54 protein-coding genes are annotated in these 55,705 nt (G+C 68.2%); 26 read left to right on the plus strand and 28 right to left on the minus strand.

All coding sequences use genetic code 11. The features are described 5' to 3' along the window. Nucleotides 1-321 precede the first annotated feature (321 nt). A complete protein-coding gene (locus tag ABZ909_RS20380; RefSeq protein WP_357001796.1) occupies nt 322-1,083 on the plus strand; it encodes a MerR family transcriptional regulator in 762 nt (253 codons plus the stop codon). On the opposite strand, the gene ABZ909_RS20385 is transcribed toward ABZ909_RS20380, so the two are convergent. Beyond that, on the minus strand, nt 1,049-1,600 hold the full coding sequence (locus ABZ909_RS20385) for a TetR/AcrR family transcriptional regulator (protein WP_357001798.1): 552 nt from the start codon (nt 1,598-1,600) through the stop codon (nt 1,049-1,051). The genes ABZ909_RS20380 and ABZ909_RS20385 overlap by 35 nt on opposite strands. Before the next feature lie 133 nt (nt 1,601-1,733). Here ABZ909_RS20385 and ABZ909_RS20390 point away from each other — a divergent pair, with 133 nt between their 5' ends. After that, nucleotides 1,734-2,654 carry an alpha/beta fold hydrolase gene (locus tag ABZ909_RS20390; protein ID WP_357001801.1) on the plus strand — a complete coding sequence of 307 codons (921 nt, stop codon included), beginning with the start codon at nt 1,734-1,736 and terminating at the stop codon, nt 2,652-2,654. Between the two features lie 613 nt (nt 2,655-3,267). Here ABZ909_RS20390 and ABZ909_RS20395 read toward each other — a convergent pair. The 3 genes from ABZ909_RS20395 to ABZ909_RS20405 all read right to left on the minus strand — a co-directional run bounded on the left by ABZ909_RS20395 (nt 3,268) and on the right by ABZ909_RS20405 (nt 5,709). Then, a complete protein-coding gene (locus ABZ909_RS20395; RefSeq protein ID WP_357001804.1) occupies nt 3,268-3,564 on the minus strand; it encodes a hypothetical protein in 297 nt (98 codons plus the stop codon). Between the two features lie 728 nt (nt 3,565-4,292). Then, entirely contained in the window at nt 4,293-4,775 is a 483-nt protein-coding gene (locus tag ABZ909_RS20400; RefSeq protein WP_357001807.1) for a hypothetical protein, read from the minus strand. Nucleotides 4,776-5,145: 370 nt separating this feature from the next. Further along, a complete protein-coding gene (locus ABZ909_RS20405; protein ID WP_357001809.1) occupies nt 5,146-5,709 on the minus strand; it encodes a TetR/AcrR family transcriptional regulator in 564 nt (187 codons plus the stop codon). Between the two features lie 50 nt (nt 5,710-5,759). Here ABZ909_RS20405 and ABZ909_RS20410 point away from each other — a divergent pair, with 50 nt between their 5' ends. The 4 genes from ABZ909_RS20410 to ABZ909_RS20425 all read left to right on the plus strand — a co-directional run bounded on the left by ABZ909_RS20410 (nt 5,760) and on the right by ABZ909_RS20425 (nt 8,385). Continuing rightward, nucleotides 5,760-6,413: a hypothetical protein gene (locus ABZ909_RS20410; protein WP_357001812.1), complete on the plus strand. Its 654-nt coding sequence runs from the start codon at nt 5,760-5,762 to the stop codon at nt 6,411-6,413. A 73-nt stretch (nt 6,414-6,486) separates the two neighbouring features. Continuing rightward, nucleotides 6,487-6,780, plus strand: a complete 294-nt coding sequence (locus tag ABZ909_RS20415; protein WP_357001815.1) for a hypothetical protein — start codon at nt 6,487-6,489, stop codon at nt 6,778-6,780. Between the two features lie 318 nt (nt 6,781-7,098). Next, nucleotides 7,099-7,503: a nuclear transport factor 2 family protein gene (locus ABZ909_RS20420; RefSeq protein WP_357001818.1), complete on the plus strand. Its 405-nt coding sequence runs from the start codon at nt 7,099-7,101 to the stop codon at nt 7,501-7,503. Nucleotides 7,504-7,974: 471 nt separating this feature from the next. Further along, nucleotides 7,975-8,385 carry a VOC family protein gene (locus ABZ909_RS20425; protein ID WP_357001821.1) on the plus strand — a complete coding sequence of 137 codons (411 nt, stop codon included), beginning with the start codon at nt 7,975-7,977 and terminating at the stop codon, nt 8,383-8,385. A 153-nt stretch (nt 8,386-8,538) separates the two neighbouring features. Here the strand turns inward: ABZ909_RS20425 and ABZ909_RS20430 are convergent, their stop codons facing one another. Further along, entirely contained in the window at nt 8,539-9,792 is a 1,254-nt protein-coding gene (locus tag ABZ909_RS20430; protein ID WP_357001824.1) for a serine hydrolase, read from the minus strand. A gap of 92 nt (nt 9,793-9,884) precedes the next feature. On the opposite strand from ABZ909_RS20430, the gene ABZ909_RS20435 reads away from it, so the two are divergent. After that, entirely contained in the window at nt 9,885-10,460 is a 576-nt protein-coding gene (locus ABZ909_RS20435) for a helix-turn-helix domain-containing protein (protein ID WP_357001826.1), read from the plus strand. Nucleotides 10,461-10,647: 187 nt separating this feature from the next. Here ABZ909_RS20435 and ABZ909_RS20440 read toward each other — a convergent pair whose 3' ends face one another. Genes ABZ909_RS20440 through ABZ909_RS20450 form a run of 3 tightly spaced genes read right to left on the minus strand, consistent with a single transcriptional unit; the run spans nt 10,648 to nt 11,542 of the window. After that, a complete protein-coding gene (locus tag ABZ909_RS20440) occupies nt 10,648-10,860 on the minus strand; it encodes a hypothetical protein (RefSeq protein ID WP_357001828.1) in 213 nt (70 codons plus the stop codon). 15 nt (nt 10,861-10,875) lie between these two features. Further along, nucleotides 10,876-11,349, minus strand: coding sequence for a hypothetical protein (locus ABZ909_RS20445; RefSeq protein ID WP_357001831.1), 474 nt, complete (start codon nt 11,347-11,349; stop codon nt 10,876-10,878). Beyond that, nucleotides 11,324-11,542, minus strand: coding sequence for a hypothetical protein (locus ABZ909_RS20450; protein WP_357001834.1), 219 nt, complete (start codon nt 11,540-11,542; stop codon nt 11,324-11,326). The genes ABZ909_RS20445 and ABZ909_RS20450 overlap by 26 nt, the downstream gene beginning before the upstream one ends. A 169-nt stretch (nt 11,543-11,711) precedes the next feature. Between ABZ909_RS20450 and ABZ909_RS20455 the strand changes: the two genes are divergently transcribed. Together ABZ909_RS20455 and ABZ909_RS20460 are read left to right on the plus strand one after the other, a co-directional pair. Further along, the gene (locus ABZ909_RS20455; protein ID WP_357001837.1) at nt 11,712-12,593 is read left to right on the plus strand and encodes a helix-turn-helix transcriptional regulator; all 882 of its coding nucleotides are present in this window, start codon (nt 11,712-11,714) and stop codon (nt 12,591-12,593) included. Next, complete coding sequence (locus ABZ909_RS20460) at nt 12,590-12,802, plus strand: DUF397 domain-containing protein (RefSeq protein ID WP_357001839.1); 213 nt, start codon at nt 12,590-12,592, stop codon at nt 12,800-12,802. Before ABZ909_RS20455 ends, ABZ909_RS20460 begins: the two co-directional genes overlap by 4 nt. A gap of 70 nt (nt 12,803-12,872) precedes the next feature. Here the strand turns inward: ABZ909_RS20460 and ABZ909_RS20465 are convergent, their stop codons facing one another. The 8 genes from ABZ909_RS20465 to ABZ909_RS20500 form a co-directional block, all read right to left on the minus strand. Next, nucleotides 12,873-13,205 carry a hemophore-related protein gene (locus ABZ909_RS20465; protein WP_357001842.1) on the minus strand — a complete coding sequence of 111 codons (333 nt, stop codon included), beginning with the start codon at nt 13,203-13,205 and terminating at the stop codon, nt 12,873-12,875. A gap of 119 nt (nt 13,206-13,324) precedes the next feature. Next, nucleotides 13,325-14,686, minus strand: coding sequence for a HAMP domain-containing sensor histidine kinase (locus ABZ909_RS20470; protein WP_357001844.1), 1,362 nt, complete (start codon nt 14,684-14,686; stop codon nt 13,325-13,327). Continuing rightward, nucleotides 14,683-15,354 (minus strand): response regulator transcription factor, encoded by a 672-nt coding sequence (locus ABZ909_RS20475; RefSeq protein ID WP_357001847.1) that lies wholly within the window; start codon nt 15,352-15,354, stop codon nt 14,683-14,685. The genes ABZ909_RS20470 and ABZ909_RS20475 overlap by 4 nt, the downstream gene beginning before the upstream one ends. A 60-nt stretch (nt 15,355-15,414) precedes the next feature. After that, nucleotides 15,415-15,837: a CBS domain-containing protein gene (locus ABZ909_RS20480; RefSeq protein WP_357001850.1), complete on the minus strand. Its 423-nt coding sequence runs from the start codon at nt 15,835-15,837 to the stop codon at nt 15,415-15,417. Nucleotides 15,838-15,900: 63 nt separating this feature from the next. Further along, nucleotides 15,901-16,596: an ABC transporter permease gene (locus ABZ909_RS20485; protein ID WP_357001852.1), complete on the minus strand. Its 696-nt coding sequence runs from the start codon at nt 16,594-16,596 to the stop codon at nt 15,901-15,903. A 144-nt stretch (nt 16,597-16,740) separates the two neighbouring features. Then, on the minus strand, nt 16,741-17,382 hold the full coding sequence (locus ABZ909_RS20490) for an ABC transporter permease (protein WP_357001855.1): 642 nt from the start codon (nt 17,380-17,382) through the stop codon (nt 16,741-16,743). After that, entirely contained in the window at nt 17,379-18,524 is a 1,146-nt protein-coding gene (locus ABZ909_RS20495) for an ATP-binding cassette domain-containing protein (protein ID WP_357001858.1), read from the minus strand. The genes ABZ909_RS20490 and ABZ909_RS20495 overlap by 4 nt, the downstream gene beginning before the upstream one ends. A gap of 14 nt (nt 18,525-18,538) precedes the next feature. Continuing rightward, nucleotides 18,539-19,435 carry an ABC transporter substrate-binding protein gene (locus tag ABZ909_RS20500; protein WP_357002282.1) on the minus strand — a complete coding sequence of 299 codons (897 nt, stop codon included), beginning with the start codon at nt 19,433-19,435 and terminating at the stop codon, nt 18,539-18,541. A gap of 357 nt (nt 19,436-19,792) precedes the next feature. Here ABZ909_RS20500 and ABZ909_RS20505 point away from each other — a divergent pair, with 357 nt between their 5' ends. Together ABZ909_RS20505 and ABZ909_RS20510 are read left to right on the plus strand one after the other, a co-directional pair. Next, nucleotides 19,793-20,767 carry a glycine betaine ABC transporter substrate-binding protein gene (locus ABZ909_RS20505; protein WP_357001860.1) on the plus strand — a complete coding sequence of 325 codons (975 nt, stop codon included), beginning with the start codon at nt 19,793-19,795 and terminating at the stop codon, nt 20,765-20,767. 120 nt (nt 20,768-20,887) lie between these two features. Further along, complete coding sequence (locus ABZ909_RS20510) at nt 20,888-21,595, plus strand: Crp/Fnr family transcriptional regulator (RefSeq protein ID WP_357001863.1); 708 nt, start codon at nt 20,888-20,890, stop codon at nt 21,593-21,595. Nucleotides 21,596-21,889: 294 nt separating this feature from the next. On the opposite strand, the gene ABZ909_RS20515 is transcribed toward ABZ909_RS20510, so the two are convergent. After that, a complete protein-coding gene (locus ABZ909_RS20515) occupies nt 21,890-22,516 on the minus strand; it encodes a TetR/AcrR family transcriptional regulator (protein ID WP_357001866.1) in 627 nt (208 codons plus the stop codon). A gap of 107 nt (nt 22,517-22,623) precedes the next feature. Here ABZ909_RS20515 and ABZ909_RS20520 point away from each other — a divergent pair, with 107 nt between their 5' ends. From ABZ909_RS20520 to ABZ909_RS20540, 5 genes are all read left to right on the plus strand, one after another. Continuing rightward, complete coding sequence (locus ABZ909_RS20520; protein ID WP_357001869.1) at nt 22,624-24,144, plus strand: NAD(P)/FAD-dependent oxidoreductase; 1,521 nt, start codon at nt 22,624-22,626, stop codon at nt 24,142-24,144. Between the two features lie 33 nt (nt 24,145-24,177). Beyond that, nucleotides 24,178-25,008 (plus strand): SDR family NAD(P)-dependent oxidoreductase, encoded by an 831-nt coding sequence (locus ABZ909_RS20525; protein WP_357001872.1) that lies wholly within the window; start codon nt 24,178-24,180, stop codon nt 25,006-25,008. 28 nt (nt 25,009-25,036) lie between these two features. After that, nucleotides 25,037-25,951 (plus strand): alpha/beta hydrolase fold domain-containing protein, encoded by a 915-nt coding sequence (locus ABZ909_RS20530; protein WP_357001874.1) that lies wholly within the window; start codon nt 25,037-25,039, stop codon nt 25,949-25,951. A gap of 112 nt (nt 25,952-26,063) precedes the next feature. Further along, complete coding sequence (locus tag ABZ909_RS20535) at nt 26,064-27,860, plus strand: long-chain fatty acid--CoA ligase (RefSeq protein ID WP_357001878.1); 1,797 nt, start codon at nt 26,064-26,066, stop codon at nt 27,858-27,860. 302 nt (nt 27,861-28,162) lie between these two features. Next, nucleotides 28,163-29,629, plus strand: a complete 1,467-nt coding sequence (locus tag ABZ909_RS20540; RefSeq protein WP_357001881.1) for an MFS transporter — start codon at nt 28,163-28,165, stop codon at nt 29,627-29,629. 75 nt (nt 29,630-29,704) lie between these two features. Here the strand turns inward: ABZ909_RS20540 and ABZ909_RS20545 are convergent, their stop codons facing one another. Then, a complete protein-coding gene (locus tag ABZ909_RS20545; protein ID WP_357001884.1) occupies nt 29,705-30,604 on the minus strand; it encodes an alpha/beta hydrolase in 900 nt (299 codons plus the stop codon). 88 nt (nt 30,605-30,692) lie between these two features. On the opposite strand from ABZ909_RS20545, the gene ABZ909_RS20550 reads away from it, so the two are divergent. Further along, nucleotides 30,693-31,253: a CGNR zinc finger domain-containing protein gene (locus ABZ909_RS20550; protein ID WP_357001887.1), complete on the plus strand. Its 561-nt coding sequence runs from the start codon at nt 30,693-30,695 to the stop codon at nt 31,251-31,253. Between the two features lie 124 nt (nt 31,254-31,377). Further along, nucleotides 31,378-31,806 (plus strand): VOC family protein, encoded by a 429-nt coding sequence (locus ABZ909_RS20555; RefSeq protein WP_357001889.1) that lies wholly within the window; start codon nt 31,378-31,380, stop codon nt 31,804-31,806. 1 nt (nt 31,807) lies between these two features. On the opposite strand, the gene ABZ909_RS20560 is transcribed toward ABZ909_RS20555, so the two are convergent. After that, complete coding sequence (locus ABZ909_RS20560) at nt 31,808-32,701, minus strand: LysR family transcriptional regulator (protein WP_357001891.1); 894 nt, start codon at nt 32,699-32,701, stop codon at nt 31,808-31,810. 77 nt (nt 32,702-32,778) lie between these two features. Between ABZ909_RS20560 and ABZ909_RS20565 the strand changes: the two genes are divergently transcribed. Both ABZ909_RS20565 and ABZ909_RS20570 read left to right on the plus strand, forming a co-directional pair. Beyond that, nucleotides 32,779-34,176 (plus strand): MFS transporter, encoded by a 1,398-nt coding sequence (locus ABZ909_RS20565; protein ID WP_357001893.1) that lies wholly within the window; start codon nt 32,779-32,781, stop codon nt 34,174-34,176. A gap of 69 nt (nt 34,177-34,245) precedes the next feature. Next, nucleotides 34,246-35,820, plus strand: a complete 1,575-nt coding sequence (locus tag ABZ909_RS20570; protein WP_357001896.1) for a molybdopterin-dependent oxidoreductase — start codon at nt 34,246-34,248, stop codon at nt 35,818-35,820. 181 nt (nt 35,821-36,001) lie between these two features. On the opposite strand, the gene ABZ909_RS20575 is transcribed toward ABZ909_RS20570, so the two are convergent. Together ABZ909_RS20575 and ABZ909_RS20580 are read right to left on the minus strand one after the other, a co-directional pair. Further along, complete coding sequence (locus ABZ909_RS20575) at nt 36,002-37,504, minus strand: DHA2 family efflux MFS transporter permease subunit (RefSeq protein WP_357001899.1); 1,503 nt, start codon at nt 37,502-37,504, stop codon at nt 36,002-36,004. A gap of 13 nt (nt 37,505-37,517) precedes the next feature. After that, the gene (locus ABZ909_RS20580; protein WP_357001902.1) at nt 37,518-38,207 is read right to left on the minus strand and encodes a PadR family transcriptional regulator; all 690 of its coding nucleotides are present in this window, start codon (nt 38,205-38,207) and stop codon (nt 37,518-37,520) included. Between the two features lie 251 nt (nt 38,208-38,458). On the opposite strand from ABZ909_RS20580, the gene ABZ909_RS20585 reads away from it, so the two are divergent. Beyond that, a complete protein-coding gene (locus ABZ909_RS20585) occupies nt 38,459-38,581 on the plus strand; it encodes a hypothetical protein (RefSeq protein WP_357001905.1) in 123 nt (40 codons plus the stop codon). 82 nt (nt 38,582-38,663) lie between these two features. On the opposite strand, the gene ABZ909_RS20590 is transcribed toward ABZ909_RS20585, so the two are convergent. Further along, nucleotides 38,664-42,443 (minus strand): multifunctional oxoglutarate decarboxylase/oxoglutarate dehydrogenase thiamine pyrophosphate-binding subunit/dihydrolipoyllysine-residue succinyltransferase subunit, encoded by a 3,780-nt coding sequence (locus tag ABZ909_RS20590; RefSeq protein WP_357001907.1) that lies wholly within the window; start codon nt 42,441-42,443, stop codon nt 38,664-38,666. Nucleotides 42,444-42,555: 112 nt separating this feature from the next. Next, a complete protein-coding gene (locus ABZ909_RS20595; RefSeq protein ID WP_357002284.1) occupies nt 42,556-46,227 on the minus strand; it encodes an ABC transporter ATP-binding protein in 3,672 nt (1,223 codons plus the stop codon). Nucleotides 46,228-46,445: 218 nt separating this feature from the next. Between ABZ909_RS20595 and ABZ909_RS20600 the strand changes: the two genes are divergently transcribed. After that, nucleotides 46,446-46,979 (plus strand): VOC family protein, encoded by a 534-nt coding sequence (locus tag ABZ909_RS20600; RefSeq protein WP_357001910.1) that lies wholly within the window; start codon nt 46,446-46,448, stop codon nt 46,977-46,979. Here the strand turns inward: ABZ909_RS20600 and ABZ909_RS20605 are convergent, their stop codons facing one another. The 3 genes from ABZ909_RS20605 to ABZ909_RS20615 form a co-directional block, all read right to left on the minus strand. Continuing rightward, nucleotides 46,980-47,768 carry an ABC transporter permease gene (locus ABZ909_RS20605; RefSeq protein WP_357001913.1) on the minus strand — a complete coding sequence of 263 codons (789 nt, stop codon included), beginning with the start codon at nt 47,766-47,768 and terminating at the stop codon, nt 46,980-46,982. It abuts the gene before it with no gap. Nucleotides 47,769-47,889: 121 nt separating this feature from the next. Next, the gene (locus ABZ909_RS20610; protein ID WP_357001916.1) at nt 47,890-48,837 is read right to left on the minus strand and encodes an ABC transporter ATP-binding protein; all 948 of its coding nucleotides are present in this window, start codon (nt 48,835-48,837) and stop codon (nt 47,890-47,892) included. Further along, nucleotides 48,834-49,550, minus strand: a complete 717-nt coding sequence (locus tag ABZ909_RS20615) for a hypothetical protein (protein ID WP_357002285.1) — start codon at nt 49,548-49,550, stop codon at nt 48,834-48,836. Before ABZ909_RS20615 ends, ABZ909_RS20610 begins: the two co-directional genes overlap by 4 nt. 258 nt (nt 49,551-49,808) lie before the next feature. Between ABZ909_RS20615 and ABZ909_RS20620 the strand changes: the two genes are divergently transcribed. Both ABZ909_RS20620 and ABZ909_RS20625 read left to right on the plus strand, forming a co-directional pair. Further along, the gene (locus ABZ909_RS20620) at nt 49,809-50,627 is read left to right on the plus strand and encodes a helix-turn-helix domain-containing protein (protein WP_357001919.1); all 819 of its coding nucleotides are present in this window, start codon (nt 49,809-49,811) and stop codon (nt 50,625-50,627) included. Nucleotides 50,628-50,652: 25 nt separating this feature from the next. Next, nucleotides 50,653-51,072, plus strand: coding sequence for a VOC family protein (locus ABZ909_RS20625; protein ID WP_357001922.1), 420 nt, complete (start codon nt 50,653-50,655; stop codon nt 51,070-51,072). Here the strand turns inward: ABZ909_RS20625 and ABZ909_RS20630 are convergent. Beyond that, nucleotides 51,048-52,100 carry a glutathione S-transferase C-terminal domain-containing protein gene (locus ABZ909_RS20630; RefSeq protein ID WP_357001925.1) on the minus strand — a complete coding sequence of 351 codons (1,053 nt, stop codon included), beginning with the start codon at nt 52,098-52,100 and terminating at the stop codon, nt 51,048-51,050. The two genes, ABZ909_RS20625 and ABZ909_RS20630, sit on opposite strands and share 25 nt — an antisense overlap. 212 nt (nt 52,101-52,312) lie before the next feature. On the opposite strand from ABZ909_RS20630, the gene ABZ909_RS20635 reads away from it, so the two are divergent. Both ABZ909_RS20635 and ABZ909_RS20640 read left to right on the plus strand, forming a co-directional pair. Continuing rightward, complete coding sequence (locus ABZ909_RS20635; RefSeq protein WP_357001928.1) at nt 52,313-53,107, plus strand: enoyl-CoA hydratase/isomerase family protein; 795 nt, start codon at nt 52,313-52,315, stop codon at nt 53,105-53,107. Between the two features lie 332 nt (nt 53,108-53,439). Further along, complete coding sequence (locus ABZ909_RS20640; RefSeq protein WP_357001931.1) at nt 53,440-54,678, plus strand: AMP-binding protein; 1,239 nt, start codon at nt 53,440-53,442, stop codon at nt 54,676-54,678. Nucleotides 54,679-54,799: 121 nt separating this feature from the next. On the opposite strand, the gene ABZ909_RS20645 is transcribed toward ABZ909_RS20640, so the two are convergent. Continuing rightward, nucleotides 54,800-55,534 carry a tyrosine-protein phosphatase gene (locus ABZ909_RS20645; RefSeq protein WP_357001934.1) on the minus strand — a complete coding sequence of 245 codons (735 nt, stop codon included), beginning with the start codon at nt 55,532-55,534 and terminating at the stop codon, nt 54,800-54,802. Nucleotides 55,535-55,705 lie beyond the last annotated feature (171 nt).

Raw genomic sequence — 55,705 nt, forward strand, 5'->3', positions numbered from 1 at the left:
ACCGACCCTTCGGACAAGCCACATCCCGGACCCGAAAACCAGGTTAACCCCACACCCACACCCACGTCTTGACATAGAGGGGTGCCAGTAGCGGACGTTCCGCCGGCCTCGGATCGGCACGGCCAGTTGATCTTCCGATGCCCCGCGCTGGCCGGTTCGGTCAGCGCGGTATGCGGCAAAGTGGTGCGTTCCTGGTCGATTCCGTAGTGCTGCTGTCGCGAGATCCAGCAGGAGGTTTCGGCTTGCTCCTGACGTGACGTCAGGTCCTAGCGTCGGCGATACCGGCGCGGGGTGCGTCGGTGGAAGTGAGCTGGAAGCGGAATGGCCGAGCCGGGAAACGGGCACGTGTGGAAGGTCGGTGAGCTCGCGACCGAGGCCGGATTGACGGTTCGGACGTTGCATCACTACGACCGCATCGGCTTGGTGCGCCCGGCCGGGCGCACCAATACCGGTCACCGGCTCTACATCGAAGCCGATGTCCAGCGCCTGTATCAGGTTCTGGCCTTGCGTCAGCTGGGCTTGGGATTGGACCAGATCGCGAACGTGCTCGCGGGCACCGTGGCAATGGCGCAGGTGTTGGCCGCGCATCGAGATTATCTGGCTGCTCAGGTGGCTGCGACGCAGGACCTGCACGCCCTGGTGGCGGCACTGGCGACAACGGCGGAGAACCGGCCCGACATCTCCGCGAATCACTTCCTGGGATTGATCAGGAGGACAGTCATGGTCGACGACACCGTCAAGCAATACTTCACCCAAGAGCAACTGGCGCAGCTTGCTCAGCGTCGGGAAGAATTCGGCGAACTCCATGTCCAGCAGGTCGAAGCGGGATGGGGCGAGCTGATCCCGCAGGTCGACGCGGCAATCGAGGCTGGATTGGACCCGGCATCACCGCAGGCGCGGCAGCTGGCGGAGCGGTGGATGGGTCTATTGGAGCAGTTCCATGGTGGTGATCCTGGGCTGCGCGACAGTCTGTATCGAATGCAGGCCGCCAATGCCGACCGGATCCAGCAGGAATTCCGCGGTCCGTCATCCGCTCAGATCGAATTCATCAAAGCCGCGGCGTGCACTCGATCAATGCGGTGAGCGCGGCGCGCAGGTCGGGGCGGGCCGCGCTGGAATACAGTTCGGCGAGCGCGATCTCCGCCACCATGGCGATGACCAGGAGCGCCACCGCGGGCGGGTCCGCCCAGCCCAGCTGTTCGATATCGGGCGCGATCGCCGCGGCGACCAGCTGATTGCGGGCGGTCACCTCGTCGAGCAGATCGGCCTCGGTGCGAGACTGGGCGAGAAAGGCTTTGGTGCCCCGGGTGGCCAGGCAGGCGTCGAGGTAGGCGGTGAGGCCGGCGCGCAGTCGCTCGCGGCCGGGCGCGAGGTCGACGACGGCAGCGAGGACGCGACCGGTCAGCTCGTCGTGATACCGGCGGTGCAGCGCGACCACATAGCTGCGCCGATCCGGAAAGTGATGGTAGAAGGTGCCTTTCGCCATGCCGGCGGCCTGGACCACGGCATTGACCGACAGTCCGGCCAGACCTGTGCGCGCGGCGACCTCCGCCCCGGCGTCGAGCAGGGCGTTGCGGCCCGGTTCCGCGGGTCGGGGCATGGCCGGAATCCTTTCCTGCGCTGTCTCTTCCCCCCGAGGGTACACAGCGACTAGCCTATGACCGACCGGTCGGTCATGCGCGGCGCGTAGGGGGCATCGTGAGGCCGACCGGCACGAATCCCCGGGAGTACCCATGCGATCGGCCACCCGCTGCCTCACCGCCGCCATCCTGTTCGCCGCCGCGCTGGCCGGACGCCCGGCCGCGGCCGACGAGCCGGATCCGTCCTACAGCTACTTCGGCGGACTGGCGGCCGAGCTCACCGCGCCCGGGCAGGCGCCGCCCGGTGCGAACGACTGGTCGTGCAAACCCGCTGCCGTGCACCCTGATCCGGTGGTGCTGCTGCATGGACTGTCCAATGACACCGTCACCTGGAACACCCTGTCCGCGGTCCTCACGAACGCCGGCTACTGCGTGTTCACCACGACCTACGGCACCGGCGCGCTCGGCCCGGTCCTGGGCGCGATCACGCCGGTCGAGACCAGCGCCCGGCAGATCTCCGACTTCATCGACCGGGTGCGCGCCGAAACCGGCTCGAACAAGGTCGATCTCGTCGGTCACTCGATGGGCGGCGCGGTGCCGTTCTACGCCCTGAACCACCTCGGCGCGATTCCGAAGATCGACCACTACGTGGCGCTGGCCGCGCCGCTGCACGGCTCCACGGTCAGCGGCCTCGCGAACCTGCAGCCGCTGCTCGAATCCACCGCGCCCGGAGCGGAACTGGCTGCGCAGTGCGGGCCGTGCCAGCTCTCGCCCGGCTCGAAGGTCGCCATCGACCTGAACGCGGACCCGGCTCTCGCGCCGGACATCCGGTTCACCACCGTGGTCTCCCGCTACGACGAGATCGCCACCCCCTGGACCACCGGCCTGCTGGACGGGCCCAATGTCGACGACGTGGTGCTGCAGGACCTCTGCCCGACCGACTACACCGAGCACTACGAGCTGCCCGCGGATCCGGTCACGGCGCGCGTGGTCCTCAATGCCCTCGACCCCGCGCACGCCGCACCCGTCTCCTGCACGGTCGTCCTGCCTTTCGCAGGACCGCTGGGTCGATAGCAATCCGCCATTCGAGCCGCCTGCTGCCCATACCCGCCCCGACATCCGCACCCACACGAACGAAGGCCGGCGCATGACCGACTGCGAATCTCTCACTCGCACTAGGTAATTCGGGCTATTGACGTCGAGGGCACGCTCGCCGCGCTGCGGGCGGCCCGGGCACGCGCGCACGGCGAGCTCGGGGCCGCACTGGCGGCCGGACTCACCACCGCCGCGATCGAGAACCGGATTCTCCGCGGGCATGAACGGCCAACCCAACTGTTCTAAACGTGCACTACAGCTGAGGAATTGGCGTGAAATTGCTGCTCTACGCCGGATTGTGAGGGATTGCACCGGTCGTACGGAACTCGGCAATAGCGGGCTTTCCGCCGGCCTCGGATCCGCACGGCCAGTTGATCTTCCGATGCCCCGCGCTGGCCGGTTCGGTCAGCGCGGCATGCGGCATGTGCGTATACCTTAGTCGACTGAAGTCAGCGACTGTCGAGCTGCGGTAGTGGATTGCGCCATCGGCAGGGATTCGAGGGGCGACCCCGCTGGAAGTCTCCAGGTCTGGACTGCGGACTGCGTCGATGCTGCCCGACGGTACAGTCCAGACGGATGGCGGTCCTTGCTACTACGGACAGGTACCGGTGAAGGTCAGGCCGGCAACCTGAATGACCGCGCCGCTACAGGGAACATAGACATCCTGCGAAATATGGAGCAGGGCAGACAATGATACTGCAAGGAGTTTGCAGTTCTGGCCGCTACCGTCCACGGATCCACTCAGACTAACGACCGGTAGGCCGAGCACGCCAGCGGTGGCGCGGCACTGGGAACCTGGCGTGGCGGCTTCGGCCGGGCTCATGATGAACGGTGCGAGTGCGGCAACGGCCGCGACTCCTGTGACGAGCAACGCGGTTTTGATCCTCATGTGACTCCTCACTCGGGTGACTCTGGAAGACGTTGTCTACCAACCATTCTGGACAACTGACCAACGTGCGGGTCCGGCATGTGCGGACGCTTTATCCGGCTGAAGTTTACTAAGAGCGTGTGGCTGGATCGACGATCGTCCGGTCCGGCGCGTCGGTGCGCGTGGATCGGACGGATGCCGGTCGGGATGTCAGGGCGGCTTGCGGTGGATCGCCGTGGGCACGTCAACGTCGCCGGGGCTAGATCTCAGGGCCGCAAGCTCTATCGTCTGCTCGACGTCGCCAGGACCGAGCGGGCCGCAACGAAAAGGTCCTCGCCACCCTCATCATGGGTGATCCATCCGCAGCCTTTCGAACTGTCGAATTCCCTGAGTCGCCCAGGCAGAGCCAAAACCGCTGTGGCGGTAGCTATTGCAACAGATGGATGGAGTCTGGAACATGCCCTGTCCTTACCAGTAGCGGACGTTCCGCCGGTCTCGGATCGGCACGGCCAGTTGATTTTCCGATGCCCTGCGTTGGTCGGTTCGGTCAGCGCGGTATGCGGCAGGAGAGTGCGCTGCCATGCGGGCAACGGCCGACCCAACTGTTCTAAACGTGCACTACAGCTGAGGAATTGGCGTGAAATTGCTGCTCTACGCTGGATTGTGAGGGATTGCACCGGTCGCACGGAACTCGGCATGAGGGCGCGATCGTCGGTACCGAATGCTGATGGCCCGTTGACATTTCGATGTCAGCGTGGTGCCGGTACGTCTACAACCAGTTCGGTCGGGCTGGGATTCGTGCTGACCTGGATGCTCACTCGGCCCGAGCCGGGGAAGTTGAAGAAGGTGGCGTTCCAACCGTAGTGACTGTCGTATCGGGTGGCCTGGGTGTTGGTCGTTGTGACACCGGTGTCGAGATTGGTGGCAGTAACCGTCGCGGAGATCGAGCAGTTGGTGCCCGCGGCGGGGGATGCCGACATCGAACCGAGTGGGTCGCTCGCGGCATCGGCTTTGAAGCTCACCTGGACCTGCACCGAGCTGTCGAAGAAAGTCGCATGGTCGCTGCCCTGCTGCCCCTGCTGAGGGGAAGCCGACGCGCTGACCGTGCCCACGCAGCCCGGTCCGCCATCGACGTGGGCAGGATCGAAGGACGACGTGTCCGCGGACGCCGGGCCGACCAACGCCCCGAACGCGATTGCCGGCAGAGCTGATACTGCCGCAAACCTGAGCATGCCTCGCATCATGACTCCTGTCCTAGCACGGATCACGGCGTGAAGACCAGCTTTACCCGGACAGGCTCGGATCAGTACGACAGAATCCGGTGTGCCTCAGACGGTTCAGGAGCAGCGGCGGATTCGGCTGCTCCGGACTCACGCCCCTGCGCCACCGCCCAATCCACCCACTACGAAACCTCATTGACGGCGCCTTCCGACATCGCCGAATCGGCAGGGCCAGTTGACCTTCGCCGCCCGGCGCTGGCCAGTTCAGTCAGCGCGATCAGCGGCAGAAGAGGTCGTTCTATTGGGGCCGCCGAGGCCCCGGATGTTCTTGCGCACTCAGCCGAGACCGGATGCCGGGTCGGTCGGGCATTCGTAGGCTCGCCTATTCGGGTGGCCAGATGGCGCTCAGCACGCGGCCTGGCCAGTTGTCGGGAATGCCGGCCAGGGTGACGTAGCTGCCGTAGAACGAGCCGATGAGCATGCCGGTGAGGACGTCGAGATCGGTGGACGCGGGAAAATCGCCCACTGCCAGGGCTTTTCGCAGCAGGGCGCGGCGCGGCTCGACTATGCGGGTCTTGAACGATTCCAGCAGTTCGGGGTGGCGGCCTTCCTCGGCGAGTAGTGAGCCGAGAATGGCCATGGCGGGACCGGCCCGCAGGTTGTCGTGGAAGTTCTCCAGGATCGCCAGGGCGTGGGCGCGGGGGGTCGCGGCGGCGGCGGGTGGCTCCACGACCCGCAGTGAACCGATCACCGCTGCAACCAATTCCGCCTTGTTTCGGTAGCGGCGGCGCAGGCTGGGGGTGGTGGTGCCCGCGGCGGCCGCGACCGATTCCAGCGACATGCGGGCGTAGCCGAGTTCGCCGAGCGAGTGGGCGGCGGCCGCCAAGATCGCTTGGTCCAGGGCCGGGTTCCTCGGTCTTCCGGCTTTCGGTTGCGGGGTGCTCATTACATTGCGATAGTACATCGGAACGTAAGTGACAGATGGAAGGAACCATCATGACGGAGTCGTTGCCGGTGAGCGCGGTGATCCGCGTCGGACGCGCCACCTTCGACCCGAGCCTCTTCGCGGACTTCAGCGCCCTGGTCACCAAGCAGGCGGACTACCTGATCCCGGCCATCAAGGAATTGTCGGGCCTCATCTCCTGGTTCACTGGCGTCTCGCCAGAGGGTTCGACGGTGCAGATCAGCATCTGGGACACCGAGGCGCACGCCAAGCAGATGGACGACCTGAAGTTGATGGCCGTTGTGGCCCGCGGCGAAATGGAAGCGATCGGCGGCCATTTCGAACGCCCGATCATCAACTACCCCATCAACTGGACCATCGCCGGATCGGTGCCGGCCGCCGCGGTCATCCATGTCGCCCGCGGCAGCTTCGACGCCGACCGGTTCGCCGAGGTCGAGACCCTGGCCATCAAGCAGGCCGAGTACCTGATCCCGGCCATCGAACGACTGCCGGGACTCGTGCACTGGTATACCGCCGTGTCGCCGGTGGGCGCGATCGCCAATATCAGCGTCTGGGACTCCAGTGACCATGCGGTGCAGATGGATTCGCTGCACGAAATGGTCACCGTCGCCCGTGGGGAATTTCAGCAGCTCGACGCCCTGACCTTCCACCCGATCGTCGACTACCCGATCAACTGGACCATCTGACCGGATACCGTCCACCCGAACGACGAGTCTCCCGCTCGCCGTTCGGGGTTCGCGCCGGGGTCGCATCCTGTAGATGGCGTGTCCGCGGGTTGGGGCCGTCGCCCTCGACCGGTTCCAACCCGACACCGATTCTTCGGACAAGCCGCATCCCGGACCCGCCTTCAAGGCTAAATCCATCCGCCTCGACCACGCGATCGAGATGTTCCGAGTCTTCGGCGGCGATATCGGCGGTGACACTCCGGCTGGACTTCCCAACGCGCGGTTGGCCATCCTGCCCGGCACCTCCCACGTCAGCCTCGTCCACCGCCCCGAACTGCTCCTGCCGGTCATCTCCACATTCCTCGACACAACCCGCCCCAAAGCCTGACCGTGCCAGGAAACTCGCGATCGGGTACCGCTCGCTCATTGGCATTTCAATGTGTTCGAGCCGGGCAACGCCCGCGGATACACTGACGACCTCACCGCCCTCACACAGATCGGTGGTCCAAGCTCTCCCACTGAAGGTCGGCAGCCTCCCAACATCATCGATTTTCGACAACGTCGTGGGCCGACCTCGACCGCGCGATAAGCGGCAGGAGCGTGCGTTCGGCCAGCGCTGAAGGATGCAGGAACATCCGCAGCTGCGGACGACGACACGACGGCGCCATTCATCCCGGCGCCGAGGACTCGAACTACCGTCCCCAGCATGAACGTCGCCCTCGACCCGCCCATGGCGGTGGTGCTCCGATACGTCGATGCCTTCAACAACGGTGACTCGAAGGCGATGTCAGCACTGTGCGCTGACCCGATGCAGATACTCGACGGCATGTCACCGCACGTATGGCAGGGACCGACAGCCAGCGAGGACTGGTGGAGGGCCGTACAGAGGGAGGGCGAGCACGTGGGAGCGTCGGGCTACCACATTGCGCTCGCCGAGCCACGGCACATCGATGTCACCGGGGACCACGCGTATGTCGTTGTTCCTGCCACCATGACGGTCAATCTGCAGGGCAAGCAGGTAACCCAAACCGGCTCGATATTCACTGTCGTGCTCGGCAGGGTAGGGGCACAGTGGCGGCTGACGGCCTGGGCTTGGGCAAAAGGTGCCTGACTGTTCTCGCCCTCGACGGCGAGCACCCCGAATACAAAGGGCTGGAACGTCTATCCGAGGGGACATCCTCTGATAGACCCCAATGGGCGGCACCGGTGGCGTGGCACCCGGTAGCGCCGACCGCACGAAACTCGGCATACCAGTGCATTCGGGCGGTCTCAGATGGCCACGGCCAGTTGATCTTCCGCAAGACCGCCGTGGTCGGATCGGTCAGCGCGATAAGCGGCAGGAGAGTGCGCTGCCATGCGGGCATGAACGGCCGACCCAACTGTTCTAAACGTGCACTACAGCTGAGGAATTGGCGTGAAATTGCTGCTCTACGCCGGATTGTGAGGGATTGCACCGGTCGCACGGAACTCGGCAGAAGTGTGCGTTCGGCCGGCCTCGAATTGGGCGGCCGGCTTATCTTCGGCGAGCGTGGCTCGCCCGATAGGTTGACCTGTAGCGCGGTTGAGGTTGCACAGTGGCTGGATGCGGCTGAATCAGATCACGATCGGTGCCACCGACCTTGGCCGGTCCGAGCGGTTCTATGGACTGCTCGGAATGCAGTTGATCGTCAAGACCGACAACTATCTGCGGTTCCAATGTCCTGATGGCGGCAGCACGTTTTCGGTCGAGTTGGTCGAATCCGTGCCTGACGGTGAACAGGTCTCCATTTACTTCGAGTCCGATGACCTCGACGACCGATGCGCTCGGCTAGCCGGTGCGGGCGTGGTGTTCGACAGCCTGCCCGCCGACATGTCGTGGCTGTGGCGAGAGGCATGGCTGCGCGATCCGGACGGCCATCGGCTGTGCCTGTTCTACGCCGGAGACAATCGGCTCAACCCGCCATGGCGGATCTCCGACCCGGCATCGAACCGACCAGCAGACGGTCGATCGTGAGCCAAGCCTGAACAGCCTCAATTCGGCAGAAGAGGATGTTCTGGGCCGCAGTCGGTCTCGCCGCCGGCCGCACCGCGCTGGCCGGTTTGGTCAGCGTGGTATGCGGCAGTCGAGGATGGTCGTGGAGGTGGGGTGGTGGCTGGATGTGTGTGATCAGTGTGGTTGGGCCAGTAGCTGGAATGCGCCTCGGATGATGAGGCGGCCTTTGGTGAGTACGTCCATGTTGCTGGGCGGCGTGGTGGGGTCGGACACCATCAGGCTGGCAGTCATAGCGCGGCCGTCTGCTGTGCGGGCCAGGTAGTTGAGGGTTACTACGCCGGGTTCGCTGCCGGGCTTGTACCAGACTGTCGGGAACTGGGCAGCATCCAGACCCAGCCCGCCGGGGTCGAGGGACAGGGCATGGCCGATTTCGGGCTGGTTGAGCCGCAGCAGGCCCGCGTAGGCGTGGCAGATGTCGACCGGCGAGGCGAACCATTCGATCTGGTCGATCTCACGTGGCTGAGTCCAAGGCTGCGAGGTGTCGGGCAGGGGCATGCTTTCCAGGTGCTCGACCAGCATGGCCCGCTCCGCCGGGGGTATCGACAAGTACCGCCGCACGTGGTCTGGGCTGTACTTGAGCTGGAAGAACGCTCTGGTCGTCAGGAAAGGCTCATTGGCCCGGGGCTCTTGGTGGCCGAACAGGCTGAGTTGGCGGGCCACGGTGTCCCGGCCCAACCGGTGGATCAGGTGGTCGGTGGCGGTGTTGTCGCTGATGGACATCATGGGGTCGGCGTACTCGGCCAGCGTGAGTGCGTCGCCGGCCGGGCGGTCCTGCAGGGTGCCGGAGGGCAGGCTCTTCCAGTCCTCGTGGATGGCCAGCCGTTCGCCCCAGGACGCTCGGCCCTCGGCGACAGCTTGGCCGAGCGCGCCCAGCACGTACAGCTTGAACCCCGACCCGATCGGGCGCAGGGCGTCGGGATCGAGGCCGTGCTCGATCCGGCACGTCCTGTCCGGAGCGATCGTGGCCGCGGCGAACGACACCCGTCCGCCCAGCGCGGCCAACCGACTGTCCGCCTCCGCCCAGCAGGCCGGTGGGGCCTCGTCGAGGGTGAGCTCCAGGTGGCCTACCCGGCCCGCCTGGTCCACCCGCACCGTGAGCAGGTAGTCGAGTCCGCCGCCGTGCACCGCTGCCTGCGCCTGGTCGGGTCGCGACGCTGCCACCGCCGCCCGGGTCACGGTGAGCGGGCCGACCGCGCCGGCCGCAGCGTTGAACCCGGCCGGCCCGCCGCTGGCGGTCAACAACGATGGGGCCACGCGCTGCTGGATCTCCTGCTCGGGAAGCGGGACCCGAGCGGATGCGGCCACCAGCCAGTCCAGCTGTTCGGCGGCGGTCAGGGTGGGCGCGCCCGCGCCTGTCTGCTCGATCATGGTGTCCCCCGTCCGGTCAGGAGCCGACGCTCCATTGAATCCACAAGTGGAAACATTACCGAAATCGGATTCGTGTTGCTAGCCTGATTGTCGTGACATCCGCGGATCTGCTCCTCCACCCGATCCGCCTGCGGATCGTGCAGGCGTTCCTCAACGACCGGGCCCTGACCACGAGCGACCTGCGGGACGAGCTGTCCGACGTCGCGCCGACCACCCTGTACCGCCACATGACCCGCCTCGTCGACGCCGGAGTTCTCACCGTCGTCGCCGAGCGCCGCGTGCGCGGCACGGTCGAACGCACCTATGTCCTACGGCTGAGCGCGGCGAGCATCGGCCTGGACGAGATCGACGCGATGAGCGCCGACGACCACCGCCAAGCCTTCATGGCGTACATCGCCGGCCTGCTCGGCGACTTCGACCGCTATCTCGCTCGCGGCGACATCGATCTGCTACGCGACCAGGTCGCCTACCGCCTCGCCGCCATGTGGCTCACCGACACCGAGTTCGCCGAACTGCGCCGCAAACTGCTCAGCGTGCTCCAACCCGGCCTGGCCAACCCACCGGGACCCGGCCGCACCCGACGCATCTACGCCAGCATCCTGCTACCCGGCGAAGACACCCCACCTCACCAGCGGCCACAGACTCCGGACGCCACCCCCAACCCATGAACACCGCCCGACGCCCCGCCAACTATCCGCATCGGACAGCGCCGACGGCGTAACGGTCGAACTACTCATTCTGTTCGGCCTCCAAGGAATGCGTGTGCATGTGCGTGCCGACCAGTACGAGAATCGTTGACCAGCAACGTAACTCACAGCATGTTGGACGGCTCTGGCGTAGCGGACGGCTTGGTTGTCATGTCGTGAGCGTGAACTGGGTCGCCAATCGGGCCGCCTCGTGCTTCGAGGCTGCGGCCACGCGCTTTTCGCCTTCGATGCGGGCTCGGATTGCGGCAACCGAGCGGTGGTCCGGGATGCGTGGCCCAGGGAGGTAGCGTCGACCGGTCTGCGTGAGATACCACGCGAGGAGCATGAAAGTAGCTGCGGTGGTGACGATTTCGGTGACCATGGTGTCCTCTCGTGGCTAGGCGGGGTAGGTGCGGGGAATGTCGCGGAGGACGATGCGGATCGCTCGTAAGACCGCGGTGATGGGCTGGAGCCTCTCCGACTGCGGGTATCTGAACCAGTGGGGCTCGGGTCCGGGAGGAGGGAGGGTGGAGGGGAGGGCGATTTGCCTTCCCGGCGGCAGGAACTCGAAGCGCGCGCGGCGGCGGAGATCGGCGGCGCAGCAGCTCATGTCGAGCGGGCTCGGGGCGGCCAGCAGGATCAGGTCGCCGCTGCCGGTGCCCTCGTCCAGGATCGGCGTGACCTTCTTGCTCCAGAACAGCTCATCGTCGATCAGCGCTGCCAGCCCGCTCGGCGCATTGATCGCGCTGACATCGCTGGTGGACAGCGTGATTCGGGGGCCCGATGCCCGACAGGGCAGACCGTAGAGCTCCCGGTACAGCCACACCTGCCGTTCGAGCGGGCTCTCACCGGTCATGTTCTGTACCGGCATGGTGAATTCCTTCCCGTTTCAGGTACTTTCGGGCGCTCTCCGCGCGCGGGCACGGCGGCTCGCAGTTGGCATGGATCGCGCTGATGCCTTTGGCTCGCGCCCGGGTGATGGGGTGAATCGAACCGTTCTGGCAGTCGTCGTCGACCCAGGATCTCTGGTGCTCGGGCTGCTTGCCTTGCTGCTGGGTTGCCATGCATCAAGTGCATCGAGGCGACGAGGAGTTGGGAAGTGAAAAGCGGGAATCCGGATTTTCTCACTGTTTCACCAGGATTCGACCCTCAGACCGTGAGATGATTTTCCCGCTCCGGGAATCATCATCGTCGCGGAGCGGGAAACATGATGACCCGAGAACGGGAAATTCCATGTCCGAAAGCGAAAGCACCCTCACCCGCCGCCAACTTGGTCGGTACCTGAAGTCGGCCCGCGAGGAGGCCGGGTTCACGTTGGAACAGGCTGGCAGACAGATGGATTGGAGCAAGAGCAAGCTCCAGCGACACGAGGCCGGAGAGGTTGCGAAGATCCGTCGTCCCGATCTGGACCTCCTGATCCGGCTGTACCAGATAGACGATCGCCAGGCCGCGCACCTGAGGGGCTTGGCGGAAACCGCCGCCGGGAAATCATGGTGGCACGAGTTCAGCCGCGTTCTTCCGGAGGACTTCCGCATCTATGTGGATATGGAATCTGCTGCCACGATGCTGACGACCTACCAGCCCGACCTCATCCCCGGACTCCTCCAGACGCGTCCCTACGCACGCGTGCTGGCCTACACCGCTAACCCTGACGACGGAGAAGCCGCTCTCGCAGGGCGATTGGAGTTGAAGGCGAGGCGGCAGCGCCTCCTCACACACAACCTCAAGAAGCCTCAGCTGAACATGGTGCTCGGAGAAACTGCGTTGCGCAGAGTGATCGGCGGGCCGAAGATAATGGCAGACCAACTCAAACGTCTTGCCGAGGCAAGTACTTTGCCGAACGTGACCCTCCGCATCCTTCCGTTCTCCGCCGGGATGCCGACCGGTGATCAGACCGGGCCGTTCGTGATCATCGATTTCGGGCCGGACGGACGTGGCCAGCCTGTCGCGCCGACCACGATCTACAGCGAGGGCTACTCGAGCGACATGTACTCGGAGAAGCACGATGTCGTCGACCGCTACATCGAGGCGTACAGAGTCCTCCAGCGGGCTGCGCTGGATGAATCGAGCAGCAGAGATCTGGTGCGCGAGATAGCAAGGGAGTACAACGCGTGAACTACGAACTCAACGGCGCACGTTGGTTCAAGAGCAGCAGAAGTGGCGGCAGCAAGGAGTGCGTGGAGGCCGCGTTCCTGGCCGGGGGCCAGGTCGGTGTCCGCGACTCCAAGAATCCCGCCGGGCCGGCGCATGTCTTCACCGCCGGTCAGTGGGATGCGTTCGTGGGCGCGGTCATGGCGGGGAAGTTCGACCCGTCCCGCGTTTGATCGATCGGAAACGCGCCGAAATACGCACCGGGCCCGGTCATTTCGACCGGGCCCGGTGCGTGATGACGGCTTACTTCTGGTGGCCGCAGGCCTTGTGGTAGTCGATGACGGCCTGGCGCGCGGCCTTCAGGTCCTGCGCCTCCTGCGGGTTGGCCTGCCGCCACGCCTTCCGTTCGGCGCGGCGCTGGTCCTCGGGCAGGGTCTTCACCTTGGCGATCTCGGCGGCCACATCCGGGTGCTGCGCCAGGTAGGCGGCCACCTTGGGGGCGGCGTCCGCGCGGGCCGCGGCGGCGGCCTGTGGGCTGCACTGCGGCGTGTCGGCGGAGGCGGTGCCCGGCACGGCCAGGGCGATGGCGGCTGCTCCGGCGGCGCCGGCCAGGGCGGCGGCAAGGGTGCGTTTCATTCTCACTCCATGTTCGTGGGTTGGGGTCCCCACCGAATCTGCCCGCGCAAGCTGAAGGCGGCCTGAATCGGCCGGCCATCTTCAGGGGATCTTCAGCCACCCGTCGGCAACCTCGACGATCACGGGTGAGCCGGCGGTGCGCTGCGGGGCAGGCGGAGGACGAAGACGGCTCCGGTCGTGCCGGGGTCGGGGTCGGCGCAGGTCAGGTCGCCACCGTGCGCGCGGGCCAGGCCGCGCGCGATGGCCAGGCCCAGGCCCGAACCGTCCGGGCGATGGTGGCGGGCATGGTCGAGCCGGACCAGGCGGTCGAAGATACGCTCGCGATCCTCGACCGGAATGCCGGGGCCGCTGTCGGAGACGACGACGTCGACGGCATCGGCATACGCGCGCAACTCGACGGTGATGCTGCCGTGGTCCTTCATCGCCTGGCAGGCATTACTGCACAGGTTGGTGAGGATCTGGGTGATGCGCTCGGGATCGGCGGGCACGGTGGCCGCCTCGCCGGTGAGCCGGAATTCGGTGTGCGGGTGCAGCATTCGCATACGGTCGAGATGCGTGGCGGTCAGCGCGTAGAGGTCCACCGGTTCGAGCCGGAGCTGCAGGCCGGCGTCGATGCGGGCCAGGTCCAGCAGGTCGTCGACCAGGCGGCCCGCGCGCTGGGTCTCCCGGACCAGGAGCAGCAGCATGCGCTGGCGGTCCTCGGGATCGGTGTCCGCGGGCTGCTGGAACACCGCCTCGGCCAGCGAGCGCACGCCGGTGATGGGGGTGCGCAGTTCGTGGGCGGCGTCGCCGACGAACACCCGGATGCGCTGTTCGGAGGCGCGGGCCCGGGCCTCGGCGGCGGCGGTGTCGCGCAGCGCGCCCTCCAGGGCATCGAGCATCTCGTCGAAAGCGGCTGCGGTGCGGCCCAATTCGGTGTCGGTGCGGGATGGTTCGAGGCGGCTGCCGAGGTGGCCGTGCGCGATATCGCGGGCCAGCCGGGTCATGGCGTCCAGGGGCGCGAGCGCACGGCGCACCCCGAACCAGAGCCCGAGCGAGATCACCGCGATGGCCCCGGTGGTGGCCAGGGCCAGCAGCAGTCCCAGCCGCGACTGCACTCGGGCGATCAGCGGCGTGTCCACCTGCAGGGTGAGCCGGCCGTCGTTGAGCGTCCCCGGTCCGGTGAGTTTGATGACGCGGGTCTTGGTGGTGCTGTCCTCCGCCAGCCGGTGCTCGAGGCTGCCGAAGGTGCGTCCGTCGGGCAGCACCAGCCGGACCCGCACCGAATGCGTGTCCACCCGGGTGATCAGGTCCTCCGGCGAAACACCTTCCTGCGCGAGCTGTCTGGCCAGCTGGGCGCGGTCGGTGAGCACGGTGTTCTCGCTGCGGGTCACCACCACCCCGAACAGCGCGTGCACGCTCAGTGCGACCAGCACCAGCACGATGCCGGAAACCAGTGCGGCCGTGAGGGTTACGCGGCCGCGGAGCGAGACCGTCCTCACCGCGGCACCCGCAGCGTGTATCCGAGGCCGCGCACGGTGTGCACCACCCGCTCACCGTGTTCCTCGAGTTTGCGGCGCAGCGCGCTCACGTGTACCTCGACCAGGTTGGGGTCGTAGTCCTCGTATCCCCAGACGGCCGTGAGGATCTGGGTCTTGGTGACCACCCGGTCCCGCTGCGCGGCCAGGTAGACGAGCAGCTTGAATTCGGTGGCGGTGAGGGTGAGCTCGTGCCCGGCCCGCCGCGCGCCCCCGGCGTCCACGTCCACCTCGAGGTCGCCGATCACGATGCGGCTCTGGAGTTTTCCCATCCGCCGCAGCAGCGCGTCCACCCGCGCCACCAGTTCGATGAGGTCGAAGGGTTTCACCACATAGTCGTCGGAGCCGGCGCGCAGTCCGCGCACCCGGTCCTCGACGCCGTCGCGGGCGGTGAGCATAACCACGCCGGCCGCCGAGCGGGCCCGCACCGATTCCAGCAGGGCGAAGCCGTCGCGGCCGGGCAGCATCACATCGAGCACCACGACATCGGGCCGGAACTGGGCCAGGTCCTGTTCCAGCAGGCCGCCGTCCGCACGGGTGAGCACATCGTGCCCGGCGGCGGACAGTCCGGCCCCCACCGCGGCCCGAATGGCCTCGGCGTCTTCGATGACAAGAATGCGTCCCGGTTGCACCCGGCAATTCTCAGGCCTTTGCCTGTGAATCCGCTGCGAACCGGGACGCCTCCCGGGTCTTTAGTGCGGGACCGCGACGGCGGTAATGAATTCCGCCAGCTTCCTGTCGTCGATGCTCTTGGCGAGGTCGGATTCACAGATCATGCCGACCAGTTGATTACCCTTGCGCATATCGAGTACCGGCATGCGCTTGATCTGGTTCTGTTCCATGACGTCCAGGACGGTACTCAAGTCCGTGTCGACGTCGACCGACCACACCCGGCCCTGGGCCAGATCACCGGCCCGGACCCGGCTCGGGTCGTGTCCCATGGCGACGCAGTGCACGACGATGTCACGGTCGGTGAGCATGCCGATCAGCGTGTCGCCCTCGCAGATGGGGAGTGCGCCGACATCCATGTTGCGCATCAGCTGAGCGGCGCGGTCCAGGGTTTCATCGGCGGGGATGCATTCCGCACTCCGGTGCATGATGTCGCGAGCCTTCACTGCAACCTCCTGTCTCGGGATGGGTGTGCCAGGAGACATCGTGACCCCGATCACACCGGAAGGTCAATGCGTGAGCTGGAAGCGATCCGTGAGGCGGCGCAAGCGGCCGGTTCCCGGCACGCTCAGCCACACCACGAACGCGAGAAGACCGTCCAGTATCAGCGCCAGCGCGGCCACCAGGATCGCGCCCACGAGCACCTTGTCGTAGCGGTAGAGACTGATGCCGTCGAAGATGTAGCGGCCCAGCCCGCCGAGGTTCACGTAGGCGGCGATGGTCGCGGTCGCCACCACCTGGAGAGTGGCCGCGCGCAGGCCGCTGAGCAGCACCGGCAAGGCATTGGGCAGCTCGACCCGCAGCAGCACCCGGGGTTCGCTCATGCCCACGGCCCGCGAGGCGTCGACCACGACCGGGTCCACATTCGCGATGCCCGCGTACGCACCCGCCAGCAGCGGCGGAATGCCGACGGTGAGCAGCGCCAGCAGCGGCGGGGTCAGGCCCAGGCCCATGAGCAGCACCACGAAGGTCAGCACGCCCAGGGTCGGCAGCGCGCGCATGGAGTTGGCGAAGCCGACGATGAGGGCCGACCCGCGACGGGTGTGCCCGATCAGCAGGCCGATCGGCACCGCGATCACGGCCGACAGGCCCACGGCCAGCAGGCTGTACCACAGGTGTTCGAGAATGCGGCGCCCGATGCCGGCCGGGCCGGACCAGTTCGCGCCGTCGGTGAGGAAGTGCCAGGCATCCAGGAAAAGGTTCATGCTGACTCCATTCGGCATGGGCGGGGCCGCTGCGTGGTTACGCAAGCTGCCTCCTCCGCGGCCTGACCGCTCATGCTGACTCCATTCGGCATGGACGGGGCCGCTGCGTGGTTACACAGGCTGCCTCCTCCGCGGCCTGACCGCTCATGCCGGACGCCCTTTCAGCCACGGCGTCGCTACCCGGCCCAGCAGGTACAGCAGGCGGTCCACGATCAGGGCCAGCGCCAGCACCACGATGATGCCCGCGACGATCTCGTCCGGGTAGTCGCGCTGATAGCCCTGGGTGAACAGCTTGCCGAGCCCGCCGACACCGATCAGCGCGCCGACGGTCACCATCGAGATATTGGTGACCGCCACGACCCGCAGGTTGGCCATGAAAACCGGTAGGGCGAGCGGGAAGTCGACGGTGAGTATTCGCCGCCAGCGCGGGTAGCCGATGGCGTCGGCGGCGTCGAGGGTGTCGGCGGGCACCGAATCCAGGGCGGTGGGGACCGCCGTGATGAGCAGCGCCACCGAGTAGATGGTCAGCGCGATAACCACATTCAGCGGATCGATGACGCCCAGGCCCAGCAGCGGCGGAAGAATGACGAACAGCGCCAGCGACGGAATCGTGTACGCGATACTGGCCGCCGTGGTGGTGACCCGCCGCAGCCAGCGCGCCCGATGCGCCAGCGCGCCCGCCGGGATCGCGATCACCAGGCCCAGCAGCAGCGGCAGCAGGGCCAGATACAGATGGGTACGGGCGTATCCGGCGATCTCGTCGAAATTGTCGATGAGGTACCTCACCGGGGCTCCTCGAAGAAGACCCGATTGCGTTCGGCGTCCTCGGCGGTGCGCTGCCGGTGCAGCTGCTCGAGCACGTCGCGCGCGTAGATCGCGCCCACTGCCGCCCCGGAATCATCCACCGCCACACCGATTTCCGAGGGCGAGGAGATGGTGGAGTCGAGGGCCTGGCGTAGATCGCCGTCCTGCGGGAAGAGCGAGCCGCCCGCGGCCATGCTGTCGGTCAGCGCGTGCCCGGCGCGCACGCCCTCCACGCCGGTGGTGTCGATCCAGCCCAGGGGCCGCTTGGCCCGATCGATGACCAGCCGCCATTCGCCCTGCTCCAGCCGGACCCCGGTCACCTCCTCCGGAGTGACCGTCGAGAGTTCGTGCAGCGGAACGGTATCGGCCGTCCGGAAGGACAGTTCCCGGTAGCCGCGGTCGCGGCCCACGAAGCCGGCCACGAAATCGGTGGCGGGCTTGGCGAGTACGGTCCGCGGCACATCGTGCTGCTGGAGGTAGCCGCCGGGGCCGAACACGGCGATGTGGTCGCCGAGCTTGATGGCCTCGTCGATGTCGTGGGTGACGAAGACGATGGTCTTGTGCAGTTCGGCCTGCAGCCGCAGCATCTCGTTCTGGAGTTCGGTGCGCACCACCGGGTCGACGGCGCTGAAGGGTTCGTCCATGAGCAGGATCGGCGGGTCCGCGGCCAGCGCTCGGGCCACGCCCACGCGCTGCTGCTGACCACCCGACAGCTGCGCCGGATAGCGTTGCGCCAGACCGCGATCCAGGCCGACCCGGTCCATCACCTCGAGCGCCGCCCGGCGGGCCGCGCGGCGGGACTGTCCGCGCAGCACCGGCACGGTGGCCACATTGTCGACCACGGTGCGGTGCGGCAGCAGGCCCGCGTTCTGGATCACGTAGCCGATGCCGAGCCGCAGCTGGACCGGGTTGCTGCGCGAGATGTCCTGCCCGCCAACGGTGATGACGCCCGTACTGGGGCCGATCATGCGGTTGATCATGCGCATGGAGGTGGTTTTGCCGCAGCCGGACGGCCCGACGAACACGGTGAACGACCCGGATTCGATGCGCAGGTCGAGGTCGTGGACGGCGGTGGTGCCGTCCGGATACGTCTTGCTGACGCCGGTGAATTCGATGTCGGACACCGTGTTCGGCCCTCCTAGGCGATCGGCTTGTCGAGCCCCTGCGCGGCCACCCACCGCTTGGCGGCGGCGGCCGGTTCGGTCTTGCTGCTGCCGGAGACGGCGGTATTGAGCGAGACGAGTTCAGCGGTGGTCAGTTTCGCCGAGACCGCGTCGAGAACCTTCGTCAGCTTGTCGCTCTTCTTGGCGGTGTTGTAGAGCGGCACCACGTTCTGCGGCGGGAAGTTGTGCTTCGGGTCGGTCAGCACCACCAGGTTGTTGGCGGCGATGGCGGGGGAGGTGGTGAAGATGTCGGCCGCGGTGACCTGACCGTCGGTCAGGGCCTTCACGGTGGCGGGGCCGCCGCCGTCGGCGATCGGCACGAAGTTCGCGGCCGCGATGTCCAGGCCGTAGTTCTTCTTCAGGCCGGGCAGGCCGCCGGGACGCTCGGAGAACTCCGCGGGCGCGGCCAGTTTCACCTCGGCCGAGTGCGCCGCCAGATCGCCGATGCTCGTCAGGTTCCACTTGTCGGCGGTGGCCTTGGTGACCACGACGGCGTCGGAGTCCTCACCGGGCGCGGGAGTGCCGATGGCGAGCTGATCGCCGAGCGCCTTGGCCAATGCCGCGTTCACCTCGTCCGGGGTGGTGGCGGTGCTCGACTTGTCCAGGTACTGCAGCAGATTGCCGGTGTAGTCCGGGATGAGGGTGATGGCACACTGCTTCAGCGCGGGGACGTAGGCTTCGCGGCTGCCGATATTGAGCTTGGTGTCGATACCGAAACCGTTGGCGCGCAAGGCTTCCGCGTAGACATCGGCCACGGTCTCGGATTCCGGGAAGTTGGCCGAGCCGACAGTCACCTTGTTGGCGTCGCTGCCGCAGTCGCCGCCACCGCCGAGCGGATTGGACTTGGAGCCGCCACAGGCGGACAGCGCCATGGCCGCGGCCAGCGCCACCGACGCGGCCAGAATTCGGAGTACCGTCCGGGCGGTGCGCCTGCCGTCGGCGCGCGTGGTGATGAGCGAGTGCACTGTCGTCCTTCCGAGCGGGGTGCCTGCGCGGGCGGGGCGGATTCCACCCCTGAAACAGACTCAACTGTCCATATTGCCCGGCTGTTCCCGCGAACGTTGCCTACCTGTGGTCGGTTTCGTGCATTTGGCGGATCCGGTCGAGCCATCGTGCCGGGTCGTTTCCGGCGGCGGAACCCCTCGGCTCGAGCTGCGCGGAACTCCGCGGTGCGCTCATGCGCGGGTCGGTTTCGCGTGGGGGAGGGGTGGGGCGGCAGACTGTTGCGCGTGTCCGGCACAGACTCCTCCGCACCGCGCGCCCTCGGCCGTCGCGCCCGCCCGCTCCGCCGCGCGCGGCGGCCCCGCCTCGGGTCGGCGCTGCTGGTCGTCGCGGTCGCCGCGGCCGCGGTGGCCTGCGGCAAATCGGGCACCGGACCGGTATTGACAGTGGGAGCAGGGAATTCGGCGGAATCGATGATGATCGCCGAGATCTACGCGGGCGCGCTGGCCCGCACCGGACTGCGCACCCGGGTCGAGGATCGGATCGGACAGCGCGCGGATCTGCTCGCGGCCCTCGACGCCGACCGGATCGCGCTGTTCGGCGATGTCAGTGGAGATCTGCTGACCGCCCTGGACTCCACCGCGACCGTCACGAAACCGGACGACGTGAATGCGGCTCTGTCCAAGGCGCTTCCGGAGGACGTCGTCGACTCCGATGCCGCCGACGGCACCGACCTGCGCCCCACCGTGGTCGCCGCCGCCGCCCGCCCCGACGGCCTGCCGTCCTCGCTGAAGGACCTGGGCGCGCGCTGCGCCGAGCTCACCATCGGTATCGACACCGGCACGCCCCTGGACGCTCTGCGCGCCCCGCTCGACCCGCAACGCGATGTCCTGGACCCGCTGCGCACCGTCTACCACTGCGCGATCACCCACCCGGTCACCTTCGCCACCGACGCCGACCTGCGAAAGGCCCTCTCCGACGGCGAAATCCAGCTGGCCGTTCTCCCCGGTCCGCCCGCCTTCCTCCCCGACGGCGGCGCCGACCTCGCACCACTCGCCGACCCCGACTACGCCTTCCGCGCCGCGATGATCCTCCCGATCATCCGCAAATCCGCCCTGACCGATCAGCAACTCCGCAAGCTCAACTATGTCGCCGGCGAACTCATCACCACCGACCTGGCCGACATGATCCACCAGGTCCGCGACGAGGGCGCCGTCCCCGCCGCGGTCGCCCGGGTCTGGCTCGACGCGCACGCCCTGTGACCCCCGCCGGGTCGTGAATCCGTAACACCTCGGCGTCCCCTGCGTCGCAACCGGTTTCGCTCGCCTACCGTGGGTGGATCGGGGCAGCTTCCCATGGCGGTACGGAACCGGGATACGATTGTGAACCCACCAGGCGGCGGGCATCTGGGCGATTGGCCCTGGCCTACGGGGACTTTCATGGAACGGTTGTGCGCGCGCAGCCGCCAGGACCTGCTCCAGCTCGGCGTGCAGACCTACTGCCCGCCGGGCACCGTGCTCATGCGCCAGGGCGAACCCGGCACCACGGTGTACCTGCTGCGCTCGCTGTCGGCGTGCGTGAAGATCACCGCGGCCGACGGCAAGCTCTTCGCGATCCGGGTCAGCGGCGACGTGATCGGCGAACTGGGTGCGCTGGTACCGGATTCGCCACGGTCCAATACCGCGACGGTGTGCACCGCCACCATCGCGCACCGTATTCCGGGGTCGGTGTTCATGGCGTTTCTGGAATCCCATCCGGACGGTTCGCTGGTGCTGTGCCGCTCGCTGGCCGATCGGCTGGCCTGGTCCGATCAGCGGCGCCTGGACTTCGGCGGCTGCCACGTGCACATCCGGCTCGCCCGCCTGCTGGTCGAATTCGTCGAATCCTGCGGGCGGCGTGCGGAAACGGGGTGGGAGATCACCGTGCGACTGTCCTACGAGGAGCTCGGCAATCTCGTCGGCGCCGGTGTGGACGCGGTGGGACTGGCCATGCGCGAAATGCGGGAGTCCGACCTGGTGCGCCTGAACAACCGGCACGTCCACGTCCGGGACCTCGAAAAACTGCGTCGATTCGCGGAATTGGAGGAGTGATTCCCGAAATTCTGCCGAGAGACCTGATTTTTCAGGCTTTCTTACATCCGCACCGTGTCACGCTCGAGGAGTCTCCCCATCATGGATCCGGGGCAGAACCCACGGGAGGTGTGACCGATGTCGGCACCCGAAATACCGTCCGGATGTACAGCGGTCGACGGGCTCTATCGCGCGCTGACCCTTGTCCACAGCCCACTGGCGGCCGCGCTCATCGTCGCCGCCACGACGGGGCGGTGGCCCGACCGGGACGAGCCGGCCAGCGCGCTCGTGGTCAGGGTCCGTTAGGTTCCCGCGTCATTGCCGCAGGGCCGCAGCGAGATCCGCGTTGAGGGCGAGGGCCGGGAGGGAAGCGACGAGCATGTCGACGAGGGACTCCCGGGTGATGGGTTCCTCGCGGAGCCAGGTCAGGGTGGTTTCCTCGACGAAGGCGATCCAGCCGCGAACGGCCAGGCCCAGGCGGGGGCGGTCGGGGTCCTCGGCGGGGATGGGGGTCTCGGCGATGATGCGGTCCACCAGGGCCATGCGGGTGGCGTCGACCAGGGCGACCAGTTCGGGGCTGGCGCTGGCCGGGCCGCGGAGCAGGGCCAGGTAGGACGTGCGGTTCTCGGTGACGTAGTCGATGTAGCGCTCGACCGAGTCGCGGAGCATGTCGAACAGCGCCAGCTTCGGGTCGGGCGAGGTGCGTTCCAGCAGTTCGGCATTGGCGTGCTGGATGATGGCCAGGTGGAAGTCCTGCTTGGTGGGGAAGTAGTGGAACAGCAGGCCGCGCGAGATGCCGGCCTGTTCGGCGATCTCGCCGATGGAGATGTCGTCCAGGGCGCGTTCACGCAGCATGCTGGTGCCGAGTGTGATCAACTGCTCGCGGCGTTCGGCGGGGCTCAGGCGCACGCGTTTGCCCCGGCTGTCCGGTCTGCTGCTCACGGCGCGCTCCTTGGTCATCGGTCCAACGTTAGGCCATCTTGTCATGTCTTACTGAACGTGAGTCAATACTGTTGACTCCTGCTCAATAAGACCCTACGCTCGGATACATGAGTCGCAAGGTTACAGACAAAGCTGTCGGCAACCGGCCGGTCCGGCACTCCCGCGTGATCATCGTCGGCAGCGGGTTCTCGGGCCTGGGCCTGGCCATCCGGCTGAGCCAGCAGGGACGCACCGACTATCTCGTGCTGGAGCGTGGCAGCGATGTCGGCGGCACCTGGCGCGACAACACCTACCCGGGTGCGGCCTGTGACGTGCCCTCCCAGCTGTACTCCTACTCGTTCGCGCTCAACCCGGAGTGGTCGCGCTCGTTCTCCAAACAGCCGGAGATCCAGCGCTACATCCAGGGTGTCGCCGACAAGTACGGCGTGCGCGACAAGCACATCTTCGACTGCGAGATGACCGGCGCTCGGTGGAACGCCGAGGACGCCCGCTGGGAGATCCAGACCAGCCAGGGCCCCTTCACGGCCGACATCCTGGTCTCCGCCGTCGGCGCGCTCTGCGAGCCCAACCTGCCCGACATCAAGGGCATCAACGACTTCCAGGGCGAGATCTTCCACTCCGCCCGCTGGAACCACGACTCCGACCTGACCGGCAAGCGCGTCGCCGTCATCGGCACCGGCGCCTCCGCCATCCAGATCGTCCCCAGCATCGCCGGTGAGGTCGCGCACCTCGACGTCTACCAGCGCACCGCGCCCTGGCTGCTGCCCCGCGTGGACCGCGAGTACCTGGCCCCGGAGAAGTTCGCGCTCAAGCGCATTCCCGCGCTGCGCAGCCTCTACCGCGCCGGGATCTACGCCGCCCGCGAGACCCAGGTGGTCGGACTGGCCAAGTTCCCGCCCGCCATGCTGGGCCTCGAGGCCATCGCCCGCGCCAAGCTGTTCGCCGAGGTGCGCGATCCCGAGCTGCGCCGCAAGGTCACCCCTAACTTCCGCATCGGCTGCAAGCGCATGCTGATCTCCAACGAGTACTACCCGGCGCTGAGCCGCGACAATGTCGACGTGGTGACCGACGGGATCAAGGAGATCCGCCCGGGCTCCATCGTCACCAAGGACGGCACCGAGCGCGAGGTCGACGCCATCATCGTGGCCACCGGCTTCCATGTCACCGACTCGCCGGTCTACGACACCGTCTCCGGCCGCGACGGCCGTACGCTTTCCGAGGTTTTCGAGGCCATCGGTCAGCAGGGCTACAAGGGCTCGGCCATCAACAACTACCCCAACATGTTCTTCATGCTGGGTCCGAACGTGGGCCTGGGGCACACCTCGATGGTGTTCATGCTGGAATCGCAGATCAACTACATCTCCGACGCCATCGCGCAGTTCGACAAGCTGGGCCTGCGCACGGTCGAGGTCCGCAAGGACGTGCAGGATGAATACAACGCCGGCCTGCAGCGCAAACTGGAAGGTGCGGTGTGGAGCACCGGCGGCTGCGCCTCCTGGTACCTCGACAAGCACGGCAACAACACCACGCTGTGGCCGGACTTCACCTTCCGGTTCCGCAGTCTGCTCGAGCACTTCGATGTCTCGGCCTACGACACGACCACCGAGCCTGTCGCACAGGCCGTCTAGTCCACCCAACCCAGACAACCGAAGGCGGTAACCGTGAGCAACGACGCTTACTTCAAGGACAAGGTCTGCGTGATCACCGGTGCGGGTTCCGGCATCGGCCGCGCCCTGGCGGAGAACCTGGCCCGGCGCGGCGCGCTCCTGGCGCTGTCCGACATCGACGACGAGGGCCTCGCCGAAACCGTGCGACGCTGCGAGAAGTACGGCGTCAAGGTCAAATCCGACCGGCTCAATGTGGCCGAGCGCGAGGCCGTCCTGCTCTACGCCGATGACGTGAAGAAGTACTTCGGCAAGGTCAACCAGATCTACAACAATGCCGGCATCGCCCACCACGGCGATGTGCTCGACACCGCCTTCAAGGACATCGAGCGCATCATGGACGTCGACTTCTGGGGCGTCGTCAACGGCACCAAGGCGTTCCTGCCGTTCCTCATCGAATCCGGCGACGGCCACGTGGTGAACGTGTCCAGCCTCTTCGGCCTGATCGCGGTCCCCGGCCAGAGTGCCTACAATTCGGCCAAATTCGCGGTCCGCGGCTTCACCGAGGCGCTGCGCCAGGAAATGCTCATGAGCGGCACCCCGGTCAAGGTGACCTGCGTGCACCCCGGCGGCATCAAGACCGCCGTCGCCCGCAATGCCACCGTCTCCGAGGGCCTCAACCAGAAGAACCTGGCCGCCCTCTTCGACAGCAAGCTGGCCCTGCACACCCCGGAAATGGCCGCGCAGACCATTACCGAGGCCGTCCGCAAGGGCCACGGCCGGGTGCTCATCGGCTGGGAGGCCAAGGCTCTCGACCTGTTCGTGCGCACCACCGCCTCGTACTACCAGCGCATCTCCGCCGTGGTGCAGAAGCGCTTCCTGCCGTAGGACAGTGACGAAGGAAGGACGCTCGGTCATGCCCGATGTGACACTGCCATTGCCCATCGTCCGCGCCGCGTTGAATCCGCTCTTCCGGATCGTGCTCAACCATCGGCTGCCGTTCAGTGTCCAACGGGCGCTGCTGGATTGGAGTTCGGTGGCGCAGCGCGCGCCGCGGGGCACCCACGTGGAGCACGTCGAACTCGGCGGCCGTCCGGCCGAACGCGTGACGGTCGGGCCGGTCTCCGACAACGCCACCGTGCTGTACCTGCACGGCGGCGGCTACACCGTCTGCTCGCCGGCTACGCACCGGTCGCTGGCGGCCTATCTGGCGCGGGAAACCGGTTGCGCCGTCCAGGTTCTGGACTACCGGCTGGCTCCCGAGCATCCGTTCCCGGCGGCGCTCGACGATGCCGAGGCGGCCTTCCTGGACCTGGTGGCCGCCGGCTATCGGCCGGAACGCATTGCGGTGGCCGGTGATTCGGCCGGCGGTGGGCTGGCGCTGGCGCTGGCGCTGCGGCTACGCGACCGGCACCGGCTGGTTCCGGCCGCGCTCGGCCTGATCGCGCCCTGGGCCGACCCGAACGAGGTGCCGGTCCGGGACCGCGATCTGGTCATCGACAAGCGGTGGTCGCGGGCCTGTGCCGCCGCCTATCTGGGTGCGGGCGACCGCACCGACACCGGTTACGCGCCGCTGCTCGCCGACCCGTCCGGGCTGCCGCCGACCTATGTCCAGGCCGACGTGGACGAACTGCTGCACGCCCAGTGCACGCGGCTGGTCGCGCAGCTGCGAGCGGTCGGCGTGCCGGCCGAGTTCACCGAGACCCGCGGACTGTGGCACGTGGCCCAGTTGCAGGCGAGTCTCGTGGTCCCCGCCGCGGCCGTGACCGCCGAGCTCGGACAGTTCCTGCGGCACGCCCTTCGACCAGCGCAGAGCCGGTCAATAGGATAGGGAGAAGACATAACGCGGGACCGTCCGAGCATCGGTTCGGGCGGTCCGCCGGGAGTTACCCGTGAGCGTGGCGTAAATTACCCGCCAGTAAACCCACTGTGGAAGGGCAGCGATGCGAGAGTTCGAAGTCCCGGCTACCTACACCATTCCGGAGAACGCCAATATGTCGGACGGCGCGTTCCGGCATGCGGAGAAGACCCCCAACCTGGTCGTCTTCAACACCCCGGATGGCAAGGGCGGCTGGAACGACGTCACGGCGGCGACGTTCGCGAAGACCGTGACCGAGGTGGCCAAGGGGCTGGTCGCCTCCGGCGTCGAGCTCGGTGACCGCGTCGCCATCATGGCCCAGACCAGCTACGAGTGGGTCGTGCTCGACTTCGCCATCTGGGCGGCCGGCGGCTGCACCGTCGCCATCTACGACTCCTCCTCCGCCGAGCAGGCGCGCTGGATCCTCGAGGACTCGGCCACCAAGCTCACCGTCGTCCAGAACGACAAGCACCGCACCACCATCGCGGAAATCGAAGGCGGACTGGACAGTCTGCGGGAAGTCCTGCAGATCGACAAGGGCGCCATCGCCGACCTCGTCGCCCGTGGCGCCGACCTCGACGACGCCGTCGTGCACGAGCGGCGCGCCCAGGTGAAGGCCGCCTCCCCGGCGACCCTCATCTACACCTCCGGCACCACCGGCCGGCCCAAGGGCGTCATGCTCTCGCACGCCAACCTGTACGCCGAGTCGGCCGCCGACCGCTCCGCCATGAGCGAGTTCCTGCAGCCCGGCCGCAAGTCGCTGCTGTTCCTGCCGCTGGCCCACGTCTTCGCCCGCGCGGTCGCGCTGGCCGCCTTCGACGCCGGTGTCACCGTGGCCCATACCGCCGACTGGTCCACCCTGGTCGAGCAGTTCGGGGAGTACAAGCCGAACTTCATCCTCTCGGTGCCGCGCGTATTCGAGAAGGTGTTCAACGGCGCCAAGCAGAAGGCGCACGACGGCGGCAAGGGCAAGATCTTCGACTACGCCACCGAGATCGCCATCCAGTACAGCCAGTCGCTGCAGAGCGGCGGCCCGAACATCGTGCTCAAGCTGCAGCACATGCTGTTCGACAAGCTGGTCTTCTCCAAGCTGCGCGAGGCCATGGGCGGTCAGTGCGAGTCCGCCGTCTCCGGCGGCGGCCCGCTGGGCGCGCGCCTGGGCCACTACTTCCGCGGCGCCGGCGTCACCATCTACGAGGGCTACGGCCTCACCGAGTCCACCGCCGCCGTCAGCGTGAACACCCCCAAGTTCATCAAGGTCGGTTCGGTCGGCCGCCCGCTGCCCGGCCACGGCGCCAAGGTCGCCGAGGACGGCGAGCTGCTCATCCGCGGCCCGGTCGTGTTCGGTGGCTACTGGAACAACCCCGAGGCCAGCGCCGACGCCTTCGACGCCGACGGCTGGTTCAAGACCGGCGACCTCGGCGCCATCGACGAGCAGGGCTTCATCGCGATCACCGGCCGCAAGAAGGAAATCCTGGTCACCGCCGGCGGCAAGAACGTCTCCCCGGCCATGCTCGAGGACTCGCTGCGCCAGAACGCGCTGATCAGCCAGGTCATGGTGGTCGGCGACGGCCAGCCCTTCATCGGCGCGCTCGTCACCCTCGACCCCGAAGCCCTGCCGGCGTGGAAGGCGCGCAACGGGATTCCCGCCGACACCCCGATCGAACACGTCATCGAGAACCCGGCCCTGGTCGGCGAGATCAATGACGCGGTCGCGGCCACCAACAAGCTGGTGTCGCACGCCGAGGCGATCAAGAAGGTCCGCATTCTCCCGGTCGACTGGACCCAGGAGGGCGGCGAGCTCACCCCGAAGCTGTCGCTCAAGCGCGCCGTCGTCATGAAGCAGTACGCGGCCGACGTGGACGCGATCTACAACTCCTGATCGGCTCCGGAGACATCCGGAAAGGCAAGGGGCCCGCGGATTTCCGCGGGCCCCTTCGCGTTCGCGGGTAACAGCCCCGGGCGCATCGGTGAATAACGAATCCTCGTGATGTGGCGGTCCGGTGTTTACCGGAAGCATCGATGCCATGAGCGACAACGGGATCGGCCCCACCGCCTCGTGATCCCGGCTCGCGGGTCCGGCGTCCTGCTGCCGGTCCGGGGTCGCGCTCCGGCATATCCTCGAAACTAGTTGCTTTGAAACTAGTGTTATGGATACTATTGCTCCGTCGAAAGGAGCCCGCAATGTCCACCGCCACCGCCCTCACGCCGCCCGTCACTGCCGTGTCCACTCCACTCGCCGCACCCGCCCACCGGTGGCTGGGGCTGTCCGCGATCATCGGCGCGACGCTGATGAACATGCTCGACACCAATGTCGTGAACGTCGCGCTGCCGATGATCCGGCGTGATCTGGGCGGCACCTACGCCGCGATGCAGTGGATCGCTGCGGCCTACACGCTGGTGCTGGCGGTCGGGCTGCTGACCGGTGGGCGGCTCGGCGACCTGTTCGGGCGCCGGCGGATGTTCCTCGGCGGCACAATCGGATTCGTGCTCGCCTCGGTGGCCTGCTCGCTGGCCGCGTCGCCGGAGGCGCTGATCGGTGGGCGGGTCGCGCAGGCCGCGGCGGCCGCGCTGATGGTGCCGCAGTGCCTCGGGATGATCCGAGATCTGTTCCCGGACACCGCGGATCAGCCCAGGGCGTGGGCGGCGTTCGGCACCACCCTCGGCGTCGCGAGCATTCTCGGGCCGATTGTCGCCGGCCTGCTCATCAAGGTGGATCTGCTCGGCACCGGCTGGCGGTCGATCTTCTGGATCAATGTGCCGCTCGGGCTCTTCGCCCTGATCGGGGGTATCGCGGCGCTCCCCCGGCGCGGCGGGGACCGCACCGGCGGCCTCGATCTGCTCGGCGTCGTCCTGGCCGGTTCGGGTGTCGGGCTGCTGATCTACCCGCTCATGCAGGGTCGTGAGCACGGCTGGCCGGCCTGGAGCCTGATCATGCCGGTGATCGGTGTCGCGGTGCTCGGGATCTTCGTTGCGCAGCAGCGGTTCCGGACCGCCGCCGGCCGGACCCCGCTGGTGCGGCTGAGCGTGTTCGGCCGCCGTTCCTACAGTGCCGGAGTGCTTTTCGAGACCGTGTTCTTCATCGGCATCATCGGTTTCTCGCTCGGCCTGGGCCTGATGCTGCAGCTCGGCTTCGGTTACAGCCCGATCGGCGCGAGCATCGCCATGGCGGCCTGGGCGCTCGGCTCCTTCTTCGGTTCCGCCATCGGCGCGGAGGCCCCGAAGCTGGGCCGCAAGGTGCTGCACCTGGGCGTCGGCATCATGACCGCCGGGCTGGCCGGCCTGTACGCGGTGCTGCACCTGGTCGGCACCGGTCTCAACGCCTGGGAGCTGGCGGGTCCGCTGCTGGTCGTCGGATTCGGTATGGGCATGGTGTTCGTCCCGATGTTCAGCATCATCATCGGCGAGATCGAGGACGACGAGGTCGGCTCGGCCTCGGGCCTGCTGGAATCGGTGCAGCAGCTGGCGGGCGCGCTCGGCGTCGCGGTGCTGGGCACCGTGTTCTTCAACCGCTTCACCCACCTCGGCGGCGCCCCGCGCGGCAATGCCCTGATCGGTATGGAGCACGTCACGCTCGTCGGCATCGGGCTCGGCATCATGGCCTTCTGCCTGGCCTTCCTGCTTCCGCACGCGGCCCGCGAGGCCCACTGATCCACGCCGCGAACATCATTCGACAGGCCCCGCCCGCGCGGGGCCTGTCGTCGTGGCAGGGTGGGGTCCCGCGCGTCACCGTGCGGGTGTGGGTAGGCGGTCGAGGAAATCGGCGATGAGCCCGGCGATTTCGGCGACGTGGGTTTCCAGGGCGAAATGCCCCGTATCGAACAGGTGGAGTTCGGCATCGGGGAGGTCGGCCAGATAGGCACGCGCGCCCAGGGCGGGGAAGAAGGGGTCGTTCGCGCCCCAGGTGATGAGGGTGGGGGGAGTGTAGGTGCGGAGCCAGGACTGCCATTCGGGGTAGCGGGCCACGTTCGACTTGTAGTCGAAGGCCAGGGCCACCTGGGCTTCCTTGCGGCCGGGGAGATCGAGGTAGTGCTGGTCCAGGGTCCAGGCATCAGGGTCGAGCAGGGCCGGGTCGGCGACGCCGGTTTCGTATTGGCCGCGGGTGCCCTCGAGGGTGAGCAGGCCGCGGATGACCTCCTCGTCGCCCTCGTGGTCGGGGCGCAGGGCGACGAAACCCTGTGCGGCCTCGGACAAACCGGCTTCGTAGGCATTGCCGTTCTGAACGATGAGACCGGTGATCCACTCCGGATGCCGGGTGGCCAGGCGCAGGCCGATGGGCGCCCCGAAGTCGAAGATGTACATGGCGAAACTGGTCAGGCCCAGCTGCTGAACGAAACCCTCGGTGATGTCGGCCAGGTGGTCGAAGCTGTAGTCGAAATCCGCGGGGGCGACGGTGTTTCCGAAGCCGGGATAGTCGGGGGCGATGAGGCGGTAGCGGTCGCCCAGGGCGTCGATGAGGCGGCGGAACTGATGGGACGCGGTGGGAAAACCGTGCAGTAGCAACAGGACCGGGGCGTCCGCGCGGGCGGGCGCCGACTCCCGGTAGAAGACCTCGACGCCATCGACCTCGAGGCGGCCGTGCCGGACGGTGGGGAGCGGGTGCAGGACCCGGGAGAGTGCGCTCACGGCTTCACATGCTTTCTGTCGGCGATGTTGCATTAGTTCTACGCCGATTCCGGCTAATGTGTCAACGGCTCGAGGTAGCATTAGCGACGTGGCTGATCTCGAACCGTTGATCGGTGAACCCCTCGCACTGGACCTGGTGAACACCCGGCCCACCGGTGCCGACCTGCTGGAAACCCCTGCGCAGCTGGCGGATTGGCTGCGCCTGGAGGCCGATCGCCTACCCGAGCCGCCGCCGCAGCGCCTCACCGGCGCCGACCTGGCCGCCGTTCACGCGGTGCGCGACCACACCGCCGTGGCGCTGGACGCGATGCTGCACGGCCGCCGCCCGCCGGCCGCCGCACTGCGTGGCCTCGCCGAGGCGCAATCGGCCGCGCCCGCCATCCGCCGCCTGGACTGGAACGGCGATGCCGTCACCGAAACCGTGGCGCGTCTCGGCGATCCGGGCGCCCGGCTGGCCGCGCACCTGGCCGATGCCGCCGCGACCCTGCTCACCGATCCGGCCATCGATCGCCTGCGCCGGTGTGGTGCGGAGGACTGCGTCATGCTCTTCCTGCCCGCGCATCCGCGCCGCCAGTGGTGCTCGCCCGAGCGGTGCGGCAACCGGGTCCGGGTCGCCCGCTACTACCAGCGCCACCGGGCCACCGACTGATTCGCCGAATTCCTCGCCGGTTCACCCGAATTTTCCGGGCGGGGGCCGATGATTTCGGCGTGGCCCCCGCGTCCTACCTTCCGGGTGCCGCCGCACCTGCCCGAAAACGATCGAGGAGGAACCCGTGCCCGCTCTGAACCCGTACCTGCTCTTCAACGGCAATGCCGAAGAGGCCATCACCTTCTACCAGTCTGTCTTCGGCGGCGAGGCGACCATCGTCCGTTTCCGCGACATGGGTGAGACCCCGCCGGAGATGCCCGAGGACGTGCTGAACCGGGTCGCCAATGCACAGCTGCCGCTGAGCGAGACCAATATCCTCATGGTCTCCGACTGCCCGCCCGGCAGCGAGATCGACAACTCCAAGCCGGGTTTCACCGTGCAGGTCGAGGTCGAGTCGGCCGCCGAGGCCGAGCGGCTGTTCAACGAGCTCGCGCCGGGTGGATCCGTTTCCATGCCGCTGGGCCGGGTCCAGTGGGCCGAGGCGTTCGCCATGGTCACCGACAAGTTCTCGGTGCCGTGGATGATCAACTACACCGGTAGCGCGCTGATGTGATTCACTCCGGCCCGCCGGGCCGGTCCTCCGCGAAGCGTTCGGCCGCGAGTTCGCGAAAACGCCTGGCGGCCAGCGGCAGATAGGCATCCGTGCGCCAGACGAGGTGCAGGGTGCGGCGGCAGTAGACGTCGTCGAGGTGCAGCCAGGCCACCGCCGGGCCGGAGTAGTCGCGCGCCATGGCCGGGAGCAGGCCGATGCCGAAGCCGGTGGCGATCAGGCCGCGGATCGCGGAGGGCTCGTCGCCCTCGCAGACGATCGTGGGGCGCAGCCCGGCGCGGGCGAATACGCGATCCAGCACGGTGCGTTGCCAGTAGTCGGGTGAGGTCGTGATGAAGGGTTCGGTCGCCAGCTCGGCGACCGTGACCCGATCCCGGCCGGCGAGCCGATGTGTGGGCGAAACAGCCAGTAGCACTTCCTCGTCCAGCAATTCCTGCCCGGCCAGGCCGGGTGTGTCCGGCGTCAGCGAAACCACCCCGAGGTCGAGGTTGCCGGCCGCCAGCCGGGCCGACACCTGTGCGGCGGTGCCCGAGAAAAGCTGGACGCGTACACCGGGATACGCCTGCAGGAAGTCCGCGATCACGTTCTGGACGACTCGCAGATTCTCCGCCCCGATCGTGATCGCACCCCGCTCCAGCCCGGCCAGATCATCGAGCTCCCGGCGGGCACCGTCGAGTTCGTCCAGGGCGCGATCCACCCGCGTGAGGAAGGCCGCGCCGAAGCGGTTCAGCCGCAGCCGCCGTCCCTGCCGGTCGAAAAGCGGTACGCCCAGCTCGTTTTCGAGCCGGGTGATGGTCCGGCTCAGCGAGGGCTGGGCCACCCGGAGTTCCTCCGCCACCCGGGTGATGTTCTCGGTGCGGGCCACCATCCGGAAGTAACGCAGCTGCAGTAGATCCATACTTATAACTCTAGAGGCATTGGCGTATAGCACTTTTGGTCGTGGAAGCTATGAGCCGTCGACCTTACGGTTCAAATATGACCGCACTGCACGTTCCCGCCCGCCCCGAAGCTCCCACGGCCGCAGCCAATCCCTGGATCACGCTGGTGGCCGTCACCGGCGGTCAGTTCCTGGCCGTCCTGTCCACCACCGTCATGAGCGTGGCGCTGCCGACGATCGGCCGCGACCTGCACGCGGATGGCACTGCGACCGAGTGGATCGTCAATGCCTACGTTCTGGTCTACGCCAGCCTGCTGATGCTCAGCGGTGGACTCGGCGACCGATTCGGCCGCAAGGGCGTCTTCCTCCTTGGCATGCTGACCTTCGCGCTCGGCGCACTGATCGCGGGCCTGGCGCCGAATGTCCCGATGCTGTTGGCGGGCCGCGTGATTCAGGGCATCGGCCCTGCCCTGCTGGTGCCCACCAGCCTCGCCGTCGTCCGCGCCGCCTTCCCGGACGAGCGGGAGCGGGCGGTCGCGATCGGGGCCTGGTCGACCTCGTCCGGCCTGGCGCTGGCGGTGGGCCCGATTCTGGGCGGTGTCGTTGTGACCGGATTGGGCTGGCGCTGGGTGCTGCTGCTGAACGTGCCGCTGGTCGCCGTGTTCGCGACGGTCGCGGCGTTGGTCGTGCCGCGCCTGCCCCGCACGCCGGCCACCGGCCGGTTCGATTGGCAGGGCGCGCTCCTGACCACGACGGCCATCGCGGCGCTCTCGTTCGGATTGATCGAGGGCCGCGGGCAGGGCTGGGCCTCCGCGCCGATTCTGGCCGCGTTCGGGCTGGCCGCCGTCGCCGCGGTGGCGTTCGTGCACTGGGAGCGGCGGCACGCCGATCCGCTGGTGGATCTCACGCTGTTCGGCCACCGCGGCTTCGCCGCCGCGAATCTGGCCGGTGCGGTGGCGTTCTTCGCCTTCGTCGGGCTGATCGTGTACCTGAGCGCGTATTTCCAGCAGGTGCAGGGGCATTCGGCGGTCCGGGCCGGGCTCGATGTGTGCGCCATCGGGGTCGCGTTCGCGCTGGCGACGCCGCTGTCCGGACGACTGGTCGGCCGCTTCGGTCCCCGGATTCCGATGGTGACCGGACTGACGCTCGGCGGTCTGGCCGTCGCGGGCCTGCTGACCGTGCAGCGCGACACCGGCATCGGCTCGATCTGGTGGCTGCTGGCGGTGGGCGGCTTCGGCATCGGGCTGTGCCTGACCCCGATGACCGCGACCGTGCTGGCCGCCGTGCATCCGCACCGCGCGGGCATGGCCTCCTCGGTGCACAATGCGCTGCGGCAGCTGGGGCAGGTGCTCGGGGTCGCGGTCCTGGGCGCGCTGGCCTATTCGGGACCGGCCCTGAGCGTGACCGGCCTGCACCACGCCTTCGCGGTGGCGGGCGGCAGCCTGCTGGTCATGGCCGTGATCGCCGCCGCGGCGCTGCGGACCCGGGCTCATTGAGGACGGCGTCACGCTTCCGTAATCCTTCGAGCCGTTCCACGAGCCGACCCGCGCAGTAGGGTCGGTTTCGTGGCGGGTAGCGGATTACGGACGGCCGGTGGAATTGTCGCCGGCGGCGTCACCCTGGGTGTGGCGGAGCTGGTGTCCGTGCTGGTCAGCCCCGACAGCACGCCCCTGCAGGCGGTCGGGGCATGGATCATCGACCACACGCCGGACGGGTTCCGGGAGTGGATCATCGGCCTGGTCGGCACCAATGACAAGCTGCTGCTGTTCGTGACCATGGGTGTGGTCGCGGTGGTGCTGGCCGCGGTAGCCGGGACCGTGGAGCGGGAGCGGCGGCCCTTCGGGTCCATCCTGTTCGCCGTCTTCGGGTTGCTGTCCACCATGGCCGCGCTCGGTCGCCCCAATGCGGCCTGGACCTGGGCCTTCCCTTCGATTCTCGGCATGATCTCCGGAATCCTGGTGTTACGCAGCCTGATCAGCCGGATCACCCGCTTCGGCGAACTCGCCGCGACTGCCGCCGACGCGGAAACATCCGAGCCGCAACGGCTTTCACCCGCCGAGCTGGCGGTGGAGCGGCGGCTGGTGGTGCGCGGGATCGTCATCACGGGCGTGGCCGCGGCGGTCGGCGGCATCGCGGGACGGATCATCGGGCTGCGGTCGCGAGATGTGTCGGCCGAGCGCGCGGATGTGCAGTTGCCCACGCCCACCGGCGCGGAGCCTTCGATCGAGCCGGGCGCGGATCTCCAGATCCCCGGTCTGACGCCGTATCTCACCTCGAACGCCGACTTCTATCGCATCGACACCGCTCTCACCGTGCCGCAGGTCAGCAAGGACGACTGGTCGCTGCGCATCCACGGCATGGTCGATCGCGAGATCCGTTTGACCTACGCCGATCTCGCCGCCAAGACCCCCATCGAACGGCTGGTCACGCTGGCGTGTGTGTCCAATCCGGTCGGCGGCAATTTGATCAGCAATGCCCGCTGGCTCGGCTATCGGCTCGACGAGCTGATCACCGCCGCCGGACCGCATCCCGACGCGGACATGGTGCTCTCGCACAGCATCGACGGCTTCACCGCGGGCAGCCCGCTCGCCGTGCTGATGGACGGCCGCGACGCCATGCTGGCCGTCGGCATGAACGGCGAACCGCTGCCCACCGCGCACGGCTATCCCGCACGGCTGGTGGTGCCCGGCCTGTACGGCTACGTGTCGGCCACCAAGTGGGTGACCGAACTGGAGATCACCAGATTCGATCGCGCCGAGGCGTTCTGGACCAAGCGGGGCTGGTCGGCCAAGGGCCCGATCAAGACCGAATGCCGCATCGACACCCCCCGAGGCCGCGGCACCATCGCCCCGGGCAAGGTCACCATCGCGGGCGTGGCGTGGGCGCAGCATCGCGGCATTCGCGGCGTGGAAGTCCGTATCGACCAGGGGGATTGGCGGCCCGCCCGGCTGGCGGTGGCCCCGTCCATCGACACCTGGGTGCAGTGGGCCTACGACTGGGACGCCACCGGCAGCACCGGCGTACACACGGTGTGGGCGCGCGCGACCGATGGCACCGGGGAGACCCAGACCGACAAGGAGCAGGACGTCGTCCCGGACGGCGCGACCGGATATCCCTCGCTCACAGTGCGAATCGGCTGAGTACGCCCCGCTCCGGCGAGACGCACCGGCCGCTCGCGCCCCGGCGGCGAGACGCTGATGGACTTTCCCATCGAGACGGCCCTCGACTGGACCCGCCTCGAGGGCCTGCCGCACCGACCCGGCCACAAAGCGCTGCCCGCCGGAAACCTCTGGCAGACAGCGCTTTTCGACCATCGTCCGCTCAGTGCGCGCCGATATCGGCCTTCGCCAGATCGTCGCTCCGACCACTCGCCGCCTTGCCGTACCCGATGAACAGGGCCGAGGCGACGACGCCGATCAGCAGGATCAGAGCGGGCAGGTACATGGACTGACCCAGCGCGGTGCTGATCTTGTCCAGCAGGGCGGCCTTGAGGTGCGGGTCCTGGATGTGGCTCAGGCCGCCGTTACCGCCGCCGCCTTCACCGATGGGTCCGCTCGGAAGACCCTGTGCCGCAATACGGGCCGTCAGCAGCGCGCTGATCGCGGCCGAACCCAGCACCGAACCGACCTGACGGGTGGTGTTGTAGACACCCGCGCCCGCACCGGCCTGCTGCACCGGCAGGTTGTGGGTGGCGGTGGTGCCCAGCGGGGCCCAGATGCAGGCATTGGCGATACCCGAGAGGCCGCCGACGAGCATGAACAGCGGGATCGAGCCGTCCGGCTTCATGAGCACCGCGAACCCGAACAGGGTCGCCGAGAACAGCGCGAAGCCGATGGTCGGGATGATGCGGGGCGGCGTCTTGTCCGAGATCTTGCCGATGATCGGCGCGAACACACCGGTCAGGATGGCCATCGGCGCGAATACCAGGGCAGAGCGGGTGGGCGTCAGGTCGTGCACCTGCTGCAGGTAGAAGTAGGCGGGTACGAACACACCCGTCACCGCCGCGCCCATGGACGCGATGGCAACGTTGCCCAGCGCGAAGTTGCGGTCCTTGAACAGACTCAGCGGTACCAGCGGCTCACCGGTATTGCGCGCCTGATTGACCACGAACAGCGCCAGCACCACCAGACCGGCAATGATCATGGCCCAGATCCAGGCGTTCCAGTCGTGGGTATTGCCCTCCTGGATGCCGAACACCAGCAGGAACATGCCGATCCCCGAGAGCGCCACACCGACCAGATCGAACTTGTGCTCGTGCGTGGGCAGCGACGGCACCAGCCAGAACGCCAGCGCGAAGGCGATGATGCCGATCGGCACGTTCACGTAGAAGATCCACTGCCAGCCCTGCCAGTCCACCAGCACGCCGCCCAGAATCGGGCCGACCAGAGTGGCCAGACCGGCCACGCCGCCCCACAGGCCCATGGCCGCGCCGCGCTTGTCCGGCGGGAAGGTGCGCATGATGACGGCCATGGTCTGCGGCGTCATGAGCGCCGCGCCCAGGCCCTGCACGGCCCGGGCCGCGATCAGCATGTTGATGCTGGTCGACTCGGCACACCACAGCGAGGCCAGGGTGAACACAGCCAGGCCGCCGAGGTAGATGTTCTTGGGGCCGAAGCGATCTCCGAGTCGGCCGGTGACCAGCAGCGGCACCGCGTAGGCCAGCAGGTAGGCGGAGGTGACCCAGATGACCTGGGAGACATCGGCCTGCAGGTCCTTCATGATCGCCGGATTTGCCACCGCGACGATGGTCATGTCCAGCAGGATCATGAAGAACCCGACGACCAGCGCGTATAGCGCCAGCCACGGATTGCGTTGAGTGGACATGGGATTCGGATTCCTATCTCGGGTGGTGGGTGCGGACGGCGGCCAGGTCCTCGGCGGTGAGGCCCGCGCCCCAGTCATGGCCCTTGTTTTCCTCGGGGATGGCGCGGCGTTCGCCTTCGGCATCGAAGGGCTCCCACTCCAGCGCGCCGCGGTCCAGGTCGTCGATGAAGCCGCGCAGCCAGCGGGCCTCGGCCACGGACAGGTCGTGGACATAGTCGATGGCCACCCAGTACCGCCTGGGGACCTGGCGGTTGCTCACCCACTCGCGCAGCGCCTCGAGTTCGGTGATCCGGCTCTCGATCCAAGCGATACGTTCGCGCAGTACGGCGGCGACTTCGCCAGCGGGCAGATTGTGTGCTTCGGCCAGCGCGACCGGGAAGATCGGATACTCCTTCACCGGTTGCCGCAGTAATTCCGAGATGCGGGCCCGCAGTGCCGCGCGCCCGGCCGTGCGGATTCGGTAGGTGGTCCGTTCGGGCCGGTTACCGGCGCGATCGGTGCCCTCGGCCAGGACCAGTTCCTGCTCGGCCAGCCGGGCCACGGTGTGGTACAGCGACCCGGGCTTGATCTTCACCAGCTCGTCCTCGTGGCGGCTGATCAGGAGCTGATACATCTCGTACGGGTGCATGGGCCGTTCTTCGAGCAGCGCGAGCACCGCGATCGCCAAGGGCGTCAACGCTGGTATCGCCTGCTGTTTCGTCACCCGGGCCTCCGTTCTCGTGACCGCTCGACGCTAGCGCCGGTCACCGACATCCTCCGTACCAAATATTCCACGTGGAATATACGATGCGGAACAAGTTGGGGCAACCCCGACCGGCCGCGCGCCCCTCGCTGTGATGGCAATCACGACTCTGGCGAAATGCCTTGCCGCAGGCCATTTCCCGACGGGCCGCAAGTAATTCGGGCCGGTAGCATCAACTTTCGTTACGGAAGTCGCAGAAAGAGGTACACGCAATGTCCGATCAGGAATCGACCCAGGACACCGCCGCCGCTGAGGGCATCGCCGCCATGATGGCGGTCTGGGACCTCAAGGGCTCGGACGACGCGAAGGCCGAAGGCGACGTGCAGGACAAGTAATCCCGCACTCCCGCAATGGAAAAGCCGCCCGTCGGATCGAAAGATCCAGCGGGCGGCTCCGTTTCACCGCAATCCGGCCGAATTATGCGGTCGGGGAGAACGCCTCGTCGATGATCTCCTGCTGCTCCACCGCGTGCACCTTGGACGAACCCGAGGACGGGGCCGACATGGCGCGACGCGAGATGCGGCGCAGCTTGCCGAAGCGGGCCGGCAGGATCTCCGGCAGGTTCAGGCCGAAGAACGGCCACGCGCCCTGGTTGGCCGGCTCCTCCTGGACCCACGCCAGATCGCCGGCGTTGGGGTACTGCTCCAGCGCCTCGTTCAGGCGGAACTTCGGAATCGGGTACAGCTGCTCGACGCGCACGATGGCGACGTCGTCGCGGTTGTGCTTGTTCTTCTCGGCCACCAGCTCGTAGTAGATCTTGCCGGAGGTGAGCAGTACGCGCTTGACCTTGGCGCGGTCGCCGTCGCCCGACTCGTAGGTGGGCTCCTCGAGCACGCTGCGGAACTTGTTGTCCGTGAAGTCCTCGACCTCGGAGATCACGGCCTTGTTGCGCAGCATGGACTTCGGGGTGAAGACCACCAGCGGGCGGCGGATGCCGTCCAGGGCGTGGCGGCGCAGCAGGTGGAAGTAGTTCGACGGGGTGGACGGGACGGCCACCGTCATCGACCCCTCGGCACACAGCTGCAGGAAGCGCTCGATACGACCCGAGGTGTGGTCCGGGCCCTGGCCCTCGTGACCGTGCGGCAGCATCAGCACGACCTCGGAGAGCTGACCCCACTTGGCCTCACCGGAGGAGATGAACTCGTCGATGATGGACTGCGCGCCGTTGACGAAGTCACCGAACTGCGCCTCCCAAAGGACCAGTGCGTCCGGGTTGCCCAGCGAGTAGCCGTACTCGAAACCGACAGCGGCGTACTCGGACAGCGCCGAGTCGTGCACCGCGAACCAGCCCGGGTTCTTCGACCCGATGTTGTGCAGCGGGGTGTACTCGTCACCGTTCTTGCGGTCGATGATCACCGAGTGCCGCTGCGAGAAGGTGCCGCGACGGGAGTCCTGACCGGTCAGGCGAACGGCCTTGCCCTCGTCGATGAGCGTGCCGAAGGCCAGCAGCTCGGCCATGGCCCAGTCGACCTTGCCCTCGTAGGCCATCTCGCGACGCTTCTCCAGCACCGGCCTGACGCGCGGGTGCACGCTGAAGCCCTCGGGCACGTTCACGAACGCGTCGCCGATGCGCTGCAGCACCGTCTTGTCCACGGAGGTCACCAGGTTCGGCGGCAGCTGCTGCTCGTCCTCGACCGACTCCGACGGCTCCGGCGGGAACTTCTCCAGCTCGCGCACCTCGTTGAAGATCCGCTCCAGCTGACCCTGGTAGTCACGCAGGGCGTCTTCGGCTTCCTTCATGGAGATGTCGCCACGGCCGATCAGGCTCTCGGTGTACGCCTTGCGGACCGAGCGCTTGGTGTCGATCACGTCGTACATGCCCGGCTGGGTCATCGACGGGTCGTCGCCCTCGTTGTGGCCGCGACGGCGGTAGCAGATCATGTCGATGACCACGTCGCGGTTGAACTTCTGCCGGTAGTCGACGGCCAGATTGGCCACCCACACACAGGCTTCCGGGTCGTCGCCGTTCACGTGGAAGATCGGGGCGCCGATGAACTTCGCGATGTCGGTGGAGTATTCGGTGGAGCGCGAGTACTCCGGCGCGGTGGTGAAGCCGATCTGGTTGTTCACCACGATGTGCACGGTGCCGCCGGTGCGGTAGCCGCGCAGACCCGACAGGTTCAGGGTCTCGGCCACCACGCCCTGGCCGGCGAAGGCCGCGTCACCGTGCAGCATGAGCGGCACGACCGAGAACGACCGCGCCTCTTCACCCTTGGTGACGATGTCTTCCTTGGTGAGCAGGTCCTGCTTGGCGCGGACCAGACCCTCCAGCACCGGGTCGACGGCCTCGAGGTGCGAGGGGTTGGCCGTCAGCGAGACCTCGATCTCGTTGTCGCCGAACATCTGCAGGTAGGTGCCGCGCGCGCCGAGGTGGTACTTCACGTCGCCGGAGCCGTGGGTGGCGGCCGGGTTCATGTTGCCCTCGAACTCGGTGAAGATCTTCGAGTAGGGCTTGCCGACGATATTGGCCAGCACGTTCAGGCGGCCGCGGTGCGGCATGCCGATGATGACCTCGTCGAGGGCGTACTCGGCGCACTGGTCGATGACGGCGTCCATCATCGGGATGACCGACTCGGCGCCTTCCAGCGAGAAGCGCTTCTGGCCCACGTACTTGGTCTGCAGGAAGGTCTCGAACGCCTCGGCCGCATTGAGCCTGGACATGATGTACTTCTGCTCGGCCACAGTGGGTTTCGCGTGCTTCTGCTCCACGCGCTCCTGAATCCACTTGAGCTGCTCGGGATCCAGGATGTGGGTGTACTCCACACCCACGTGGCGGGCGTAGGCGTCGCGCAGGATGGACAGCACGTCGCGCAGCTTCATGCGCTCCTGGCCGTGGAAGCCCGCGACATTGAATTCGCGGTCCAGGTCCCACAGGGTCAGGCCGTGCTGGGTGACGTCCAGGTCGGGGTGCGAGCGGAACTTGTCCTTCACCAGCCGCAGCGGGTCGGTGTCGGCCATCAGGTGGCCGCGGCTGCGGTAGGCGTTGATCATCTCCTGCACGCGGGTCGACTTGTCGATACCGCGTTCCTGAATGTCCTTGCGCCAGCGCACCGGCTCGTAGGGGACACCCATGCCGTGGAAGATCTCGTCGTAGAACTCGTCCGAGATCAGCAGGTTGTGGATGGTGCGCAGGAAGTCACCGGACTCCGCGCCCTGGATGATGCGGTGGTCGTAGGTGGAGGTCAGCGTCATCAGCTTGCCGATACCCATTTCGGCCAGCTGCTGATCGCCCATGCCCTGGAACTCGGCCGGGTACTCCATGGCGCCGGCGCCGATGATCGCGCCCTGCCCCTGCATGAGGCGCGGCACCGAGTGGTTGGTGCCGATGGTGCCGGGGTTGGTCAGCGAGATGGTGACGCCGGAAAAGTCGTCGTTGGTGAGCTTGCCGTCGCGGGCGCGGCGCACGACGTCCTCGTACGCGTTGTGGAACTGCGCGAAGGTCAGGCCCTCGGAGTTCTTGATGGCCGCGACCGCCAGCGCACGGTTGCCGTCCTTACCCGGAAGGTCGATGGCCAGACCGAGATTGGTGTGCGCCGGGGTGACCGCGTTCGGCTTCCCGTCGACCTCGGCGAAGTGCCGGTTCATGTTCGGGAAGGCCTTGATGGCCTGCACGATGGCGTAACCCAGCAGGTGGGTGAAGGAGATCTTGCCACCGCGGGTACGGGCCAGGTGGTTGTTGATGACCAGACGGTTGTCGATCATCAGCTTGGCCGGGATGGCACGCACCGAGGTCGCGGTGGGGACGGCCAGCGACGCCGACATGTTCTTGACGACGGCCGCGGCGGGCCCGCGGAGCACCTTGGTCTCGTCCTCGGCGGCGGGCTTGGGGCCGCCCGAGGTCGGGGCCGCGTTGGAGCTGGGGGCGGGAGTGGTCTGGGGGGTGCGCACCTGGGCGGGGGCCGGAGCCGGGGCGGGGGCGGCCGGGGCGGGGGTGGCGACAGGGGTGGAATTGACGGCGGGGGCGCTCTGTCCGGGGGCAGTAGGCACTGCGGCGGGTGCCGGAGCGACGGCGGCGGCCGCCTGGCTGTTGTTACCAATCTCGGCAGTGTTCTCTGGCGTGTAATCCGCCAGGAACTCGTGCCAGCTCTCATCGACGGACGAGGGGTCTTGCTTGTACTTCTGGTACATCTCGTCGACAAGCCACTGGTTCTGTCCGAACTGGTCTGTTGAGCTGCTCACAGCAGGTGTTCGCCTCATTTCGTTCTTCGCGCTGCGACGTTTGTGACGTGCCCGGCACGGGTAATCGGCGGATGCGCGCCGATGCGCCCCCACTGAGGATATGCCCACCCCTGTTCGCCGTCGGGCATGGCTACCACCGAGCGGACACATTCTCTGATGACGACTCGTCCGCGCCCGAGAATATTCCTTCCGTCGCCTGCGCCGCAGCCCACAGGCGGGAGTACGGGCCGGTTGCCGCGAGGAGTTCGTCGTGGGTGCCGATTTCGCTGATCCGGCCGTGCTGCACGACGGCGATCCGATCGGCCTGGGCGGCGGTCGCCAGCCGGTGCGCGACGATGACCGAGGTGCGGCCGCGGGTTACCGATTCGCTCGCGACCAGCACCGATGCCTCGGCGGTCGGATCCAGCACCGCCGTGGCCTCGTCGAGCAGCAGCAGATCGGGGCGGACCAGTTCGGCGCGGGCCAGGGCGATGAGCTGCCGCTGCCCGGCCGAGAGCCCGCGTCCGCGTTCCCCGACCGGTTGCCGCATGCCCTGGGGCAGGGCGGTGATGGTGTCCAGCGCCCCGACCGCGGCGGCGGCCGCCTCGATTTCCTCGGGACTCGCAAATGGTTTGCCAAATGCAATGTTGCTGGCGATGTCGCCGGTGAACAGGTGAGCTTCCTGAGGGACCACGCCGAGCCGCGAGCGGAACTCGGCGAGCCGATAGTCGCGAATGTCCACGCCGTCCACGCGAATTGTGCCGGAGCTGTCCGGATTATGACCACTGTCATGCATTTCCGCTATGGAGAACGGCGTAACACTGGCGGAAAGTTCGTGATTCCCCTCACCCGCCGTCCTGGGCATGTTGTCGCCCGTTGTCCGGGGCATGTCGTAGAGCCGGGCGAGCAGCTTCACGATGGTCGACTTGCCCGCGCCGGTCTCGCCGACCAGCGCCAGGCTGCCGCCCGCCGGGATGGTCAGGCTGACGCCCTCGAGCGCGGGCCGCACCGCGCCCGGGTACTGGAAGCGGACATTGTCGAAGACGACCTCCCCGCGCAGCCGCCCGTCGATGGGCGCCGCGTCCGCGGGATCCGCGGCGATGGAGGACCGCGTGCGCAGCAGTTCCCCGATCCGCTGCAACCCGACTCGTGCCTGCTGATACCCGTCGAACAGCTGCGAGAGCTGCATGATCGGCCCGAACAGCAGCTGCAGGTAGAGCACGAACGCCACCAGCGTGCCCGGCGTGGTGGACCCGTGCGCGACCGCCCACGCCCCGGTGAAGACCACCGACGCCAGCGCCAGATCCGCCCACATGCCGACGAAGGCGAAGAAGGTGGCGATGGCCCGCTGCGCTCGCATCCGGCTGACCCGGAAATTGTCGGAGTACCCGGCGAACCGGCGTGCGGAGCTGGCCTCGTGCCGATTGGCCTGCACCACCCGAAGTCCCGCGACATTCTCGGCGAAGTCGGCGTTCACGGTCGCCGAATGCTCGCGTGCGGCACTGTAGGCCGAGTCGGAGACCTTGCGGAACCACCAGGTGGCGAGGAGCAGCGGCGGCAGTGTCACGAACACGACCAGCGCCAGCTGGAAGTCGATCACCAGCAGTGCCACCGCGATGCCGGCCACCGTCAGCAGCGCGACGAGCGCGTCCGGCAGACCGGTCTGCATGAAGGTGGACAGGGCGTCGATGTCGGTGGTCATCCGGGTCATGATGCGGCCGGACAGCTCTCGCTCGTAGAAGTCGAGCCCGAGTCGCTGCAGGTGGGCGTAGCTGCGGACCCGCAGCCCGAAGAGCACGCGCTCCCCGGCCCGGTTGCTCCACAGCAGTGAGGCCGAGGCGACCAGCCAGCCCAGCCCGACCAGCACGGCCCCGATCGCGGTGGCCTGCACCAGCGCCCAGCCGTCGTGCTTGCCGACGCCCGAGTCCACCGCGTACCGCACCACGGACGGGAAGCCGACGCCCACCACCGCGTTCAGCGCGAGCAGCACCATGGTGCCGGCGACCAGCCACTTCACCAGCCGCAGCGCATGGCTCAGCCGGAAGCCCGGGTCGGGCTCGCGCAGCTCGGCCGCGTCCAGCCCCGGCCGCTCGGTGGCTGGCGGCAGCTTCCCCAGCACCCGCCGCACCTCCGCCGGTGTGTCCCGATCGACCGAATTCTGGCTTCCGGCAGCCGTTTCCGCGGTCACGTCCCGCGCGTCCGTGGTCACCGATACCTGCTCGTCGCCGGATTCCGGTGCGGGCAGCCGGATCACGCGGTCGGCGTGGGAGAGGGTGGATTCGCGGTGGGCCAGGATGAGGGTGGTGCGTCCGGAATCGGTGGGAAGGGACGCGAAGATGGCGGCCTCGGTAACGGCGTCCACCGCGGAGGTGGCGTCGTCGAGGACGAGGATGCGCGGGTCGGCGAGCAGGGCGCGGGCCAGTGCGATGCGCTGGCGCTGACCGCCGGAGAGGGTCAGGCCGCGTTCGCCGACCACGGTCTCGTAGCCGTCGGGCAGGGCATTGATGAAGTCGTCGGCCGCAGCCTGTTTGGCTGCGGCATGGATCTCCGCCTCGGTGGACTCGGGTCGGCCGAGGGCGATATTGGCGGCGATGGTGTCCGAGAGCAGGAAGGCCTCGTCGAAGACCACGCCGACCGCCGAGCGCAGGTCGGCGGCGCGCAGGTCGGCGATGTCGGCGCGGGAGTCCTTGCCGTACAGGGTGATCCGGCCGGAGCCGGGGGAGTAGAAGCGGGGCAGCAGCAGGCTCAGGGTGGATTTGCCCGAGCCCGCCGGGCCGATGACGGCCACCGTCTCGCCGGGTGCGATGTTCAGCGTGAAGTCGCGCAGCACGGGCCGGCCGGGCTCGAAACCGAAGGTGAGATCATCTATTTCGATGCCGAGCGATCCTTCGGGCACCTCCACCGGGTGCTCCGGATCGATGCGTTCGGGCGCGCTGTCGATGACCTGGTTCACGCGTTCGGCCGCCGCGCGTGTCAGCTGCGCCATGACCACCACATACGACACGATCCGGGTGGAGTTGGTCATCGTCGACACATACGCGACGAAGGCCAGGAAGGTGCCGAGCCCGATGCTGCCGTGGAAGGCGAGCAGCCCGCCCGCCGCGATCACCGCGACCAGACCGGCCTGCGGAATCGATCCCAGGGTCGGGCTGAAGCGGGCGTCGATATGGGCGGCGCGCATGCGCTCGGCGTACAACGTGCGGCCGTGCTGCTCGAGCACGTCGACCATACGGGCCTCCTGCCCGAAGCCCTTCACCACGCGCACGCCGGTGACGGTCTCCTCGACGTGCTGGGCCAGGTCGGCGGCGCGCTGCTGCGCGGACCAGGTGGCCGCGTACAGCCGCGGCCGTACCCGGTAGACCACCAGCGCCAGCACCGGCACCACCAGCAGCGCGGCCAGGGCCAGCGGCGGCGAGAGCCACAGCATGACGCCCGCGGCCAGCACGAATTGCAGTGCCGCCACCGCGGACCAGGGACCCATGGCCAGCAGGCCCTGCACGAGGGTCAGGTCGCTGATCGAGCGCGAGATCACCTGCCCGGTGCGCAGCCCGTCCTGTCCGGGCCCGTCCAGCCGTTGCAGCGCGGACAGCAGATCCACGCGCAGTTCGTGCTGGACGTCGAGGGCGAGCCGCCCCGCGAGCATGCGCCGCCCGAAGGAGGCGAGGAATCGGCCGACCGCGAGCACACCCAGCGCCACGGCCACGGCCGCGATGATGCCGGTGTTCCCGGCGGTCGCGCCGTCGAGGGCGCGCTTGGCCAGCAGCGGCCCGGTCACCTCCACGACCGCGCCGAGCGCGATGGCCAGCCCCAGCCCGGACAGCATCCACGGGTGCCCGGCGCACCGTTCCCACAACCTGCGCAGCCAGCCGCGCCCGGTATCCACATCCTTCGAAGTCATCCCGGAGAACAACTGTCTCCCCACCCCCACTTTGTTCCCGTCGTCGTGCCGCCCCGTCCAGTGTGCCGGGACGGTGGCTTGTGCGGCGCGGCGCGCCATGGTCGGCTGGATCGGTCACGGTCCTTCGAAATGGAGTCGCCCCCATGCCGATTCAGCGTCTCAATCACGCCGTCCTGTTCGTCTCCGACGTGGAGCGGTCGGTCGCCTTCTACAGCGAGGTGCTGGGCTTTCGTCGCCTGCCCGGCGGTTTCCCGGGCGGGGCGTTCCTGCAGGCGGCCGGGTCGGCCAACGACCACGACCTGGGCCTGTTCCAGTCGCCGGACCCGGCGGTCCCGCACCGCACCGGCCGCGTCGGCCTCTACCACCTGGCCTGGGAGGTGGACACGCTGAGCGAACTGCAGCGGGTGCGCGACGCCCTGGTCGCGGCGGGCGCGCTCACCGGGGCCTCCGACCACGCCTCCACCAAGGCCCTCTACGCCGCCGACCCCGACGGTATCGAATTCGAGGTCTGCTGGCTGGTTCCCGACTCCGCGGTGGAAGCGGAGCTGGCTGCCATGACCGCTCCGAGCCTCCCGCTGGACCTGCCCGGTCTCATTGCGAAGTACGGTGCGGACACTCCCGGCGGCCCGCGCACCGATCACGAGGTGTGGCGGCGGTTGTTCTCCGGCCGCGCCTGATCAGAGGTCGCGGCGGGTGAGCATCCACCAGGCCGCCGCGCCCGACGCGGCGCTCCACAGCACCAGCAGCGCCATGGCGGCCGGGGTCGGCGCGAAGAGCGCGCTCTTGGCATAGCGGCCGCCGCTGATCGCCCCGACCGTCGAGGACACCGGCAGGATGGCCGCCAGCCCGCCGAATCCGATGGCGCGCGCGGTGATCCAGATCAGCGGCTCCAGCACGGCCCAGCCCAGCACGGCGGCCAGCGCTCGGGTGGGCGAGCGCAGCACGATACCGATCGCGGTGCCGATCACCGCCCAGCACACCGCTGCCAGCGCCACCCCGACCAGCACGCCGAAGAAGCCGCCGTCCAGGGGCACCCGGGAGCCGCCGGCCAGCCGCATGGCGGCCCCGCCCAGCACCTCCATCAGCAGCACGGTGCCGAGCGAGAACGCCCCCGCCACCGCGAGTTTCGCGCCGAGCAGCAGGGTGCGGTCAGGGGTGTACAGCGAGCTCATCGCCAGCGATCCGGCCTGGAAATCGGTGCCCGCGCCGAGCGCCCCGAAGGCGGCCGCCGCCGCGACCGTGAGCACCAGTACCCAGGTGGTCAGCAGTGCCGCCCAGCCGGATCCGGAGCTGAAGCCCTGCGCATGCTCGTCGCCGGGCTGGAAGCCGGTGCCCAGCGCCACGAACGCGATCACACCCGCCGCGATGACCCCGCCGCCGATCAGCCAGTTCAACCGCACCGAAGTCACCTTCCGCACTTCGGAATTCGCGGCCCGGGCGACCACCGGCGGCACAGTGAGGATCATCGAATATCCTTTCGTGGGAGGTCATCGACCTCGCGCAGGCATGCGGCCCCGATCGGGCGGGCGGGCCGCCGCCGGCCCGCGTCTCCGGCGATGGCGCGGATATCGTTGTGGCGCAACGACTTCATCGGTAGCTCCGGTAGGTGGCCGGGCCCGGGTACGCGGGGGCCGGAGGCCCGCTGTGGGTGAGGGCGGCCAGGACCTGATCGGGATGAATGTGTTCGGGGGTGATCTCGGTGAGCTGGACGCGGGCCGTGGAGGCGGCCGATTCCAGTTGCGAGAGCGAGGCTTCCGCAATGGCGAGGCGGCCGTCGGGCCGCATGACCGCGTCCGTGAAGCCCTGCGCGGCCAGGGTGGTGGCCAGCGCGATCGGGCTGGAGGCCTTCACCAGCAGCCGGTCGGGGTGGCTGCGGCGTAGCCGGGCCGGGCTGCCCTGGTAGGCGATGCGCCCGCGGTCCAGCACGAGGAGCTCGTCGGCGATGGGCAGCACGGTGCTGAGCGTGCGGGAGGTGAGCAGCACGGTACCGCCGCGGCGGGCGTGGCCGCGCAGATAGTCGTTGAGCCAGGCGGTCTCCCCGACATCGAGCCCGGCGGCCGGATCGTCGAGCACCAGCAGCGGCGGGTCGCCGAGCAGTGCGACGGCCAGCGCCAGCCGGGTCCGCATGCCCTCCGGCAGGCCGCCGATGCGCTGGTCGGCGGCCTCGGTGAGCCGCACCAGCGCCAGCAGTTCCGCCGCCCGGGCATCGGAAATGCCTGCGGCGGAGGCGTAGACGCGCAGCTGGGCGAACACCCGGCGGGCCGGGTGCAGGCCGCGCGGGTTCAGCATGGCGCCCACCACCTGGCGTCCGGCCCGGGCGCCGGAGCCGGGTCCGCCCACGCTGGCGGTGCCGGAGGTGGGGGTGAGCAACCCGAGCAGCATGCGCAGCACCGTGGACTTGCCCGCGCCGTGCGGGCCCACCAGGGCGGCCACCTTGCCGGCGGGCACCACGAAGCTCACATCCTCGACCGCGGTGACGCTCTCGAAGGTCTTGGTCAGGCCCCCGGCGGCGAAGGCGAGCGGCCGCGCGCTCACGGCTGCGGGTTCCGGGTCGGCGCCTCCACCGCGGGCAGCGGATCGGCGTCGATGACCAGGGGCTGCGGCCAGGTCAGCGGCGGCGCGCCGAACGCCTTGCGGGCATTGTCGACCACGCCGCGCCCGATCGCCCGGTTGCCGAATCCGCCGATGGCCGCGCCGATTCCGGCCGGAATCACCTTGCCGACCATGAGCGCGCCGCGTTTGGCGATGAACTGGATCATGAACCGTTTGAGCAGCGAATCGTTCATGGCGCTCAGGCCCGGGATCTTGCCCGCCAGCAGCCCGCCCCAGTTCTTGGCCGAGTGCCCGACGCTCTTCTGCACGATCTCCATGCCGCTCTCGCCGAGCACCACGGCCAGCACCAGGGCGCGGCGGCGCTCCTTGTCATCGGGCGCGACTCCGTGCACGGCCGCCACCGCCAGGGTGAACACCGCGGACGCCTCCAGGAAGAAGGCGGTCTCCGCGCTCATGGCCGCCAGCGACGCCACCGTCCCGACGCCCGGCACCGCCGCGGTCGCGCCGACCGCCGTGCCGGAGGTGGTCACGGTATTGAGGTAGAGCTTCTCGATGCGCGCGATGATCTGCCCGGGCGTCTCACCCGGATGCGCATCCCGCAGCTTGCCCACGTATTTCGTGACAGCCGGGGCCTGTACCTGGGACCCGTTGTCGAGCAGCGAGACGACCGCGTTTTCGAGCCCGGCCTTGAACATCGACGACAACCCCTTCTCCGTGCGGTCCTCCAGACCGAAACTCTATGGCACCTGTATCCAATATGCCCTCCGCTCCGCTCCGAGCGGCTTCTCGGCCCCGAGGTCTCGATTCTTCCCTGCTCCGCTTCTCTTCCCTGCTCCGCTTCGCTCCCCGCTCCAAGGCGGAGGTCTATCCAGCCGCGGTCCGGAATCGAGACGGCCGCGAAGCATTCGACGTCGCCACTGCACGCGGGTCCGTGATCGGTCTACGGTGGACGAGTGGCAGGCGTGTCCGAAGGCGCGTCGGGGGTGCCCGACCCGCGGTTGCGCGCGTACGTCCTCGGGTACGAGGGCTATCTGCTGCACGGCTTCGCGCCGGGTACGCATGTCGGGATGCCCGCGTCGGCGCTGACCGTGATCATCACCATCGATGAGCCCATCCACGTGCCGGTGTCCTCGCATCCGGAGCAGGCGGGCGGTCACTGGGACATGCTGGCCAGCGGGCTCACGGTGCGGCCGGCGGTGGTCGCGCACAACGGGTTCCAGCACGGGGTGCAGCTGAACCTGACGCCGCTGGGCTGCCGGGCGCTGTTCGCGATGCCCGCGGCGGCGCTCGGGTCGTGGATCGTGGATCTGGCCGACGTGCTCGGGCCGCGCGCGGCGGAGTTGCGGGAGCGGCTGTCGTCGGCGCCCTCGTGGCCGCGGCGCTTCGCTGTCATCGATGAAATCCTGCTGCGCCAGGTGGATCCGGTGCACTGGGACGCCGAGCTGACCCACGCCTGGACCCTGTTGTCGGGCCCCGACCCGGCGGTGCGGGTGGCCGCCGTGGCCGACGAGATCGGCTGGAGCCGAAGACATCTCGGCAGCCGCTTCAGCGCCGAATTCGGCATCACCCCCAAGGACGCCGCCCGGGTGGCCCGCTTCGAACGCTCGCACCGCCTGCTGCGCGACCCGATCCCGCCCGCGCTCGCCGCGGTGGCGGCCGCCGCCGGGTACTACGACCAGGCGCACATGGCTCGCGAGTGGCGGGAACTGGCAGGTATGCCGCCATCGGTGTGGCGGGAACGCGAGGAGTTCCCATTCGTCCAAGACCAGTAGGCCGCCGAGGTCGGACGCTAGTCCCATGAGCGAAACGACAACCCCCATCAAGACCGGCACCGTCGTCTGGCCGACCCTGGTCTACCGCGACGCCCCGGCCGCCATCGCATTCCTGGAGCGGGCCTTCGGCTTCGAGACCACCGCCCGCTACGACGAGGGCGGCACCGTCGCGCACGCCGAACTCGCCTGGCCGGGCGGCGGCGCCATCATGCTCGGCGGCGTCCGCGAGGGCATGGCGCTGGACTGCCAACCGCCCGGCGTCGGATCGGTGTACATCGCCATCGACGACGCGGACGCACTGTACGCCCGGGCGCAGGCCGCGGGCGCCACCATCACCCGCCAGCTGCGCGATGAAACCGATTACGAGTCACGGGGTTTCACCTGCCGCGATCCCGAAGGCGTCTACTGGAGCTTCGGCACCTACCGGGGCGCGGCCGGCGAATAGCCCGGGGCGTGTCCCGCGGGCACGCGCTCGGCCTCGACCGGCGGGGGCGGCGGGGTACCGTCCCCGAAGGGCCTGCCGCCCAAGGCTTCCCGGCCGTGCGGGGTCAGCCAATTGCCGAGCTCGGGCCCCTTGGGCACCACCCGTGTCGGGTTGATGTCGGTGTGCACGATGTAGTAGTGCTGCTTGATCTGCACGAAGTCGATCGTGTCGCCGAACCCGGGGGTCTGGTACAGGTCGCGGGCGTAGGCCCACAGCACCGGCATCTCGGTGAGCTTCTGCCGATTGCATTTGAAGTGGCCGTGATAGACCGGATCGAACCGGGCCAGCGTCGTGAACAGCCGCACGTCGGCCTCGGTGATGGTGTCGCCCACCAGGTACCGCTGCGTCGCCAGTCGCTCGGACAGCCAGTCGAGTGCGGTGAAGAGCCGGTCGTAGGCGGCGTCGTAGGCATCCTGCCCGCCCGCGAATCCGCACCGGTACACGCCGTTGTTGACCTCGGTGTAGACGCGGCGGTTCACCGAATCTATCTCCGCGCGAAGGTCTTCCGGATACAGCCGTGGTGCGTCGGGCCGGTGGTACTCCGCCCACTCGGTGGAGAAGTCGAGGGTCATCTGCGCGTAGTCGTTGGTCACGACCGCGCCGGTGCGCTCGTCCACGATGGCGGGCACGGTGATGCCGCGCGGATAGTCGGGGAACCGCTTGAAGTAGGCGTCCTGCAGGAAGTGGATACCCAGCACGGGATCCACCTCGCCCGGATCCAGATCGAAGGTCCAGCTGCGCCTGTCGTGGGTGGGCCCGCACAGTCCCAGCGATAGCACCGTCTCCAGCCCGAGCAGACGCCGCACGATCAGCGTGCGATTGGCCCACGGACAAGCCCGCGCCGCCACCAGCCGATAACGGCCGGGCTCGACCGGATACCCGTCCCTTCCGTCGATGGTGATCCGCGTCTCGATGTAGTTCGTATCCCGCTTGAATTCGCCCGGTTCGACGTAGGTCCCCGGCTCGGATTTCGAGGTCACTGTGTTCATTTTGCCCCTCCGCTTCGCTACGGGCCGGGTTCGCGGCCCCGGGGTCTCGATTCTTCCCTCCTCCGCTTCGCTCCCCCGCTCCAAGGCGGAGGTCTATCCAGCCGCAGTCCAGAATCGAGACGGCCGCGAACCACAGATGATCTACTCGGCCGTCATGGCCGATTTCGTGGTCACCCTTTTGCAAAAGTAAGCGTCCGCATACATTCGGGGTCATGACTGACTCGAAGCCCACTCGCCTGGAGCGCATCGTCACCGACGGCGGCGCGGACGCGGCGATCCTCACCATCGACAATCCGCCGCTGAACCTCTTCGACAAGGCCCTGATGGACACGCTGGCCGCGGATCTCGAGGAGCTGTCGGCGAATCCGCCCCGCGCGCTGCTGATCCGCGCCGACGGCAAGCTGGTCTCTGGCGGCGTCGACGTGCACGTCTTCGACGGCCTGTCGGAGCAGGAGGGCGCGCAGCTGTGGCGGACCCTGTTCGCGCGCATCATCCACCCGCTCGAGGCGCTGCCCTGCCCGGTCATCTTCGCCGCGCACTCGCTGACCCTGACCGCGGCTTTCGAGATGTCGCTGGCCTGCGACATCATCCTGGCCGCGCCCAAGGCCAAGTTCGGTCTGGTGGAGACGGTGGTCGGCCTGACCCCGTCGATGGGCGGCCCGCAGCGGCTGGCCGAGCGCGCCGGTTCGGGCCGCGCCCGCGAGTTCGTCATGACCGGTGACACCTACGACGCCGCCACCATGGCCGAGTGGGGTGTGGTCAATGCGGTGCACGAGGATGTCGACACCGCGGCCCGGGCGCTGCTGGCCCGGCTGGCCGAGGGCCCGACCCGCGCGCACACCGCCACCAAGGCGATCATCGAGGCCTGGCGCTCCGGCGGTGTGGCGCACGCGGATTCGGTGACTCCGGAGGTGTCCGGGCAACTTTTCGGCACCGCGGATCTGCGCGGTGCGGTGCGCAGCTTCCTGGAGGTCGGTCCCGGACAGGCCACGTACACAGGCCAGTAGGCATCGACCGGCCGTGCCGCGGCCGATCGACTGTGCGCGTCCGGGCGTGTCGGCTGCCGCCCGGGCGTGTCAAGCCCGCTACCTGCACTGGTGTGGGATTGAGGGTGACACGAGCCCGCCCGGCGGAAATCCCGATGCGACTGTCGCGAAAACACCGCAAATTCGATGCTTCCGCAGGCTCGGTTGGGGGAATGGGGGGGTTGACCGGGCGGCGATCTGTTTCTGTGGTGTCAAAGCCTGACATCCGTTTGCCGACAATCCGCCCATCGTTGTGATCTGCATCATATAGTCACTCTTGCCTGCAGGGCTTCGAGGTACCCGGAGGGACGACGATGTCGCAGTTACTCGTGGAATATCCGCAGACGCGAAACGGCTGGTGCGACAACCCGCTTGCCCGCGCCGCCGACGGCATCCTGCGCTACGGCAACCTCACGCCCGCGCTCACCGAACTCCTCGACATCCAGGTCCACACCTTCGCCGCCCGCGAGGCCGTGGTCGAGATCGGCGGACCCCGGCTCACCTACCGCGAACTCTGGTACTCGGCTTCCCGCATCGCCGGCGGCCTGCAGGAGCACGGCATCGGCTACGGCGACCGGGTCGCGGTCCGCATGCCGGTCGGCGCCCGCTGGGTGCAGGCGTTCCTGGGCGCGCTGCTCTGCGGGGCGGTGCCGGTACTGGTCCACGACGGGCTGCCGGAGGCCGTGGCGGACCGCGTGATTCACGACGCCTGCGCCGACTTCGTGCTCGACGGCGGCGGCCGCGCGGCAGGCTTCCGCGACGCGCTGCCCGACGGTGCGGCCTTCATCGACGACGGCGCGTCCCTCGGTGAACTGGCACTTCTCAGCTACACCAGCCCCTGCTCCCAGGCGGGCCCGCGCGGGGTGGAACTGACCAACGAGAACCTGCTCTCCGCGGTCCGTTCCGTGGTCGGCGCGCTGGATCTGCCCACCGACGGCCTTCGCAATCTGGTGCTGCTGCCGCTCGCGCACGCCAGCGGCTGCGTCGACCAGTTGCTGCCCACCTTCGCCGTCGGCGGCACCGTGGTGCTCACGCCCGACCGGTCCGCGGTGCCGGAAGCCCTTGTCGCCGAACGCATCGACATGGTCGCGGCGACCCCGCGCATCTTCGCCGGCCTGCTGCCCGGGCTGGCCGGACTGCGGGTGGAGCGGGTGCGGCAGATCTGCAGTGCCGGGCATCGCGCCGAACTGGCCGCGGCCGATCCCGCCACCTCCGAATCCGTCGCCAACTCCCTGCGCGCGGTCTTCCCGGAGGCCCGTCAGTGGTCGGTGTGGGGGGCGACCGAGACCTCCGGCATCGGGCTGGCCCGGGACGACACCGCCCCGGGCCGGGACGCGCTCGGATTCGCCTTCGGCGGAACCGAACTCGCGCTGTGGGGCCCGCTCGCGGCGGTCGGCCACGGCGAGCTGCTCTGCCGCGGGCCGAATGTCAGTCCCCGCTACTGGAACGACCCGCAGACCACCGAGTCCCGCTTCACCGGCTCCTGGTTCCACACCGGAAACCAGGTCAGCATCGACCGGAACGGCCTGGTCCGCCGGTCGGACGGGGACTGATCACGCTCTGCCGCAGATGTCGGATGAGCGGCTCCGTCGCGGAGGTCGGACAAGCGGCTCCGCCGCAGATGTCGGACAAGCGGCTCGCCGCAGAGGTCGGACAAGCGGCTCGCCGCAGAGGTCAGACGAGCAACCGGGCGCGCAGCGCGTCGCGCAGCTCCTGGGTGATGCCGATCTCGGTGAGATAGCCGTCGAGGCCGCCGTACATGGCGTGCATGGAGCTGGTTCCCGACTCCAGGTACTCGGGGCGGACGCCGAGCAGATCGTCGGAGAGTTCCTCGTCGGTGCCCGCGGTCATCAAAGCGCGCAAGGTGGGGACAGCGTCATTGCTGAGCAGGTAGTCGGCGTAGATGTCCTCTTCGATGACATCGACCGCACGCAGCAGCGTGGCCACGGCCCAGCCGGTGCGGTCCTTGCCCGCGGCGCAGTGCACCAGCGCGGTGCCGCTGAGCACGGAGTCGGCGAGTGACCTGATGGCGACGTGCGCCTCGGGCAGGGCCGGGAAGAGCCGGTAGACCTCGAGCATGTGCCCGGAGGCGCTGCTGTGGCGGCGCGCTTCGTGCGGCGGTGTCTCGCCCATGCGGGGGTCGAAGGGGGTGACCTTCAAGCGCACGCCGTCCGGGACGACGTCGTGGCCGATATGGTCGATCTCGGCGAACCCGCGCAGGTCGTGGACGTCGGTGACGCCCAGCTTGCCGAGGGTGGTCAGGCCGGTGTCGTCGAGTCGGCTGAGCTGGGCGGACCGCAGTAGCACTCCGTCCCGCACGGTGGAACCGCCCGCGGTGCGGGCGCCGCCGAGATCGCGGAAATTGAAGGTGCCGGAGATCAGGAATTGGTCGTGGCGCGCAGAAGTCACCCGCTCAGGCTATCGGTGGGCGGGTGACGCCAGAGTGTCGAACAGTTGAGCGCTGTGGGTTCGCGCACACCCGCTATGTTTCATCGCACACCCGCCGATAAAATACCGTCCAGTCCCAACAACGGCTTTACCGGGCGATCGTTCAATTTGATCATTCCTATCCGGTCGCGG

This window comes from Nocardia sp. NPDC046763 (assembly GCF_040645495.1).
Classification (GTDB): domain Bacteria; phylum Actinomycetota; class Actinomycetes; order Mycobacteriales; family Mycobacteriaceae; genus Nocardia.

What these genes read in the sequence shown, in the direction of transcription:
- ABZ909_RS20380 (WP_357001796.1), top strand. Translation starts at nt 322, where the DNA reads ATGGCCGAGCCGGGAAACGGGCACGTGTGGAAGGTCGGTGAGCTCGCG.
- ABZ909_RS20385 (WP_357001798.1), bottom strand. Translation starts at nt 1,600, where the DNA reads ATGCCCCGACCCGCGGAACCGGGCCGCAACGCCCTGCTCGACGCCGGG.
- ABZ909_RS20390 (WP_357001801.1), top strand. Translation starts at nt 1,734, where the DNA reads ATGCGATCGGCCACCCGCTGCCTCACCGCCGCCATCCTGTTCGCCGCC.
- ABZ909_RS20395 (WP_357001804.1), bottom strand. Translation starts at nt 3,564, where the DNA reads ATGAGGATCAAAACCGCGTTGCTCGTCACAGGAGTCGCGGCCGTTGCC.
- ABZ909_RS20400 (WP_357001807.1), bottom strand. Translation starts at nt 4,775, where the DNA reads ATGCTCAGGTTTGCGGCAGTATCAGCTCTGCCGGCAATCGCGTTCGGG.
- ABZ909_RS20405 (WP_357001809.1), bottom strand. Translation starts at nt 5,709, where the DNA reads ATGAGCACCCCGCAACCGAAAGCCGGAAGACCGAGGAACCCGGCCCTG.
- ABZ909_RS20410 (WP_357001812.1), top strand. Translation starts at nt 5,760, where the DNA reads ATGACGGAGTCGTTGCCGGTGAGCGCGGTGATCCGCGTCGGACGCGCC.
- ABZ909_RS20415 (WP_357001815.1), top strand. Translation starts at nt 6,487, where the DNA reads ATGGCGTGTCCGCGGGTTGGGGCCGTCGCCCTCGACCGGTTCCAACCC.
- ABZ909_RS20420 (WP_357001818.1), top strand. Translation starts at nt 7,099, where the DNA reads ATGAACGTCGCCCTCGACCCGCCCATGGCGGTGGTGCTCCGATACGTC.
- ABZ909_RS20425 (WP_357001821.1), top strand. Translation starts at nt 7,975, where the DNA reads ATGCGGCTGAATCAGATCACGATCGGTGCCACCGACCTTGGCCGGTCC.
- ABZ909_RS20430 (WP_357001824.1), bottom strand. Translation starts at nt 9,792, where the DNA reads ATGATCGAGCAGACAGGCGCGGGCGCGCCCACCCTGACCGCCGCCGAA.
- ABZ909_RS20440 (WP_357001828.1), bottom strand. Translation starts at nt 10,860, where the DNA reads ATGGTCACCGAAATCGTCACCACCGCAGCTACTTTCATGCTCCTCGCG.
- ABZ909_RS20445 (WP_357001831.1), bottom strand. Translation starts at nt 11,349, where the DNA reads ATGCCGGTACAGAACATGACCGGTGAGAGCCCGCTCGAACGGCAGGTG.
- ABZ909_RS20450 (WP_357001834.1), bottom strand. Translation starts at nt 11,542, where the DNA reads ATGGCAACCCAGCAGCAAGGCAAGCAGCCCGAGCACCAGAGATCCTGG.
- ABZ909_RS20455 (WP_357001837.1), top strand. Translation starts at nt 11,712, where the DNA reads ATGTCCGAAAGCGAAAGCACCCTCACCCGCCGCCAACTTGGTCGGTAC.
- ABZ909_RS20465 (WP_357001842.1), bottom strand. Translation starts at nt 13,205, where the DNA reads ATGAAACGCACCCTTGCCGCCGCCCTGGCCGGCGCCGCCGGAGCAGCC.
- ABZ909_RS20485 (WP_357001852.1), bottom strand. Translation starts at nt 16,596, where the DNA reads ATGAACCTTTTCCTGGATGCCTGGCACTTCCTCACCGACGGCGCGAAC.
- ABZ909_RS20500 (WP_357002282.1), bottom strand. Translation starts at nt 19,435, where the DNA reads ATGGCGCTGTCCGCCTGTGGCGGCTCCAAGTCCAATCCGCTCGGCGGT.
- ABZ909_RS20520 (WP_357001869.1), top strand. Translation starts at nt 22,624, where the DNA reads ATGAGTCGCAAGGTTACAGACAAAGCTGTCGGCAACCGGCCGGTCCGG.
- ABZ909_RS20530 (WP_357001874.1), top strand. Translation starts at nt 25,037, where the DNA reads ATGCCCGATGTGACACTGCCATTGCCCATCGTCCGCGCCGCGTTGAAT.
- ABZ909_RS20535 (WP_357001878.1), top strand. Translation starts at nt 26,064, where the DNA reads ATGCGAGAGTTCGAAGTCCCGGCTACCTACACCATTCCGGAGAACGCC.
- ABZ909_RS20540 (WP_357001881.1), top strand. Translation starts at nt 28,163, where the DNA reads ATGTCCACCGCCACCGCCCTCACGCCGCCCGTCACTGCCGTGTCCACT.
- ABZ909_RS20560 (WP_357001891.1), bottom strand. Translation starts at nt 32,701, where the DNA reads ATGGATCTACTGCAGCTGCGTTACTTCCGGATGGTGGCCCGCACCGAG.
- ABZ909_RS20565 (WP_357001893.1), top strand. Translation starts at nt 32,779, where the DNA reads ATGACCGCACTGCACGTTCCCGCCCGCCCCGAAGCTCCCACGGCCGCA.
- ABZ909_RS20575 (WP_357001899.1), bottom strand. Translation starts at nt 37,504, where the DNA reads ATGTCCACTCAACGCAATCCGTGGCTGGCGCTATACGCGCTGGTCGTC.
- ABZ909_RS20585 (WP_357001905.1), top strand. Translation starts at nt 38,459, where the DNA reads ATGTCCGATCAGGAATCGACCCAGGACACCGCCGCCGCTGAGGGCATC.
- ABZ909_RS20590 (WP_357001907.1), bottom strand. Translation starts at nt 42,443, where the DNA reads ATGAGGCGAACACCTGCTGTGAGCAGCTCAACAGACCAGTTCGGACAG.
- ABZ909_RS20595 (WP_357002284.1), bottom strand. Translation starts at nt 46,227, where the DNA reads ATGCTGTCCGGGCTGGGGCTGGCCATCGCGCTCGGCGCGGTCGTGGAG.
- ABZ909_RS20600 (WP_357001910.1), top strand. Translation starts at nt 46,446, where the DNA reads ATGCCGATTCAGCGTCTCAATCACGCCGTCCTGTTCGTCTCCGACGTG.
- ABZ909_RS20605 (WP_357001913.1), bottom strand. Translation starts at nt 47,768, where the DNA reads ATGATCCTCACTGTGCCGCCGGTGGTCGCCCGGGCCGCGAATTCCGAA.
- ABZ909_RS20615 (WP_357002285.1), bottom strand. Translation starts at nt 49,550, where the DNA reads ATGTTCAAGGCCGGGCTCGAAAACGCGGTCGTCTCGCTGCTCGACAAC.
- ABZ909_RS20625 (WP_357001922.1), top strand. Translation starts at nt 50,653, where the DNA reads ATGAGCGAAACGACAACCCCCATCAAGACCGGCACCGTCGTCTGGCCG.
- ABZ909_RS20630 (WP_357001925.1), bottom strand. Translation starts at nt 52,100, where the DNA reads ATGAACACAGTGACCTCGAAATCCGAGCCGGGGACCTACGTCGAACCG.
- ABZ909_RS20635 (WP_357001928.1), top strand. Translation starts at nt 52,313, where the DNA reads ATGACTGACTCGAAGCCCACTCGCCTGGAGCGCATCGTCACCGACGGC.
- ABZ909_RS20640 (WP_357001931.1), top strand. Translation starts at nt 53,440, where the DNA reads ATGTCGCAGTTACTCGTGGAATATCCGCAGACGCGAAACGGCTGGTGC.